General features: G+C 63.2%; 59 protein-coding genes and 1 pseudogene (1 of these 60 running past the window's edge). 28 read left to right on the forward strand and 32 right to left on the reverse strand.

Annotation, left to right across the window (positions count from 1 at the left end):
* The 3 genes and pseudogenes from rplM to pmbA all read right to left on the reverse strand — a co-directional run.
* Window positions 1–105: pseudogene (rplM, locus tag WCY17_RS03995) on the reverse strand (50S ribosomal protein L13); the annotation flags it as partial.
* 267 nt (window positions 106–372) lie between these two features.
* Window positions 373–1,473: a TRAP transporter substrate-binding protein gene (locus WCY17_RS04000; protein ID WP_372700878.1), complete on the reverse strand. Its 1,101-nt coding sequence runs from the start codon at window positions 1,471–1,473 to the stop codon at window positions 373–375.
* Between the two features lie 184 nt (window positions 1,474–1,657).
* Window positions 1,658–3,025, reverse strand: a complete 1,368-nt coding sequence (pmbA, locus tag WCY17_RS04005; protein ID WP_372700879.1) for a metalloprotease PmbA — start codon at window positions 3,023–3,025, stop codon at window positions 1,658–1,660.
* Window positions 3,026–3,087: 62 nt separating this feature from the next.
* Here pmbA and yjgA point away from each other — a divergent pair, with 62 nt between their 5' ends.
* A complete protein-coding gene (gene yjgA, locus WCY17_RS04010) occupies window positions 3,088–3,660 on the forward strand; it encodes a ribosome biogenesis factor YjgA (RefSeq protein ID WP_372700880.1) in 573 nt (190 codons plus the stop codon).
* Window positions 3,644–4,315: an alpha/beta hydrolase gene (locus WCY17_RS04015; protein WP_372700881.1), complete on the forward strand. Its 672-nt coding sequence runs from the start codon at window positions 3,644–3,646 to the stop codon at window positions 4,313–4,315. The genes yjgA and WCY17_RS04015 overlap by 17 nt, the downstream gene beginning before the upstream one ends.
* 19 nt (window positions 4,316–4,334) lie before the next feature.
* On the opposite strand, the gene WCY17_RS04020 is transcribed toward WCY17_RS04015, so the two are convergent.
* Window positions 4,335–6,794: a GNAT family N-acetyltransferase gene (locus WCY17_RS04020; RefSeq protein ID WP_372700882.1), complete on the reverse strand. Its 2,460-nt coding sequence runs from the start codon at window positions 6,792–6,794 to the stop codon at window positions 4,335–4,337.
* A gap of 135 nt (window positions 6,795–6,929) precedes the next feature.
* Between WCY17_RS04020 and gltX the strand changes: the two genes are divergently transcribed.
* Window positions 6,930–8,360: a glutamate--tRNA ligase gene (gltX, locus tag WCY17_RS04025; RefSeq protein WP_372700883.1), complete on the forward strand. Its 1,431-nt coding sequence runs from the start codon at window positions 6,930–6,932 to the stop codon at window positions 8,358–8,360.
* On the opposite strand, the gene WCY17_RS04030 is transcribed toward gltX, so the two are convergent.
* On the reverse strand, window positions 8,342–8,824 hold the full coding sequence (locus WCY17_RS04030; RefSeq protein ID WP_372700884.1) for a hypothetical protein: 483 nt from the start codon (window positions 8,822–8,824) through the stop codon (window positions 8,342–8,344). The two genes, gltX and WCY17_RS04030, sit on opposite strands and share 19 nt — an antisense overlap.
* 157 nt (window positions 8,825–8,981) lie before the next feature.
* Between WCY17_RS04030 and WCY17_RS04035 the strand changes: the two genes are divergently transcribed.
* The gene (locus tag WCY17_RS04035; protein ID WP_372700885.1) at window positions 8,982–9,416 is read left to right on the forward strand and encodes a CopD family copper resistance protein; all 435 of its coding nucleotides are present in this window, start codon (window positions 8,982–8,984) and stop codon (window positions 9,414–9,416) included.
* Window positions 9,417–9,683: 267 nt separating this feature from the next.
* Window positions 9,684–10,250 carry a YggT family protein gene (locus tag WCY17_RS04040; protein ID WP_372700886.1) on the forward strand — a complete coding sequence of 189 codons (567 nt, stop codon included), beginning with the start codon at window positions 9,684–9,686 and terminating at the stop codon, window positions 10,248–10,250.
* A 146-nt stretch (window positions 10,251–10,396) separates the two neighbouring features.
* Here the strand turns inward: WCY17_RS04040 and WCY17_RS04045 are convergent, their stop codons facing one another.
* The 7 genes from WCY17_RS04045 to WCY17_RS04075 all read right to left on the reverse strand — a co-directional run bounded on the left by WCY17_RS04045 (window position 10,397) and on the right by WCY17_RS04075 (window position 16,302).
* Window positions 10,397–10,894 (reverse strand): glycine zipper 2TM domain-containing protein, encoded by a 498-nt coding sequence (locus tag WCY17_RS04045; RefSeq protein ID WP_372700887.1) that lies wholly within the window; start codon window positions 10,892–10,894, stop codon window positions 10,397–10,399.
* Between the two features lie 42 nt (window positions 10,895–10,936).
* Window positions 10,937–11,878, reverse strand: coding sequence for a carbohydrate kinase family protein (locus WCY17_RS04050; protein ID WP_372700888.1), 942 nt, complete (start codon window positions 11,876–11,878; stop codon window positions 10,937–10,939).
* Window positions 11,879–11,886: 8 nt separating this feature from the next.
* Window positions 11,887–12,951, reverse strand: a complete 1,065-nt coding sequence (locus tag WCY17_RS04055; protein ID WP_372700889.1) for a zinc-ribbon and DUF3426 domain-containing protein — start codon at window positions 12,949–12,951, stop codon at window positions 11,887–11,889.
* Window positions 12,948–13,871, reverse strand: coding sequence for a 50S ribosomal protein L11 methyltransferase (prmA, locus tag WCY17_RS04060; RefSeq protein WP_372700890.1), 924 nt, complete (start codon window positions 13,869–13,871; stop codon window positions 12,948–12,950). Before prmA ends, WCY17_RS04055 begins: the two co-directional genes overlap by 4 nt.
* A gap of 9 nt (window positions 13,872–13,880) precedes the next feature.
* Window positions 13,881–15,227 (reverse strand): acetyl-CoA carboxylase biotin carboxylase subunit, encoded by a 1,347-nt coding sequence (gene accC, locus WCY17_RS04065; RefSeq protein ID WP_372700891.1) that lies wholly within the window; start codon window positions 15,225–15,227, stop codon window positions 13,881–13,883.
* A gap of 3 nt (window positions 15,228–15,230) precedes the next feature.
* Window positions 15,231–15,668 (reverse strand): acetyl-CoA carboxylase biotin carboxyl carrier protein, encoded by a 438-nt coding sequence (gene accB, locus WCY17_RS04070; RefSeq protein ID WP_372700892.1) that lies wholly within the window; start codon window positions 15,666–15,668, stop codon window positions 15,231–15,233.
* A gap of 133 nt (window positions 15,669–15,801) precedes the next feature.
* Window positions 15,802–16,302, reverse strand: coding sequence for a TlpA family protein disulfide reductase (locus WCY17_RS04075; protein ID WP_372700893.1), 501 nt, complete (start codon window positions 16,300–16,302; stop codon window positions 15,802–15,804).
* Window positions 16,303–16,380: 78 nt separating this feature from the next.
* Here WCY17_RS04075 and mpl point away from each other — a divergent pair, with 78 nt between their 5' ends.
* The 6 genes from mpl to WCY17_RS04105 all read left to right on the forward strand — a co-directional run bounded on the left by mpl (window position 16,381) and on the right by WCY17_RS04105 (window position 23,440).
* Window positions 16,381–17,781 (forward strand): UDP-N-acetylmuramate:L-alanyl-gamma-D-glutamyl-meso-diaminopimelate ligase, encoded by a 1,401-nt coding sequence (mpl, locus tag WCY17_RS04080; RefSeq protein ID WP_372700894.1) that lies wholly within the window; start codon window positions 16,381–16,383, stop codon window positions 17,779–17,781.
* Window positions 17,782–17,785: 4 nt separating this feature from the next.
* Entirely contained in the window at window positions 17,786–19,669 is a 1,884-nt protein-coding gene (locus WCY17_RS04085; RefSeq protein ID WP_372700895.1) for a ribonuclease catalytic domain-containing protein, read from the forward strand.
* A gap of 15 nt (window positions 19,670–19,684) precedes the next feature.
* Window positions 19,685–20,584 carry an energy transducer TonB gene (locus WCY17_RS04090; protein ID WP_372700896.1) on the forward strand — a complete coding sequence of 300 codons (900 nt, stop codon included), beginning with the start codon at window positions 19,685–19,687 and terminating at the stop codon, window positions 20,582–20,584.
* 5 nt (window positions 20,585–20,589) lie between these two features.
* Window positions 20,590–21,288, forward strand: coding sequence for a monofunctional biosynthetic peptidoglycan transglycosylase (gene mtgA / locus WCY17_RS04095; protein WP_372700897.1), 699 nt, complete (start codon window positions 20,590–20,592; stop codon window positions 21,286–21,288).
* A 152-nt stretch (window positions 21,289–21,440) separates the two neighbouring features.
* Window positions 21,441–22,625, forward strand: coding sequence for an LPS export ABC transporter permease LptG (gene lptG, locus WCY17_RS04100; protein WP_372700898.1), 1,185 nt, complete (start codon window positions 21,441–21,443; stop codon window positions 22,623–22,625).
* The gene (locus WCY17_RS04105; RefSeq protein WP_372700899.1) at window positions 22,622–23,440 is read left to right on the forward strand and encodes a symmetrical bis(5'-nucleosyl)-tetraphosphatase; all 819 of its coding nucleotides are present in this window, start codon (window positions 22,622–22,624) and stop codon (window positions 23,438–23,440) included. The genes lptG and WCY17_RS04105 overlap by 4 nt, the downstream gene beginning before the upstream one ends.
* A 7-nt stretch (window positions 23,441–23,447) precedes the next feature.
* On the opposite strand, the gene WCY17_RS04110 is transcribed toward WCY17_RS04105, so the two are convergent.
* The 3 genes from WCY17_RS04110 to WCY17_RS04120 form a co-directional block, all read right to left on the reverse strand.
* Window positions 23,448–24,188, reverse strand: coding sequence for a lysophospholipid acyltransferase family protein (locus WCY17_RS04110; RefSeq protein WP_372700900.1), 741 nt, complete (start codon window positions 24,186–24,188; stop codon window positions 23,448–23,450).
* A gap of 72 nt (window positions 24,189–24,260) precedes the next feature.
* Window positions 24,261–24,689 (reverse strand): Holliday junction resolvase RuvX, encoded by a 429-nt coding sequence (ruvX, locus tag WCY17_RS04115; RefSeq protein ID WP_372700901.1) that lies wholly within the window; start codon window positions 24,687–24,689, stop codon window positions 24,261–24,263.
* Complete coding sequence (locus WCY17_RS04120; protein ID WP_372700902.1) at window positions 24,682–25,275, reverse strand: YqgE/AlgH family protein; 594 nt, start codon at window positions 25,273–25,275, stop codon at window positions 24,682–24,684. Before WCY17_RS04120 ends, ruvX begins: the two co-directional genes overlap by 8 nt.
* Window positions 25,276–25,371: 96 nt before the next feature.
* Between WCY17_RS04120 and thiE the strand changes: the two genes are divergently transcribed.
* The 5 genes from thiE to WCY17_RS04145 all read left to right on the forward strand — a co-directional run bounded on the left by thiE (window position 25,372) and on the right by WCY17_RS04145 (window position 29,801).
* Window positions 25,372–26,016, forward strand: coding sequence for a thiamine phosphate synthase (thiE, locus tag WCY17_RS04125; RefSeq protein ID WP_372700903.1), 645 nt, complete (start codon window positions 25,372–25,374; stop codon window positions 26,014–26,016).
* Between the two features lie 21 nt (window positions 26,017–26,037).
* On the forward strand, window positions 26,038–27,315 hold the full coding sequence (gene hemL, locus WCY17_RS04130) for a glutamate-1-semialdehyde 2,1-aminomutase (protein ID WP_372700904.1): 1,278 nt from the start codon (window positions 26,038–26,040) through the stop codon (window positions 27,313–27,315).
* A 146-nt stretch (window positions 27,316–27,461) separates the two neighbouring features.
* Complete coding sequence (locus WCY17_RS04135; RefSeq protein WP_372700905.1) at window positions 27,462–27,992, forward strand: MarR family winged helix-turn-helix transcriptional regulator; 531 nt, start codon at window positions 27,462–27,464, stop codon at window positions 27,990–27,992.
* Window positions 27,993–28,065: 73 nt separating this feature from the next.
* The gene (argJ, locus tag WCY17_RS04140; protein WP_372700906.1) at window positions 28,066–29,292 is read left to right on the forward strand and encodes a bifunctional glutamate N-acetyltransferase/amino-acid acetyltransferase ArgJ; all 1,227 of its coding nucleotides are present in this window, start codon (window positions 28,066–28,068) and stop codon (window positions 29,290–29,292) included.
* A 50-nt stretch (window positions 29,293–29,342) separates the two neighbouring features.
* A complete protein-coding gene (locus tag WCY17_RS04145; protein ID WP_372700907.1) occupies window positions 29,343–29,801 on the forward strand; it encodes an N-acetyltransferase family protein in 459 nt (152 codons plus the stop codon).
* Window positions 29,802–29,814: 13 nt separating this feature from the next.
* On the opposite strand, the gene WCY17_RS04150 is transcribed toward WCY17_RS04145, so the two are convergent.
* From WCY17_RS04150 to WCY17_RS04190, 9 genes are read right to left on the reverse strand one after another with little or no spacing between them, the layout of a single operon-like run.
* Complete coding sequence (locus WCY17_RS04150) at window positions 29,815–31,251, reverse strand: amidase (RefSeq protein ID WP_372700908.1); 1,437 nt, start codon at window positions 31,249–31,251, stop codon at window positions 29,815–29,817.
* A gap of 39 nt (window positions 31,252–31,290) precedes the next feature.
* Complete coding sequence (locus tag WCY17_RS04155; RefSeq protein ID WP_372700909.1) at window positions 31,291–32,124, reverse strand: polysaccharide deacetylase; 834 nt, start codon at window positions 32,122–32,124, stop codon at window positions 31,291–31,293.
* Window positions 32,125–32,172: 48 nt separating this feature from the next.
* Window positions 32,173–32,910, reverse strand: a complete 738-nt coding sequence (locus WCY17_RS04160) for an SDR family NAD(P)-dependent oxidoreductase (RefSeq protein ID WP_372700910.1) — start codon at window positions 32,908–32,910, stop codon at window positions 32,173–32,175.
* Window positions 32,907–33,668 carry an SDR family NAD(P)-dependent oxidoreductase gene (locus WCY17_RS04165; protein WP_372700911.1) on the reverse strand — a complete coding sequence of 254 codons (762 nt, stop codon included), beginning with the start codon at window positions 33,666–33,668 and terminating at the stop codon, window positions 32,907–32,909. The genes WCY17_RS04160 and WCY17_RS04165 overlap by 4 nt, the downstream gene beginning before the upstream one ends.
* A 2-nt stretch (window positions 33,669–33,670) precedes the next feature.
* Window positions 33,671–34,381 (reverse strand): ABC transporter ATP-binding protein, encoded by a 711-nt coding sequence (locus WCY17_RS04170; protein WP_372700912.1) that lies wholly within the window; start codon window positions 34,379–34,381, stop codon window positions 33,671–33,673.
* Entirely contained in the window at window positions 34,374–35,159 is a 786-nt protein-coding gene (locus WCY17_RS04175; RefSeq protein WP_372700913.1) for an ABC transporter ATP-binding protein, read from the reverse strand. The genes WCY17_RS04170 and WCY17_RS04175 overlap by 8 nt, the downstream gene beginning before the upstream one ends.
* Window positions 35,156–36,064 (reverse strand): branched-chain amino acid ABC transporter permease, encoded by a 909-nt coding sequence (locus WCY17_RS04180; protein ID WP_372700914.1) that lies wholly within the window; start codon window positions 36,062–36,064, stop codon window positions 35,156–35,158. Before WCY17_RS04180 ends, WCY17_RS04175 begins: the two co-directional genes overlap by 4 nt.
* 1 nt (window position 36,065) lies before the next feature.
* A complete protein-coding gene (locus WCY17_RS04185; protein WP_372700915.1) occupies window positions 36,066–36,950 on the reverse strand; it encodes a branched-chain amino acid ABC transporter permease in 885 nt (294 codons plus the stop codon).
* Between the two features lie 14 nt (window positions 36,951–36,964).
* The gene (locus tag WCY17_RS04190; protein ID WP_372700916.1) at window positions 36,965–38,122 is read right to left on the reverse strand and encodes an ABC transporter substrate-binding protein; all 1,158 of its coding nucleotides are present in this window, start codon (window positions 38,120–38,122) and stop codon (window positions 36,965–36,967) included.
* A 214-nt stretch (window positions 38,123–38,336) separates the two neighbouring features.
* Between WCY17_RS04190 and WCY17_RS04195 the strand changes: the two genes are divergently transcribed.
* The 5 genes from WCY17_RS04195 (at window position 38,337) to proB (ending at window position 42,338) form a co-directional block, all read left to right on the forward strand.
* On the forward strand, window positions 38,337–39,104 hold the full coding sequence (locus WCY17_RS04195; RefSeq protein WP_372700917.1) for an IclR family transcriptional regulator: 768 nt from the start codon (window positions 38,337–38,339) through the stop codon (window positions 39,102–39,104).
* 240 nt (window positions 39,105–39,344) lie between these two features.
* On the forward strand, window positions 39,345–39,656 hold the full coding sequence (gene rplU / locus WCY17_RS04200) for a 50S ribosomal protein L21 (protein WP_372700918.1): 312 nt from the start codon (window positions 39,345–39,347) through the stop codon (window positions 39,654–39,656).
* A gap of 20 nt (window positions 39,657–39,676) precedes the next feature.
* Window positions 39,677–39,937, forward strand: a complete 261-nt coding sequence (gene rpmA, locus WCY17_RS04205; RefSeq protein ID WP_372700919.1) for a 50S ribosomal protein L27 — start codon at window positions 39,677–39,679, stop codon at window positions 39,935–39,937.
* A gap of 128 nt (window positions 39,938–40,065) precedes the next feature.
* Window positions 40,066–41,166: a GTPase ObgE gene (obgE, locus tag WCY17_RS04210; protein ID WP_372700920.1), complete on the forward strand. Its 1,101-nt coding sequence runs from the start codon at window positions 40,066–40,068 to the stop codon at window positions 41,164–41,166.
* Window positions 41,163–42,338: a glutamate 5-kinase gene (gene proB / locus WCY17_RS04215; RefSeq protein ID WP_372700921.1), complete on the forward strand. Its 1,176-nt coding sequence runs from the start codon at window positions 41,163–41,165 to the stop codon at window positions 42,336–42,338. The genes obgE and proB overlap by 4 nt, the downstream gene beginning before the upstream one ends.
* On the opposite strand, the gene WCY17_RS04220 is transcribed toward proB, so the two are convergent.
* On the reverse strand, window positions 42,319–42,807 hold the full coding sequence (locus tag WCY17_RS04220) for an Lrp/AsnC ligand binding domain-containing protein (RefSeq protein WP_372700922.1): 489 nt from the start codon (window positions 42,805–42,807) through the stop codon (window positions 42,319–42,321). The genes proB and WCY17_RS04220 overlap by 20 nt on opposite strands.
* Window positions 42,808–43,023: 216 nt before the next feature.
* Here WCY17_RS04220 and WCY17_RS04225 point away from each other — a divergent pair, with 216 nt between their 5' ends.
* Window positions 43,024–44,283, forward strand: coding sequence for a D-amino acid dehydrogenase (locus WCY17_RS04225; protein ID WP_372700923.1), 1,260 nt, complete (start codon window positions 43,024–43,026; stop codon window positions 44,281–44,283).
* Between the two features lie 70 nt (window positions 44,284–44,353).
* On the opposite strand, the gene WCY17_RS04230 is transcribed toward WCY17_RS04225, so the two are convergent.
* Window positions 44,354–45,478 carry an NAD(P)/FAD-dependent oxidoreductase gene (locus WCY17_RS04230; RefSeq protein ID WP_372700924.1) on the reverse strand — a complete coding sequence of 375 codons (1,125 nt, stop codon included), beginning with the start codon at window positions 45,476–45,478 and terminating at the stop codon, window positions 44,354–44,356.
* Window positions 45,478–46,224, reverse strand: a complete 747-nt coding sequence (locus WCY17_RS04235; protein WP_372700925.1) for a GntR family transcriptional regulator — start codon at window positions 46,222–46,224, stop codon at window positions 45,478–45,480. Before WCY17_RS04235 ends, WCY17_RS04230 begins: the two co-directional genes overlap by 1 nt.
* A gap of 333 nt (window positions 46,225–46,557) precedes the next feature.
* Here WCY17_RS04235 and WCY17_RS04240 point away from each other — a divergent pair, with 333 nt between their 5' ends.
* The 5 genes from WCY17_RS04240 (at window position 46,558) to WCY17_RS04260 (ending at window position 50,252) form a co-directional block, all read left to right on the forward strand.
* Window positions 46,558–47,430, forward strand: coding sequence for a transporter substrate-binding domain-containing protein (locus tag WCY17_RS04240; RefSeq protein WP_372700926.1), 873 nt, complete (start codon window positions 46,558–46,560; stop codon window positions 47,428–47,430).
* Between the two features lie 7 nt (window positions 47,431–47,437).
* Window positions 47,438–48,226: an amino acid ABC transporter ATP-binding protein gene (locus WCY17_RS04245; protein WP_372700927.1), complete on the forward strand. Its 789-nt coding sequence runs from the start codon at window positions 47,438–47,440 to the stop codon at window positions 48,224–48,226.
* Between the two features lie 13 nt (window positions 48,227–48,239).
* The gene (locus WCY17_RS04250) at window positions 48,240–48,851 is read left to right on the forward strand and encodes a DUF1989 domain-containing protein (protein WP_372700928.1); all 612 of its coding nucleotides are present in this window, start codon (window positions 48,240–48,242) and stop codon (window positions 48,849–48,851) included.
* An 82-nt stretch (window positions 48,852–48,933) separates the two neighbouring features.
* Window positions 48,934–49,593: an amino acid ABC transporter permease gene (locus WCY17_RS04255; RefSeq protein ID WP_372700929.1), complete on the forward strand. Its 660-nt coding sequence runs from the start codon at window positions 48,934–48,936 to the stop codon at window positions 49,591–49,593.
* On the forward strand, window positions 49,590–50,252 hold the full coding sequence (locus WCY17_RS04260) for an amino acid ABC transporter permease (RefSeq protein WP_372700930.1): 663 nt from the start codon (window positions 49,590–49,592) through the stop codon (window positions 50,250–50,252). Before WCY17_RS04255 ends, WCY17_RS04260 begins: the two co-directional genes overlap by 4 nt.
* Window positions 50,253–50,328: 76 nt before the next feature.
* Here the strand turns inward: WCY17_RS04260 and WCY17_RS04265 are convergent, their stop codons facing one another.
* Window positions 50,329–51,042, reverse strand: a complete 714-nt coding sequence (locus WCY17_RS04265; protein ID WP_372700931.1) for a hypothetical protein — start codon at window positions 51,040–51,042, stop codon at window positions 50,329–50,331.
* A gap of 86 nt (window positions 51,043–51,128) precedes the next feature.
* Here WCY17_RS04265 and WCY17_RS04270 point away from each other — a divergent pair, with 86 nt between their 5' ends.
* Window positions 51,129–51,497 carry a helix-turn-helix domain-containing protein gene (locus WCY17_RS04270; RefSeq protein ID WP_372700932.1) on the forward strand — a complete coding sequence of 123 codons (369 nt, stop codon included), beginning with the start codon at window positions 51,129–51,131 and terminating at the stop codon, window positions 51,495–51,497.
* A gap of 159 nt (window positions 51,498–51,656) precedes the next feature.
* Here WCY17_RS04270 and WCY17_RS04275 read toward each other — a convergent pair whose 3' ends face one another.
* The 4 genes in view from WCY17_RS04275 to WCY17_RS04290 are tightly spaced (at most 60 nt apart) and all read right to left on the reverse strand, a layout consistent with a single transcriptional unit that may run on beyond the window.
* On the reverse strand, window positions 51,657–52,316 hold the full coding sequence (locus tag WCY17_RS04275; protein WP_372700933.1) for an OmpA family protein: 660 nt from the start codon (window positions 52,314–52,316) through the stop codon (window positions 51,657–51,659).
* Window positions 52,317–52,376: 60 nt separating this feature from the next.
* Window positions 52,377–53,117, reverse strand: coding sequence for an amino acid ABC transporter ATP-binding protein (locus WCY17_RS04280; RefSeq protein WP_372700934.1), 741 nt, complete (start codon window positions 53,115–53,117; stop codon window positions 52,377–52,379).
* Window positions 53,118–53,164: 47 nt separating this feature from the next.
* Window positions 53,165–54,253, reverse strand: a complete 1,089-nt coding sequence (locus WCY17_RS04285; protein ID WP_372700935.1) for an amino acid ABC transporter permease — start codon at window positions 54,251–54,253, stop codon at window positions 53,165–53,167.
* 3 nt (window positions 54,254–54,256) lie between these two features.
* A protein-coding gene (locus WCY17_RS04290; protein WP_372700936.1) for an amino acid ABC transporter permease crosses the window boundary here: on the reverse strand, window positions 54,257–55,100 show its 3' portion. The gene runs 356 nt beyond the window's last position; 844 of the gene's 1,200 nt are visible here — the last part of the coding sequence; the start codon falls outside the window, past its right edge — the gene reads right to left on this strand; its stop codon occupies window positions 54,257–54,259.

A 55,100-nucleotide genomic window follows, 5' to 3' on the forward strand; every position in this document is an offset into this window, starting at 1 on the left:
GCGGCGTGCGACTTCGCTGGCCACACGGCCCAGGACCTTGCCCCGGGCATCGATCACAAACCAGTCACGCCGGACTTCATGCGGCTTGGCCACAAAGGTCTTCATGATGGTGTTCCTGAATGAAATGTAGGATGAAATTTTCTTCGAGACCCGGGATGCATACATGGCATCAGCCGGGGCAAAGCGCCACGAGGCCAGGACATTGTGCCGGGGCCATGCCCCCTGCCCGTACCCGATGGACATCAAAAGAAAATCCGCCCATCATACTCGATTGGACGGATGAAATCAAAAAGCAGGGGGCACCATGATCAGGCCTTCGGTGCCGCCGAATTCAGCCCCCGCCCAGACTGGCCGGTGCAGGGGCTGCCGCGTTCACTTGTTCTGCTTGGCCAGCACGGCACCCAGATAATTTTCGAACACGCCTTCGCCGACACGGAACCAGGGCACCAGGTTGTCGCGATACCCCATGTAGTCGTCATAGATTTTCTTGAAGCCGGCGTCCTTGTCGCAGAACTCTTTGTAGACTACGTTCGAGGCTTCATAGCAGGCATCGAGCACGGCCCGTGGGAAGCTCTTGAGCACCGCACCCCCCGCGATGAGCCGACGCAGGGCTTCGGGATTGTAATTGTCGTAGTACTCGACCAGGTGATTGGATGCCGCCCGCGAGCAGACTTCGACGGCAGACTGATAGGCCTTGGGCAGTTCGGCAAAGGCCTTGTCGTTCACATAGAGCGAGACCTGCGCGGCGCCTTCCCACCAGCCCGGATAATAGTAATACTTGGCCACCTTGTTGAAGCCCAGTTTCTCGTCATCGACCGGGCCCACGAATTCGACCGCATCGAGCGCACCCTTTTCAAGCGCCGGGTAGATGTCGCCGGTTGCCAGCTGCTGCGGAATGACCCCGAGCCGAGAAAGGACCTCGCCGGCAAACCCGGCCGTCCGCATGGTCAGGCCCTTGAGGTCTTCGACCGAATTGATTTCCTTGCGGTACCAGCCGCCCATCTGTGCCCCCGTGTTGCCAAACGGGAAGTTGATGATGCCCAGCGGCGCAAACAGCTCACGCATCAGGTTCAGGCCATTGCCTTCGCGGAACCACGCATTCATCTGGCGCACCGTCAGCCCCCAGGGCACGGCGGTGTCGAAACAGAACGACGGATTCTTGCCATAGTAATAGTACGAGGCGGTCTGGCCGCACTCGACCGTGCGGTTGCCCACGGCATCCATGACCCCGAAGCCGGGCACCAGTTCGCCAGCCGGGTAGAGGCGGATGTTGAACTGGCCGTCGGTGACTTCCTTGACCATGTCGCAGAACAGCTGCGCCGTGGAAAACAGGGCGGGGGTGGCTGTGTTGTAGGTGGATGCGAGTTTCCAGCTGACCTTGGGGCTGGATTGGGCGATGGCTGGTGCCGCCACGGCGGCCGTACCCGCCACGGCACCAAGGCCGGCCTTTTTGAGGAACGCACGACGCTGCATGATATCGATCTCCGTCTGTTATGGGAATTATGCTGTGCAACCCTGAAGATATTACACTGCACCACCCTGTACGCCCAGCCCTGAATGATACTTTCTGGTGGGTCAGGGGGCCCTTTCTGGTGGCTCGGGGGCCCCGGCCGGCAAATATGACCCGCGGGCAGCGGCACACCTGCGCCGTGGCGGCCTACCGGCCTGCCACGGCCATGCGCTCGATCAGCACCGAGCCGGTGGCCTTGGCACCACGCCGGTATACATCGGCCCCGACCGCCACAATGCCCCGCAGCATGTCGGCCAGATTGCCGGCAATCGTGATTTCCTGCACGGGGTGACGAATGACACCGCCCTGCACCCAGTAGCCGAATGCCCCGCGTGAATAATCGCCCGTGACATAGTTGACCCCCTGGCCGATGAGTTCGGTCACCAGCAGGCCCGTATCGAGTTTGCGCAGCATGGCCTGAAAATCATCGCCGGCGCGCGTCAGGCGTGAGCGCAAGAGCAGGTTGTGCGACCCGCCGGCATTGCCCGTGCCGGGCAGACCCAGTTTGCGCGCGGTGTAGGTCGACAGGAAATAGCCATTGAGCACGCCGGCCTCGACCACCTGGCGCGCCTGCGTACGCACGCCTTCGGCATCGAAGGGGCTGCTGCCCATGGCACCGGGAATATAAGGGTTCTCGACCACGTCGAGATGCCCCGCCAGCACGGCTGTCCCCAGGGCATCGAGCAGGAAGCTGGCCTTGCGATACAGGGCGCCGCCGCTGGCGGCCTGTACCAGGCTGCCCAGCAGGCCCACGGCCAGGGGCGCCTCGAACAGTACGGGATACTGCCCGGTCTTGATGGGGGCCGCACCCAGGCGCGCCAGCGTGCGCTCGGCCGCATAGCGGCCGATCTGTGCCGGAGCGGCCAGTTCGGCCGGATCGCGCGCCGCACTGTACCAGTAATCCCGCTGCATCCCGTCGCCCTCTCCGGCAATCGGTGATACCGAAATACTGTGGCGCGAGTACGGATAACCCCCCAGAAAACCACGCGTATTGCCGAGCACGAAATGGCCTTCCTGCGTATCGACCGCGGCGCCTTCGGTGTTGCGGATGTCGGCACTGACGGCCAGCGCCGCACGTTCGGTGCGCATCGCCAGGCGTGCTGCCGCACGCGGGTCGATCAGCCACGGATGATGCAGCTCGAGTTCGGGATAATGACGCGCCAGGGTGTCGGCGTCCGGCAGGCCGGCCGCCGTATCTTCGGCCGTATGCCGGGCGATGTGCAGTGCCGCCTCGACCGTGCGCTGCAAGGCCTCTGGCGAAAAATCGGACGTGCTGGCCGAGCCGCGCCGCTGCCCATGGAACACGGTCAGCGACAGGGAGCGATCGCGGCTTTGCTCGATGGTTTCAAGCGCCCCTTGACGGACACCCACCGACAGGCCGCGGCTTTCGGAGACTTCGGCCGCGGCATCGCTGGCACCGGCCCGGCGCGCGCGCTGCAGCGTATCTGAGACCAGTTCGCGAAAACGCGCCTGCTGGGCTGGAACATCGAGAACTTCGTTGGTGGTGTCTTGCATATGTGATCTACCGGGACAGGACGGTTATGATACCCAATTCATCTTCATTTTATGATGTTCGCATGCCTGCACCGCCGTATCCCCCGGATACCGACCCCGACACCGACGCGCCACCGGCCAGCAAATCGCAAGTCAAGCGCGACATGCACGCGCTGCTCGACCTGGGGCGCCAACTGATCGCCCTGCCCGCCAGCCGTCTGGATGAACTGCCGCTGGACGACGCCCTGCGCGACGCCATCCGCCTGGCGCAGCGCATTCACAGTCGTGAAGGCCTGCGGCGCCAGGTGCACTACGTCGGCAAGCTGATGCGCAAGGCGGATGCCGACGCACTGCGTACGCAGCTCGCCCTCTGGCAGCAGGGGGCCGACCGGCAGACACAGGCCTTGCACCGGCTCGAGGCCCTGCGCGAGCGCCTGCTCGAGGACGATGAGGCGCTCACCGACCTGCTGGCCCGGCATCCCGGTCAGGATGCCCAGGCCCTGCGCACCCGGATCCGGGCAGCGCGCCAGGAGACACGCGGCAATGCGCAGCGGCCAGCGGGCCAGGAACCCGCGCGCAAGCATTACCGAGCCTTGTTCCAGCAACTGAAAACCATGGATCTTCAGGAAGACCCCAACGATGTCCGATCAGCTTGAAACCATAGAACATGCCACCGGCGAACACCCGACCCACGCCGTCATCTGGCTGCACGGCCTGGGGGCCGACGGGCACGACTTCGAACCGGTCGTGCCCGAACTGGCCCATCCGGACCTGCCTGCGCTGCGCTTTGTGTTTCCACATGCGCCGATACGGCCCGTCACCCTGAACGGTGGCATGCCCATGCGTGCCTGGTACGACATCTACAGCCTCGAGCGCGACATGCGTGAAGACATCGACGGCATCAAGGCAACCCGCACCGCCATCGGCGGGCTGATCGCACGCGAAGGCGAACGCGGCATCCCGCCGCAGCGCATCGTGCTGGCTGGCTTCTCTCAGGGGTGTGCGATGGCACTCTACACCGGCTTGCGTTTCGAACACCGGCTCGCTGGCCTCATCGGCCTGTCGGGCTATCTGCCCTTGCGCAACACCACCGCCGCAGAGCGCCATCCTGCCAATGCCGACACCCCGGTGTTCATGGCCCATGGTCTGCTGGATCCGGTGGTCGCGCTGGCGTACGCCGAGACCAGCCACAGCGCGCTGTCCGATCTGGGCCAGCCAGTCGAATGGCATACTTACCCCGTGCCCCACGGCCTGCACCCGCAGGAACTCGTCGATATCCAGGCTTTCCTGCTGCGCGTGCTGATCCCCTGAAACCTGCACGGCACCAGGCTCAGGTATCGAGCGGCATCCACAGCCGGCGCAAAGCCGGATCATCCGGGTCGGGATCATTGCGCAGACCCAGAAACGCCATCAATCCCAGCATGGGCCGGTTGGTCGCGAGCACCAGGCCTTCGATATAGCTCAGCCCCTGTTGTCGGGCCAGACCAATCAGGCTGCGCATGAGCTCGGCCCCCAGCCCCCGGCGTTGCCAGTCATCGGCGATCACCAGGGCGAATTCGGCACCGCGGCCATCGGGGTTGCGCAGGCAATGGGCAAAGCCGACGATACACTCGCGCAGCAAGCCGCGATTTTCGGGATTGGGAACCTGAATCACGGCCACCAGGGCGACTTCGCGGTCATAGTCGATGCGTGTATAGCGGGCCAGCATGCGCGGCGTGAGCTCGCGCAGCATGGACACGAAGCGCATGTAACGCGTTTCATCAGACAGCCGTCGAACAAACTCCTGAAGCAGGGTGGCATCTTCGGGGCGAATCGGCCGCAGCAGCCACTCGTTGCCTTGCGGGGTCACCAGAGGGCGCACCAGGCGCCTCGGGTAGGGATGGATGGCCATGTGCCGATAGCCCCGATTTTCGGGCCGCTCGCCGTCGTAATCGGGGTCGAGCACGATGCGCACGGCATCGGCATGCAGAACGGTGTCATCCGACCACAGCGGATCGATCGAGAGGCTCTTGATGCCAGGCAACTCGCAGATGATATCGGACAGGCGCTCCAGCGCTTCGCGCAACTGTTCGAAGGCTGCGGCACTGAGCGCGTGTTCGAGCGCACGCGACCAGAACCGGCCACGCTGGATCAGTTGTCGGGCCAGGTAGTTGTTCAGCGGTGGCAGTTCGATTTCCAGATGCGGGGATGCGAGGCGGGCGTGCTGCCCCCCTGGGCCGAACTGCAGATACGGACCAAAACAGGCATCACGATGCACATGAATGGCCATGGGTATCACGCCGCGCACATCGTGCACAGGTCGGCGCGGGGATTCGGCCAGCCGGATCGGCACATGGAAGCAGTCGAGCAGCCAGCGTATGCTGTCTTGGGGGAGTTCGTTGCGCCCCGACATAATGGCGTCATTGAGCAGCAGACGCGCTTCGTCGAGGCGCGGCGCCAGGCTGAGTTTCTCGGGGGGCAGTACCTGCTGCGCCAGGGCCTGGTTGTAATGGTACGTGGCCAGAATGCCATAGGCATGCGCGGCTGCCTCGGGCGTGCGAAAAGCCGGCAGACCCACGGCATCGAGGCGCTGGCGTTGTGCCCGCATCGAGGCATCCCCCATCAGGCAGCTGATGATGGGTTTGTGGGCAGCCTGCGAAAACCGGGCCAGCGCGTCAACGGCAGTGTCCATATCGGACAGCGTATCCGGCGCAATCAGCACCAGCACACCATCCACGCCCGCATCGGCAGCCAGCAGCGCCAGCGTACGCTCGAGACGATCGGGTTCCAGCGGGGCGTGGCTGATCACCGGGTTGGCCACGCTCGCCCCCGGTTCGAGCAGCGCAGCGAGCGCCTGTCGGGTCTGGGTGGACAGTTCGGCCTGCACCACGGGCCCGCGGGTGCCTATGGCATCCAGGGCCAGATGGGCCGCACCATGGCCATTGGAAAACAGCGCGATACGGCGCCCGCGCTGCTGCCGCGCGTGAACCAGCACCTTCAGGGCAGAAAACAGCTGGACGTAGACATGGATGCGCACCGCGCCAGTACGCCGCAGCATGGCATCGAACACGGCATCGGCCGCCGGCTCGGCATCCGGCCCCTGGCGACCCACCTTGAGCACGATCACGGGCTTGACGCTGGCAGCCGCCATCAGCGCGCTGGTGAATCGCCGCGAGGAATCGACCTGCTCGAGATACAGCACGACGCTCTCGGTACGGGCATCCATGGCCAGGAACTCGAGGATCTCGGCTGTGGTCACCCCATCGGCGCCGCCCACCGTCACGACAGCCGAAAACCCGAGGCCGATGTCGCCCGCCCAATCCATGACGGCGGCCGCCACCATGCGCGACTGGGCCACCAGGGCGACCTGTCCGGCTGGCGCGGCCTTGGCCTCGAGCCCCAGATTCAGGCCCAGATGCGGGCGCTGGACCCCCAGCGCGCCGGGGCCGAGCACCAGGCAATCATTGAGCTGGCCCCACGTCTGGCAGTCGGCATGCATTTCACGCGGATCATGGGCCGCCTGAGGATGGGGCAGCACGATCACCACCCTGGGGCGGTGCGTGCGCAACGTGCCCAGCACGGACATCAGGCGCAACGGCTCCACACAAAGCACCGCCATGTCGAGTCGCTGCCCCGTGGCCAGAAAGGCAAGCGTGCGGGGGATGTCGAAGCGGCCCTGCGCGCCCATTACGACTTCGGCCACCCGGCCGCGCAGGAACTCGGGTGGGTGTTTCAGCGCCGGCAGCGGGAGCGCACTGACGACGAGCAGGGAACGCGGCTCGAACAGCGCCGAAAGACGATGACGCATCATGGACAATACCCGGGGCGACCTGAAACAGGACCTCATTTAAAATGACGGACTGAACAATTCATTCTACAGGGGTTCTTCCCGGTGTCGGCATGCGACACTGTACGGACACCCCGACATGCTGCCCACGATCCTGCCATGACTGCACCCCAGACGCGCCCCGTGCGCACCCGTTTTGCCCCCTCACCCACCGGTTTCCTGCATCTGGGCGGTGCCCGCACCGCCCTGTTTTCCTGGGCCTATGCCCGGCACTTCAATGGCTGCTTCGTGCTGCGCATCGAAGACACCGACGTCGCACGCTCGACGCCCGAGGCCGTGCAGGCCATACTCGATGCCATGCAATGGCTCGAACTGCAAGCCGATGAAGGGCCGTTCTACCAAATGCAGCGCATGGGCCGCTATCGCGAGGTCATCGGCCAGATGCTGGACCAGGGCACGGCCTATCATTGCTGGAGCACTCCGGCCGAGGTCGAGGCCATGCGTACACGAGCCCGCGCGCTCGGCACCAAGCCGCGTTACGACGGCACCTGGCGCCCCGAGCCGGGCAAGACCTTGCCCCCCATACCAGCGGGCGTGCAGCCAGTGGTCCGCTTTCGCAGCCCCCTCGAAGGCGTCACCGCCTGGGACGACCTGGTCAAGGGCCCGATCCGTTTCGACAACGCCGAACTGGATGATCTGGTCATTGCCCGCGCCGATGGCACGCCCACCTACAATTTCTGTGTAGTGGTCGACGACTGGGACATGGAGATCACACACGTCATACGTGGCGACGACCACGTCAACAACACGCCACGCCAGATCAACATCCTGCGCGCCCTGGGCGCCGAGTTGCCCATCTACGGCCACGTGCCCATGATTCTCGGCCCCGACGGCGAAAAGCTGTCCAAGCGGCATGGCGCAGTCAGCGTCATGGAGTACGAGCGCATGGGCTACCTGCCCGAGGCCATGGTCAACTACCTGGCCCGCCTGGGCTGGAGCCACGGTGATGACGAACTCTTCACCCGCGAACAGTTCGTCGCCTGGTTCGACCCCCGCAACCTGAGCCGCTCACCGGCCCAATGGGACCCCAGGAAGCTCAACTGGGTCAATGCGCACACCCTGCGCACACTGCGCCCCGAAGACCTCGCACGCCAGGTTGCACCGCGCATCGAGCGGCTGGGTGGTACCTGCGGGCAGGTCGACTTGCCGGCAATCATGGCCCTGTTGTGCGATCGCGCCGAAACCCTCGAAGATCTGGCGCAGGCAGCCCTGCTGTTCTGCGAGATCGAGCCCCCTGTTGATTCTGCGCTGCGCAGCGAAGTACTCGATGCCCAGGCGCTCGAGCGGCTCGAAGCCTTCCGTGAACAGGCCAGCGCACTGCCCGAATGGACCAGTGCAGCGCTCGATGCGCTCATCAAGGCCTGCCTGAAGCAGTGGGGCATCAAGATGCCGCAACTGGCCATCCCCTTGCGCGTGGCCATCACCGGGCGCCGCCAGACCCCTGCCATCGGCGCCGTGCTGGCCCTGCTCGGGCGCGACACGGTATTGCAAAGGCTGTCCGCCCAGCGGGATCAGAACGGCAGGCGATAGCCGGGTGACATGCGCCTGGCCTGAATGGCCTGTGCCTGGGGGCCCTGCAAGTGCAGGGCATCGGGCTGCACCCGAATCACCTGAAATTGGTTGACGTAGATCGGGTCATCGAGGTTGACAGGCAGGCCGTTGGATTCCTGAGTGCGCAGGATCAGCGTCTGGCCCTGATGCACCCAGCATCCGGTTTCGTACAGCCCCTGCGATGGTTGGCGTGGCCGCTTGACCTGCTCGACATAGGCCATGCTGCCGTCTGCATTCAGCGTGTAAAGCGTGCGCAGGGCGCCTGCCACCCCCGCCTGTGCCGAGACCGACAGCCAATTGCCTATCAGGGGATCCGCAGCGGCCGCTGGCGTGCAGGCCCGTGTCACCGGCACTGCGGCATCCTCGGGCCCGGTACCCGTAGTGGAACAGGCCGACAGAACCAGCACGCCAGCAAGGCCTGCAAAATAACGAATACGGGACATGGGACCCACCTTCAGAAAAGGACAGCCCGGCAAACCCCTTGCCGCAGCAGGGCTGCCGGGGCTGCAGCAGGCAGGCCGACCTACAATCGGTGCATGTGCCCGCTGCACATCGACAATCCCGCCATTTTAACGACATGAGCCACGCTGTACTAATGACATGAGCCATTCCGCATTGGTCATTCTGCACCTGTATGCCGCCATATTCTTCGTAGGCACGGTATTTTTCGAAGTCATCATCCTCGAGGGCATACGCCCCGCCCTGGGCCGCGAAACGATGCGCAACGTAGAGCTCGCCATCGGGCAGCGCGCGCGCCGCATCATGCCCTTCGTCATTCTGATCCTGTTCGGGGCCGGCCTGGCCATGGCCTGGCAATTCAGGGCAGAACTCGCTCATCCGCTGGGCAGTCATTTTGCCACCCTGCTGTGGATCAAGATCATTCTGGCATTCAGCGTCCTCGGTCATTTCATCACGGCCATCACTCTCAGCGGCACAGGGCGGCTGAAGTCGCGCCATTTCAAGTGGATCCACGTCAGTGTGTTCTGTCACGTGGTGCTCATCGTGTTCCTCGCCAAGGCCATGTTCTTCCTGTAGGCACACGCCGGCCGAACGGGCCTGGCCACTTTCAAGCCGCATTGGCATGCGTTAGACTTCTGACGTTTCCCCAGAACGAAAGAGAGCGCATCATGGCCACTACCAGAAAATCCACGTCAACCAGCAGCAGCGCCAAAAAGACGCCTGCGCGGAAAACACCCGCCAGAAAGGCACCGGCAGACAATCTGGCACCCGCTGCCCGTACAGACACGAATCCAGCCGGTTCCTGGCCGTTCCCGACCGGCGAGCGGCCGTAAGGCGCGGGTCATGGCTCGGGAAGTACTCGGTTTTCTTCTGGATGTCCTCTTCCAGCTGTTCGGCATTGCCCTGATCCTGCGGGCCTGGGCCTTTGCCATCCGGCTGCACCCGTTCAACCCCTGGTCCCAGGTCCTGTTCAAGGTGACCGACTGGCTGATCATGCCCTTGCGGCGCATCGTGCCGGCCAGCGGCCGGATCGACTGGTCCAGCATTCTGGCCTGCTGGGTGGCGGCCCTGGCCTATTTGTGGCTGAGCTGGCTGGTTGCCATGGGGGGCCTGACACCCGATACGAATCTGCTGGGCCCGATGCTGCTGGCGGGCCTGCTGACCAGCATCAAATGGCTGTTCAATGTGATCGTGTGGATGACGCTGATCCAGGCCGTGCTGTCATGGATCAACCCCCTGTCGCCGATCATGCCGGTACTCTACACATTCACCGCACCCCTGCTGAACCCGATCCGGCGCTGGCTGCCCCGCACCGGCGGGCTTGATTTCTCACCCCTGGTGCTGCTGATCCTGGCACAGGTGGCCATGATGGTGGTGAACCATCTGGCCTACGCGAGCCTGGGGGCCTGAACCTGGCGGCCGCATCATACGGACCTCGGGGCCCGAATCGGGCACCAGCGTACGACTGAGGGCCACCAGGCGGCAGCGCACCAGCCACGCGGCCTGCCCGCCCCCCTTGCAGGCCGGATGTACCGACAACCAGCCGCCAGCGCGGGTTACAGGGGTGCGACGCGCGTGCCGCCCGCACCGCTGATCATCTGCACCCGCTGGCCGATCGAGAGGGGGACGTCGGCCTCTTGCACGACCACCCGTGTTTCGCCGCTGTCGAGCCGCACGGTGATTTCGAGCCCCTGGGTCTTGTCGACCTGCTTTTCGATGACATTGCCGGCCAGGCCACCCAGCAGGGCGCCGCCTATGGTGGTGAGCGTCTTGCCCTTGCCACCCCCGATCGTGCTGCCAGCCACGCCACCCAGCGCGGCCCCCGATACCATCCCCACGCCACTGGAGCGATCAGACTGGATCACGACCGAACGCACGCTCTGGACGGTGCCATAGCGCACGGTCTGCTCCTGGCGTGCCTGGCCATACGTATAGACCGAACTGGAGGCCGACTGGTTGGCGCAGCCCGCAAGCAGCAGGGCCCCGGCAGAAAGACCCAGTGCGGCGGCCTGACGCAGACGATGTGAAGAAAAGACCCTGGAAATGCCAGCCATGAAAGATACTCCGCAAAAGACGTGACACCGTGGTCGGTCGGCTCAGAGGGACTTGTCCAGACCGTAGTGACGGCTGAGAGAATCAAGGATGCGGGCATGCCCGGGCTGATGATTCTGGGGCCCCTTGCTCATGATTTTAAGGCTCCCCATGACATTCGCCAAACAGCAGGCCTCGACCAGCGTCCAGCCCTGTACGAGCCCGTGAAGCAAACCCGCCCTGTGGGCATCGCCACAGCCCGTGGGGTCCAGCGGCTCACTGACCGGAACCGGTGCAATGTCGGTCGACTGGCCATCGACATGCAGCACGCTGCCGTGCGCCCCGTGCGTGACGATCACCGCCTGCAACCGGCATGACCAGTCCTGCAGGGTACGCCCCGTACGCTCGACGATCACGCTGGCTTCGTAATCATTGGCCGTGAGGATGCTGGCCATGGCCAGCATCTGCTCCAGATCGGGGCCCTCGAAGAGCGGCATGGCCTGGCCCAGGTCGAAGACGAATGGAATCCCCGCCTGATGCAGGCGACGGGCATGTGCGAACATGGCATCCTTGGAATCGGGCGCCACGATGGCCCAGGCGGCAGGGTGCCCGGAGAGGTCGTTCTCTGCCGAGCGCAGCATGGCACCGGGGTGAAACGACGCGATCTGATTGTTCTCCTGATCGGTCGTGATGTAGCACTGCGGGGTATAGGCCTCGGGCAGGACCCGGACCAGAGACGTATCCATGCCCAGATCACGCATGCGCTGCACATAGTCTTCGGCGTCGGCGCCCACGGTGCCCACCGGCACCGGCCGCCCGCCCAGCAGATGCAGGTTGTAGGCGATATTGCCGGCACAGCCGCCGTATTCCTTGCGCAGCGTGGGCACGAAAAACGAGACGCTCAGTGACTTGATGCTTTCTGCCAGGATATGGTCGCGAAAGCGGCCTTCAAACACCGCAATCGTGTCGAAGGCAATCGAACCACAGATCAGCACATCCTGATTCATGAACATCCTCATGGATAAAAAAGGTCGAGCTGAAAGCCATTGATCTGCGCACCCTCGACAGTCAGTGGAAGCTCGAGGTGCACGTTGTCATGGGCAGGGAACGGCGTGGACTGCAATGCCGCCGGAAGATAATTTTCGGGTTCGAGATTGCGCCGCACCACGGGCGCGCCTGCGCCGTCATTCAGGGTGAGTACCAGCACGGGCCACGCCTGCGGCCGATCGGTGCCATTGCGCAGCATCACCGAAAGCAGATACTCGTGCCTGTCGCCTTCGGCGCCAGCCGGCCCATCCGGTGCCGCCGCTGTATTGTGCGTCGACCCGGGTTTTTCGTCGGGCCTGGGCGCAGGCCTGCTTTCGACCCGTTTCAGGCTCGATGACATGATGGCCGCACGCGTCAGGTTTCTGGCGTAGGGCACCTCGCACTGCAGGGTATCACAGGCACGCTCGAGCCAGGGCCGCAGCACGGGCACGGCCTGCGCCAATTGGGCACGCCAGACATACGCCGCCTGCGCCGCCAGAAGCAGCAACAGCACGATGAGCGCGCCCAGGCCAAGCACGCGCCACGGATTGCCCGCCCCCTCGCGCCTGCGGTGGCTGGCCAGCAAGGCTGACGCCGTGCCACCGTGCCCACCGTGCCCCGAACGGGCCTCGACGATGAATGCCTCGGGGCGGGCGCGCATGGATGGTTCACGCACATTGCGGAATACATGCGGGGCCTCTTCTTCGTCGGCGTCGGCGTCGGGCCCGAGCGCCAGCGAGGGTTCGGGAACATCCACGAACATGGGATCATCGTGCGCGTCGTGCTCGACAATGATCGGAATATCGTGCTGCACATCGCGCACAGGCCCGGCAGCCTGCGCGCGCCGGTGCACGGCATGCACGCCCATGGATGGCTCGGCCGCGCGCGAACCAGGCCCCGCGACCCCCGCGGATGCGTCCGTGGTCACCTCGGCATAGCCATCGAAAATATGTGCGCACTGCACGCAGCGCACGTAGCCCTTGCGCAGCTGCAGATCCGCCAGGCTCGTCTCGAATACGGTCTGGCAATGGGGGCAGCGGGTGGTCAGTTTCATGCCATTCGACCTCGCTGGCCGGCCAGGCACACCCAGCCGTCAAGGACCCCGACCACCTCGAGCGGCAACCACGGCGCGTAGGCCTGGATGACCTCTGTGGCCTGGCGCTCGAGCACCCCCGACAGCACCAGATGGCCACCGCACCGAACGCGTGCGCACAGCATGGGCGCCAGCAGCTTGAGCGGCCCGGACAGGATATTGGCCACGACCACCTGATGCGTGCCCGCGGGCATGTCATCCGGCAAACAGACCCGCAGCTCGACCTGATTGTCGAGCGCGTTGCGGCGGGCCGACTCGACGGCCTGCGGGTCGATATCGACGGCCACGACCGGACCCGCGCCCAGCAGGACCGCCGCGATGGCCAGGATGCCCGACCCGCAGCCGTAATCCAGCACGCAAGCCCCGGATGGCAGATGATCGGCCAGCCACTCGAGGCACAGGCGGGTGGTGGGATGATTGCCTGTACCGAACGCCAGCCCGGGGTCCAGCTCGATGCGAATCCCGTCGGTATGGCGCCCATGGGGCGGCAGCCCGGCATCTTCGCGGTGCCAGCTCGGCACGATCCAGACCCGTTCTGCCACCAGGATGGGTTCGAACTGCGCCTGGGTCAGGCGCACCCAGTCAGCGTCGGACACTTCGCGTACGGCATCGGCCTGCTGCCCCGCGCGCCAGCCCGGCAAGCCTTCGAGAGCCGCCAGCAGCTGTGCCGGATCCACCCCATCGGCCAACAGTACACACAGGCGACTGCGACGCCATGCCTGCACTTCAGGTTCGGTGCCAGGCTCGCCGAACAGGGCCTGCTCGTCTGGCGTGCAGGCATGCGCATCTTCGATGGCCACTGACAGCGCCCCTGCGCCCAGCAGGGCATCGGACCAGGCATCGGCCTGGTCTTCGGTACAGGACAGCACCAGCTCGCGCACGCCGGTTCCTCAGGGCCGCTGGGCCAGCTTGTGTTCGAGATAATGGATGCTGGTGCCACCCTTCTGGAAACTGGCATCCTGCAGGAGCTCGCGATGCAACGCGATGTTGGTCTGCACCCCCTCGACGATCATCTCGGACAGGGCGATCTCCATGCGCATCAGGGCATGATGGCGATCATCGCCATAGGCAATCAGCTTGGCGATCATGGAATCATAGTACGGCGGCACCACATACCCGGTGAATACGTGCGAATCCATGCGAATGCCCGGGCCGCCGGGCACATGCCAGTTCGTGATCTTTCCCGGGCTGGGCGTGAAGCGGTAGGGATCCTCGGCATTGATCCGGCATTCGACGGCATGGCCGTGCAGCTTGATGTCGCGCTGGCGCCAGGTGAATTTTTCATCGGCCGCGATGCGCAGCTGTTGCTGGACCAGGTCGATGCCGGTGATCATTTCGGTGACGGTGTGCTCGACCTGGATTCGAGTGTTCATCTCGATGAAGAAGAACTCACCCTTCTCGTACAGGAACTCGAAGGTCCCGGCGCCCCGGTAGCGCATGCTGCGGCAGGCTTCAGCGCAACGCTCGCCGATCCGCTCGACCAGTGCCCGATCGATGCCGGGCGCTGGCGCCTCTTCGATGATCTTCTGGTGCCGCCGCTGCATCGAACAGTCGCGCTCACCCAGCCAGACGGCCTTGCCATTGCCATCGGCCAGTACCTGGATTTCGATATGGCGCGGGTTTTCGAGGAATTTCTCGAGATAGACTTCGGGGTTGTTGAAGGCCGCCGAGGCTTCGCTGCGCGTCATGGCCACGGCGTTGAGCAAGGCGGCCTCGGTATAGACCACGCGCATGCCACGCCCCCCACCACCGCCGGCGGCCTTGATGATGACCGGATAGCCGACCGCGGCGGCCAGACGGTGGATTTCGTCGGGCTCATCGGGCAGGGCCCCATCCGAGCCGGGCACCACCGGCACGCCTGCGGCGATCATGGCCTGTTTGGCACTGACCTTGTCGCCCATCACGCGTATGGTCTCGGGGCGTGGACCCACAAACACAAACCCGCTCTTTTCGACCCGCTCGGCGAAGTCGGCGTTTTCAGCGAGAAAGCCGTAGCCCGGATGTATGGCCTCGGCGTCGGTGACTTCAGCCGCAGAGATGAGGGCCGGCATGTTCAGATAGCTGTCACGCGGTGCGGCCGGACCAATGCAAACCGACTCGTCGGCCAGGCGCACATATTTGGCTTCGCGATCGGCTTCGGAGTGCACGACCACCGTCTTCACACCCAGTTCGCGACAGGCGCGCTGAATGCGCAGGGCAATTTCGCCACGATTGGCGATCAGTAGTTTGTCGAACATGAGTCAGGCAATGATGAACAGGGATTGGCCATACTCGACCGGTTCGCCATTTTCAACCAGGATCTGCTGCACGACACCGGATTTGTCGGCTTCTATTTCATTCAGGAGTTTCATGGCCTCGATGATGCACAGGGGATCGCCTTCCTTGACCGCCTGGCCCACTTCGACGAAGGCGGGCGCATTGGGATTGGGCGCGCGGTAGAACGTTCCGACCATCGGGGCCTTCACGGCGTGGCCCTGGGGCTCTGCTGCGCCGACCCCGGCCGCTGCCGGTGCGTCTGCAACCGGCGAGACGGCGGCCGCGGCGGCCACAGGCGCCACCGCTACCGTCTGGGAAAACTTCACGATGCGGACCTTGCCATCACCTTCGGTGATTTCCAGTTCTGCGATACCCGAATCCGCCACCAGGTCGATCAGCGTTTTCAGTTTTCTGAGATCCATGAGTGTGTCCTGTGTGTCCCGCCAAAAATGCAGAACGTTCTTGATGATAGAAATCAGCGCTTTTTACGCCAATTTGACGGGTTTGTCCATTGAACAGGCCAGTCGTCATCCTGCGTGAACAACGGCTTGAAGCTTAAAGAATGTGCTCGATGCGCGTCTGAATGTCATCGTTCTGGAGCTCGCCCACGAGGCGATCGGCCACATGCCCGTCGCGATCGAACAGGACACTGAACGGCAGCACGCCGGACTTGTTGCCCAGTTCGCGCATCAGCGCCACGCCCTGCGTGCCAGTGAGCAACAGGGGATAGGACACCGGGACTTTGTCGATGAAACGCTGCACGTTGGCCTGGGTATCGACCGCCAGCCCCAGCACGGCCAGATCCGGGTAGCGCTCGTGCAAGGACTGCAACAGGGGCAGTTCGCGCACGCAGGGCGCGCACCAGCTGGCCCAGAAATTCATCAGGACAGGCTGGCCGAGCCAGCTCGACAGCGGGGTTTCGCCCCCCTGCAGCGCGGGCAAGCTGCGCCCGAATACCGGATTGGCCGGCAACAGCGCCGCCACGACCCCGGCGGGCGCCGCCAGCGCGCTGCAGGCCAGCAGGGCCGCGCCCTGCAGAAAAAAGCGTCTGTGCATGAAGCAACACGTATTCCAGAGGCCTAGGGTACCTGCCATCATAGCATTCGCCCTCTACAATACAGGGCGGAGGATGTCATGCACATACATTTGTTGGGAATCTGCGGCACATTCATGGGCGGGCTGGCCCTTCTGGCGCGTTCTGCAGGCCACAGGGTGACGGGCTGCGACACGGGGATCTACCCGCCCATGAGTACGCAATTGCAGGATCAGGGCATCGGCATGATCGAGGGATACGGTGCCGACCAGATCGCCCTTGGGGCCGATCTGTACGTGATCGGCAATGTGATCCGGCGTGGCAACCCCCTGATGGAGGCAATCCTCGACCGTGGTCTGCCCTATATATCAGGGCCGCAGTGGCTGGCTGAACACATCCTGCCGGGCCAGCATGTACTGGCCGTGGCGGGCACCCATGGCAAAACGACCACCAGCGCCATGCTGGCCTGGATATTCGAATGCGCCGGCCGGCCCGCCAATTTCCTGATCGGGGGCATAGCGCCCGATCTCGGGCTGTCGGCCCGGTTCGACCCCGCGCGCCGACACTTCGTGATCGAGGCCGATGAATACGACACCGCATTCTTCGACAAACGCTCGAAGTTCGTGCACTACAGGCCACGCACGGCAATCCTCAACAATCTGGAATTCGATCACGCCGATATCTTTCCCGACCTCGCTGCCATCGAAACCCAGTTCCATCACCTGGTGCGCACGGTCCCGGCACAGGGGCTGATCATCCGGCCGGCGCAGTGCATGGCTCTGGACCGTGTGCTGGCACGCGGCTGCTGGACGCCTGTGGACACGTTCGGCCCGGGCGGACATTGGCAGGTCCGCGCCATCGATGCCCAGGGTCTGGGCTGCGAGATCCTGCACCATGATGTCGTGCAGGGTGAACTGCACTGGGGCCTGAGCGGCGTGCACAACCAGTCGAACGCGCTGGCGGCCCTGGCTGCAGCCCACCATGCCGGGATCGCGGTCGATGCCGGCATCCGGGCCCTGAACGCATTCAAGGGCGTGCGCCGCCGGCTCGAACTGCGCGCGACAGTGCGTGGCGTTGCAGTCTATGACGACTTCGCCCATCACCCCGCGGCCATCGCCACCACGCTCGATGGGCTGCGCCGCCGCGTGGGCCCGCAGGCCCGCATCCTGGCGGTATTCGAACCCCGTTCCAACACCATGAAGCTGGGCACCATGGCCGCACAGTTGCCAGCCGCCCTGAAGCAGGCCGACCAGGTCTTCTGCTTCGGCGAGGCCCAGGGGCCCCACGCTCTGGGCTGGGTGCCGCAGCAGGTGCTCGCGCCGCTGGCCGACCGGCTGTGGTGCGGCGGTGATCTGCAGGCACTGGTCGACACGCTCGCGCAACGGGCACGCCCCGGAGACCATGTCCTGATCATGAGCAACGGCAGCTTCGGCGGCCTTCACGACACGCTGATCGAGCGGCTGGCATCGAGCCAATGCACTGCAGCATCTTCCCGGGCCTGAAGCCATGCATGTTCTATACGAAGACGCCGGCAAACTGAAAGCCGAAACCATCCTGTCGGAAACCGACAATGCCCTGCACGTCGAATCGGCCAGCGGCAAACGCAGCAAGGTGAAGCGTGCCAATGTCCTGTTCACCTTCGAGCAGCCCGCAGCCGACACCCTGCTGCCAGCCGCAGAGGCGCTGGCGGAGACGCTGGATGTGGGCTTTCTGTGGGAATGCGCGCCGCAGGAAGAATTCGACACAGCGCAACTGGCCGAAGAGTATTTCGGCCATGCACCGGATGCGATTGAAAAGACGGCGCTGGTCCTGGCGCTGACAGCTGCGCCGGCCTATTTTCACCGGCGGGGGCGCTGTCTGTTTCGTCCGGCACCGCCAGACATCCTGAAAGCGGCGCTGGCGGCCATCGAGAAAAAACGCCGGCGCGCCGAACAGCAGCAGGCCTGGACAGACGCGCTGGTGGCTGGCGAACTGCCCGGCGAGATCCGGGCCGTGGCACCTGCCTTTCTGGATAGCCCGGACAAGAACTCGCTCGAATGGAAGGCCTTCGATGCCGCAGTGCAGCAACTCGGCCAGCGGCCGGAGCGCCTGCTGCTGTCGCTGGGGGTCTGGCCCAATCCGCTGGTCATGATGCGCGAACGCTTTCTGGCCCGCCATTTTCCCGACGGCACGGGATTCCCGGGGTTGGACATCCATTTGGAACAAGGCACGGATCTGCCACGCGCCGAGATCGAGGCCTATTCGATCGATGACGCCAGCACCACGGAAATCGACGACGCCCTCTCGGTCCAGGTCATGGCCGATGGGGTGGTCCGTGTGGGGATCCACATTGCCGTACCCGCCCTGGCCGTGTCTCGGGACAATCCGCTGGATCTTCTGGCCCGACAGCGCATGGCTACGGTCTACATGCCTGGCGACAGAATTCCGATGTTGCCCCCCGATCTGGTGCGCACCTACTCGCTGGATGCGGGGCAATGGCGGCCTGTCCTGTCGCTCTACGTGAGCGCGCGCACCGATACCGGCGAGATACTCGAGAGCGAATCCCGCCTCGAACAGCTCTGCGTGCGCGCCAACCTGCGTGTGAACGAGCTCGAACCCCTGGCCACCGAAGCCACGCTGGCTGACCCGCAGGCCCCCGTGCCTCATGCCCACTGGCTGCGCCCGCTGTGGCAGCTGGCCTGTGCGCTGGGCAGTGCACGCGATCGCCTGCGCGGCAAGGTGGAAAACAACAATCGTACCGAATATATCTTCGAGCTGGCCGGCGCGCCGGATGATCCCGATGCCGTCATCCACCTCCTGCCCCGCCAGCGCAATGCGCCTCTGGAGCGTCTGGTTGCCGAATACATGATCCTGGCCAACACGCAGTGGGGCGCCCTGCTGGCCCGTCACGGGGTCCCCGGCATTTACCGCTCGCAGCAGGCCGGGCGCACGCGCATGTCCACCCAGGCCCTGCCCCACGAGGCAATTGCGGTCCCGCAATACATCTGGTCGACCTCGCCCCTGCGACGCTATGTGGACCTGGTCAACCAGAGGCAGCTGCTGGCTGCGGTCGAACACGGCGTCTCTGCCCGCCTGGTGGCACCGCACAAGCCGCGCGATGCCGATCTGTACGCGATCATCGGCAGTTTCGATGCACAATATGCCCAATGGATGGACTTTCAATCTTCGCTGGAACGGTACTGGAGCCTGCGCTGGCTGCAGCAGAACAACATCTGCGATGTATCCGCCCGCGTCCTGCGCGAAAATCTGGTGCGCCTGAACTGCGCACCGCTCATCACCCGCGTCGGCGGGCTGCCCGAGCTCGAGCGCGGCCAGGACGTCCTGCTCGACATCCTGGGCTACGACGAACTCGAACTCGACATAGAGTGCCGCTTCAGACAGATCCTCTGAGGCGACCGGTCTGCCATGGAACCCGCACCACTGCCATTGCTGCTGCTCGAACCCCACCCCGAGGGGCGCAGCCGCATGGCCGTGGCTGTGCTGGTCTCGCTCGCCCTGCACGCGGCGCTGCTGGCCTGGCACTTCGCACCCGCTGCGCCACCTGCCACGCACCTGGCCACACTCGAGATCACCCTGGTCAACACCCGCAGCCCACAGCCTCCGGTCAATGCGCAGGCGCTCGCCCAGCACGACCTGGACGGCGGGGGCGACCAGGCGCAGAAGCTGGTGGCCAGCCCTTTGCCGCGCATGGATGAAACCGATGACCAGGACCAGCTGCTGATTGCCCTGCGCACACGCCAGGCCCAACTGGAAAGCGAGCAGGCCCGCCTGTTGACCCTGCTGCAATCAAGCCAGAAGCATGCCCGGGACAGCACCGCAATCCAGGATGATGGCCCGAACACAGAGGCCGGGGATGACGACACCGAACAGGATACGGAAGTCTTGCGGGCCCGTGTGGCCGCCCTCAAGGCCGAGATCGAGCAATACAATGCACGCCCGAGGCAACACTTCATCGCCCCGGCGACCCGGCAGGCCATCGAGGCCCGCTATGTCGAGGCCTGGCGCGAACGCATCGAGCTCATCGGTACCGAGCACTACCCACCCGAGGCACGGGGCCGCATCTATGGCGATCTGCAACTGACGGTCTTCATCCGCCGTGATGGCCAACTGGACCACATCCGTTTCGACCGGCCCTCGAATCAAGCCGTACTGAACAGCGCTGCACGCCGGATCATCGAGCTGGCCGCTCCATTCGACCCCCTGCCGCCTGAACTGGCCGCGCAGACCGACATTCTCGCCATTACGCGTACCTGGCATTTCACGCGGGCCGGGGTCGGTACGGCCCCTGCGGGCCAGGTGCAATGAAAGGCGTGCGCAAGCTGTTGGCGGCGGGCGTGTTGCTGGTTCTGGGTGCCGCCTTCCTGTACCAGATCGGCCTGTTCGGCATGGTGGTCTGGTTCAACTTCCGCAACCCCGAGATCACGCCCATCATGCGCGCCACGCTGGTCGCCCAGCGCCAGACCGATCCCCAGGCCCAGCTGCACCATGAGTGGGTCGACTGGAATGACATCAGCACCCACCTGAAACGCGCGGTGATCGCCTCGGAAGACACGGGCTTCATGGATCACGACGGTATCGAATGGGACGCCATCCGTCAGGCCTGGGAGTTCAATCGACGCCAGAGCGAGGCCGGCAAGGCCCGGCGGCGCGGGGGCTCCACCATCACACAGCAGCTGGCGAAGAATCTTTTTCTCTCCAATGACCGCAATTATCTGCGCAAGCTCCAGGAATTGATCCTGGCCTACATGCTGGAAGCCGTGATGAGCAAGCAGCGCATTCTGGAGCTCTATCTGAATGTCGCCCAGTGGGGGCGCACCACGTTCGGCGCCCAGGCGGCCGCGCGCCATTATTTCCGTACCGATGCCGCTCGATTGAACATCAGCCAGTCAGCGCAACTGGCCACGATGCTGCCCAACCCCGCCTGGTATGACCAGCATGGGGTGACCCCGTGGCTGCGCTCGCGGATGGCCACCATACGTGCCCGCATGCGGCTGGTTGAAACGCCGTGAGCGGAACGCGGCAATCGAAGCAGCTTGGCCAAAGCAGCTTGATCGAAGCACCTTGACCGAAGCGCCGTGCTGGAAACGTCCTGTTCAAGCGGGCACGCTGCGATCCGCGGGGTCGCACGCGGTATCATCTTGGTTTTGTGGTGATTTCCATCATGCGCACAGCCCGACGTTATATTGCCCGCGAAATCTACCGCTCGACACTGGTCGTGCTCGTGGCACTGGTCGGCCTGTTCATGTTCTTCGCCCTGATCGAAGGGCTCGACAAGGTCGGCAAGCGCCTGACTCTGCTCGACCTGTTCTACCTGCAACTGCTCGACCTGCCCAATCACCTGTACGAGCTCCTGCCCATCGGGCTGCTGATCGGCACCGTGCTAGCGCTGGCTGGCCTTGCCCAGCGCAACGAGCTCACCATACTGCGCGCGTCGGGGGTCAGCGGCCTGCGGCTGCTGGGTGCGCTGTGGCTGATCGCCGTGCCACTGATGCTGGCAGCCCTGATCCTGTCCGAGTACATTACACCGGCAGCCGAACTGCAGGGCAGCGAGTCGCGCCTGATGCTTCTGGGCCGTACGGATGGCGGCCGCATGGCCAGCGGCTACTGGTTCAAGGAAAATGACGACCAGGGCCATCCGCGGATCATCAATATTCGCCGCCTCGAAGGCCGCGGCCAGGTCAGCGGGATCGAACTCTATGAATTCGGCGACCACAACACCATGCGCGCCCGTATCCGGGCCCGTCAAGGCCAGTTCACCGGCGACAGGCTGCGTCTGCAGGATCTCGACGTCCTGCAGATCCTGCCGCGTTCAGCGAGCGCCCTGGATGAAGCCACGGCCCCTGCCAGCCCCCTGACGACCCGCAGCCTGCAGGCCGAACGCGAGATCCGCACCACCCTGACACCCGAGCGCCTGATCGCGCGCGTCCTGACGCCCGAGCGCATGGCCATTTCGGATCTGCTCGACTACATCGACTACCTCGAAAAAAACCAGTTGCAATCCGACCGGCAGGAAATCGCCCTGTGGCGCAAGCTGGCCTATCCATTCACCCTGCTGGTCATGGTCACCATTGCGACACCCATCGCCTTCATCCAGTCGCGCCGGGGTGGCGTAGGGCCCAAAGTGTTTGCGGGCATCCTCATCGGGGTTCTGTTCTTCATGATCAACCAGCTTGCGCTCAATGCCGGGATGCTGGGCAACTGGCCACCGTGGGCCACCGCACTGGTACCCGACCTGTTTGCCCTTGCCGCGGCCCTGGCCATCCTGCTGGGCATGGAAAATCGTCACTCGCTGGCACTCTGGTGGCGCAACCACCGCCTGCGGCCCCAACTCCGACCCACGCCATGAGTGCCCGTGAAGTATGGGCCATCGGCGACGTACAGGGCTGTCGCCATGCCCTGCAGCAGTTGCTGCAGCATCCCGAGCTGGCCGATCCCGGCACGGACATCTGGTTTGCGGGAGACCTGGTCAATCGCGGCCCCGATTCACTGGGCGCGCTGCAACTCATCCGCAGCCTGGGCAGCAGGGCGCGGGTCATCCTGGGCAATCATGACCTGCACCTGCTTGCCGTCGCGGCCGGTGTGCGCAGGATCCGGCGTTCCGATACGTTCCAGGACGTGCTGCAGGCTGCCGATGCAGCCGAATGGATCGACTGGCTGCGCCGCCAGCCCCTGCTGATCCGCGGGCAGGGTCACGTCATGGTGCACGCCGGCATCCTGCCGGCCTGGACGCTCGAACAGGCGGCATGCCTGGCCAGCGAGATCGAATCGGCCCTGAAGGGGCCGGCATGGCGCCAGGCGGTCGATGACTTCTACGGCGAGCAACCCCTGCACTGGGACGATACCCTGCAGGGCCCGGCCCGCATGCGGGTCATTGTGAATGCACTGACCCGCATGCGGGTCTGCCACCGCAGCGACGGGCGCATGGACTTCACGCACAAGGCGGGCCCGCACGCCAACCCGGACCTGTGCCCATGGTACGAGCTGCCGGGGCGGCGCGACCCGGCCACCCCGGTGATCTTCGGGCACTGGTCCGCGCTGGGCCTGCACATCCGGCCCGACGCCATCTGCCTGGACAGCGGCTGCGTCTGGGGGCGATCCCTCACGGCCATGCGGCTGAGCGACCACCGCATCCTCCAGCAGGCCTGCACCCCATGCACCTGATCCCCAGTCAATGAGGCGGCAGGATCTTGCCACGAATGGCTTCATGCGCCAGGCGTGCCAGCTCGGCGCGGCTGAGTGTGCGGCTGCTGTACAGCGGTGGCAGAAACTCGCAATGCACCTCGACCCTGCGCGATCCCAGCAGGACCCACAGGTTGGCCACCAGCGTCTGGTCGCCCACAAACGCCAGTTCGGGTGCGCGCCGCCCGGCACGGTAAAAACGCAGGGCCACGGGCTGCACCGGCACGACGGCCTGGATGGCGGCATCGAACAGGCCGGTGTGAAAATTCCGGACATCGCTGCCATCGGTACTGGTGCCCTCGGGAAACAGCCCCACCACGTCGCCGTGGCCGAAACAACCCTGCATCTGCCGGCTGGCATCACGCACGGCGCGCCGGTGGCGACGATCGATGAACAGCGTACCCGACCAGGCCACCAGCACGCCGATCACCGGCCAGCCACGAATATCGCTCTTGGCCACGAACGAAGTGGGCCGCACGCTGTTCAGCACGAAGACGTCCACCCATGAAACATGGTTGGATACCCACAGCGCAGCCCCCTGCCTGAGCGGCTCGCCGAGTACCTGCAGGCGTACGCCGCACAGGGCCATCAGCACCCGCGACCAGCCGCCGACGAGCCAGCGACGCGCCCGGCGCCCCAGCCAGGGAAAGAACAGCAGTTCGACGAGCAGGCCCAGGCCGATCCAGGCCGACACCAGTACCGAGCGCACAGCAAAGAAAAGGACAGCCACGGATTGTTCCTCGATGCAGATCGAGGCACATGATACCCGGGCTTGAACGCCCAGGTACACCGTCGGCCCTGCTCAGCCCGCACGATCCAGCCAGCGCTGCAGAATCACCGCCGCCGCCATGGCGTCGTCATCGGCGTGTGTACCCAGGATGCCCTGGGCCTCGAGACTGGAGCCCCGTTCATCGACCAGTTCCACCGGCACCCTGAAGCGACCCTCGAGCTGCCGGGCGAACCGCCGGCTATGCCCCGAAGCGGGCTGTTCTTCGCCAGCCAGGGTAAGGGGCAGCCCGACAATGACGCGATCGGGCTGCCAGGCCTGCAGCAGATGCGCAATCTGGTCAAACCGCTGCTGACGCGTGAGCGGGCGCAAAATGCACAGGGGCCGCGCGTGCGCCGTCAGGGTGTTGCCCAGGGCCACGCCGATCTTCTTCAGGCCGAAATCGAAGCCCAGCAATACCTCGGGTGGCGCCGGCACACCCGGCCCGGCACCGGGTTCAGGCATGCCCGGCATCACCGCTGAGCATGCCGGCCCGTATGCCCAGTTGGGCCAGGGCGGCATCGTAGCGGTCTTCGGCCGGTGTCTCGAACAGGATCGTACTGTTGGCCCCGACATTGAGCCAGGCGTTCTGGGTGAGTTCGTCTTCGAGCTGGCCGGCACCCCACCCGGCGTAGCCCAGCGTAACCAGCAACTGTGCCGGCCCCTGGCCCGCAGCCACGTCCTGGAGGATATCGCGCGATGTGGTGAGCGCGACGTCTTCACCAATCGCGATGCTGGAGCTGTACTGCCCACGGGGCATGTGCAGCACGAAACCGCGGTCGGTCTGCACCGGCCCGCCGAAGAAAACGGGCGCGTCTCCGACCGGGCCGATTTCAAGCGACAGAGGCAGGTCGAGCCGGGTGAGCAGATCGTTGATGGTCAGCGTGGTGGGCCGATTGATGACCAGGCCCAGTGCGCCGTGTTCGGTGTGCTCGCACACATAAATGACCGTGCTGGCCAGTTCGCCTGCCACACGGCCGGGCATGGCCAGCAGGAACTGCCTGGACAGGTCGATGCGCCCGGTATCGGGCGCGGGCGTAACGGTTTTCATGAAGCCTCCCGCAAGCCATGGCGCTCATCACGTAAGAGTATCAGATCTCCATTAGAATGGCTGTGAGAATCTGCAGCGCCTATGGCAAACCCCACCATGAACCCGACACGCCTGCCGCGTGGCCTCTACGGCATCACCCCCGACTGGCCCGACACCGACCGCCTGCTCGAAGCCATCGAGCAGGCCCATGCCGGCGGCATGGTCGCACTGCAATGGCGCCGCAAACAGGGGGCGTGGGCCCAGTGGCGATCCCAGGCCCGGGCAGTGCGCGACACCTGCGCACGGCTGGCGTTGCCCCTGATCATCAACGATCACTGGCAACTGGCACTCGAATTCGACGCCGATGGCGTGCATCTGGGCCGTGACGACGCCGACATCGGCCCGGTGCGCGCAGCCCTGGGTGCCCGCAGGATCATCGGCTGTTCCTGTTATGATCAATTGGCCCTGGCGGCCAGGCGGCTGGCCGAAGGGGCCGATTACATCGCCTTCGGCGCACTGTACCCTTCGTCAGTCAAGCCCGATGCCGTGCGCGCAACGCTCGACCACATCCACCAGGGCAGCCTGCTGGTGCAATCCATGGCCCGGCCCCGCCCGGCCGTAGTGGCCATAGGTGGCCTGAACGCCGGCAATGCAGCCCCGGTCATCCAGGCCGGCGCCGATGGGATCGCGGTGATCAGCGCCCTCTTCGATGCGCCCGACATCGAGGCAGCTGCCCGCCGCTTCCAGCCACTTTTTTCATGAATCCCTTTCTTCTTCCTGCTCATGACTCAACATTCAGACCTGTTTGACCGTGCCTGCAAGGTCATCCCCGGTGGCGTGAACTCGCCCGTGCGGGCATTCCGCTCGGTCGGCGGCACCCCCCCTTTCATCGAACGCGCCCTGGGGCCCCGGCTCTGGGACACCGAAGGCCATTGCTACATCGATTATGTGGGCTCCTGGGGGCCGGCCATCCTGGGCCATGCAGATCCCGACGTCGTGGCGGCCGTTCAGGCCGCTGCTGCCCGGGGCCTGTCCTTCGGCGCCCCGACGGTGGCCGAGATCGAAATGGCCGAGGCCCTGGTCGAGCGCTTTCCGTCCATGGACCAGGTGCGCCTGGTCAGTTCGGGCACCGAGGCCACCATGTCGGCCATCCGTCTGGCACGCGGGTATACCGGCCGCGACAGGATCATCAAGTTCGACGGGTGCTACCACGGACACTCCGACAGCCTGCTGGTGAAATCCGGCTCGGGCATGCTGACCTTCGGCAACCCGTCTTCGGCTGGCGTGCCGCCAGAATTCGTGCAGCACACGCTGGTACTGGGCTACAACGATCTGGCTGCAGTCGAGGCCGCATTTGCCCACCACCCCGAAGACATTGCCTGCATCATCGTCGAGCCCCTGGCCGGCAACATGAATTTCGTGCGCCCGGTACCCGGTTTCCTCGAAGGCTTGCGCAGCCTGTGTTCCAGCCACGGCACGGTACTGATCTTCGACGAAGTGATGACCGGGTTGCGCGTGGGCCCGCAGGGCATGCAGGGCCTGAGCGGCGTGCGGCCCGACCTGACCACGCTGGCCAAGATCATCGGCGGCGGCATGCCGGTCGGGGCCTTTGGCGGGCACGCCGCCATCATGGCCAGCATCGCGCCGCTGGGTCCAGTGTATCAGGCCGGCACGCTGTCGGGCAACCCGGTCGCCATGGCCGCTGGCCTGGCCACCCTGCGCAAACTGCAGCAACCCGGCTTCTACGAAGCGCTGCAAGGGCAGACACAAAAGCTCGTGCAGGGCCTCGAGGCTGCGGCGCGGCGCCACGGTGTACCCTTCTGCGCCGACAGCGAAGGTGGCATGTTCGGCCTGTTCTTCCAGGCCGAACGACCACGCAATCTGGCCGAAGTCTCGGCGGGCGACGCCGAGGCCTTCAAGCGGTTCTTCCATGGCATGCTCGGCCATGGCATCTACCTGGCGCCATCGGCCTTCGAAGCCAGCTTCGTCTCGGCATGTCACGACGACGAGGTCCTGGACACCACCATCAGTGCTGCCGAACAAGTCTTCGCCACGCTGTGAAATGGTACAGGCTGCAACTATGAAATGGCACGGGCCGCAACCGTGAAATGGTACGGACTTCAAATTTCTTGATTTGGAACAAGGACACTTCGCCGGACATTACCTACACTGAACCCATCACAATGGCTTTGGTTCCGAGACGTGTCATGATCGACTTCACTTCTGCAGACACCGCCCGGCATGCGGAAACCCACCCTTCCGAGCCGGGCATGCAACTATCCGGCAGCTCGCAGACACCGCGCGACCTGCATCTCTGGATGCGCCTGACCCACTGCTGCACCCTGATCGAAAACGAACTGCGCAGCCGCCTGCGCGCCGAATTCCAGACCACGCTGCCGCGTTTCGAGTTCATGTGCCAGCTGGTATCGGCACCTCGCGGCCTGAAAATGAGCGAACTCTCCCGCCGCATGATGGTCACCAACGGCAACATCACCGGCATCGCAGACCAGCTCGAAAAAGACGGCCTGATCGAGCGCACCAAGGATCCCGCCGACCGGCGCAGTTCCATCATCCGCCTCACGCCCACCGGACGGCGTCACCACAGGCGCATGCAGCGCGCCCATGACGCCTGGGTGCGCAGCCTGATGAGCGGGCTGCCGGCAGGTACACGCCAGGCACTGTTCGAATTGCTGGGTGATCTCAGGCAATCCACGCTCGACGTCCTCCCGGTGCACTGACCGATTCGCGACAAGGCCCGAGCCGAGCCCGCACCCCTTAAAATGTCCTTTTCGATGCTTCAGGACCCCGCTCATGGCCATTCAGCTGCACATCCCGGCGCCCGACGCCATCCACCCCGTCAGGGGCGTTCGAATCGGCATCGCCAAAGCCGGCATCCGCAAGGCAGATCGCCGCGACCTGACCGTCTTCCTGCTGGATCCGGGCACGGCCGTGGCGGGTGTCTTCACACGCAACCGGTTCAAGGCTGCGCCCGTGCAGGTGTGCGAAACCCATCTGGCAGCCGGTCAGGCCATTCGCGCGCTGGTCATCAATACCGGCAATGCCAATGCGGGTACCGGCCAGGCTGGGCTCGACGCGGCCCTTGAAACCTGCGTGGCCCTGTCCACCCAGCTGGGCGTGGCCGCAGCGCAGATCCTGCCATTTTCCACGGGGGTCATCCTCGAGCCCCTGCCGGTCGAACGGCTGGTTGCAGCCTTGCCTGACGCCATCATGAGCGCCGGGGCGGAACACTGGTTCGATGCGGCCCACGCGATCATGACCACCGACACACAGCCCAAGATCCATTCCGCACACATCGAACTGGGCGGCTCGCCCGTCACCATCACCGGCATCAGCAAGGGGGCCGGCATGATCCGCCCCAACATGGCCACCATGCTGGGCTTTCTGGCCACCGATGCCGGCCTGCCGGCCCCGCTGCTGAAAAAACTGGCCCACGAGATCGCCGAACAATCATTCAATCGCATCACGGTCGATGGCGACACCTCCACCAACGATTCTTTCGTCCTCATGGCCACCGGCGCCAGCAGCGCCATCATCGAATCCGAGCGTGACCCGCGCTATGCCCCTCTGGCCAGCGCCCTGGCCGATGCCGCCCTCGACCTCGCCCGGAAAATCGTGCGCGACGCCGAAGGCGCCACCAAATTCATCACGATCCGGGTTGAAGACGCCGGCAACAGCCACGAGGCCCTGCAAGTGGCCTATGCCATCGCCCACTCGCCACTGGTCAAGACCGCGTTCTATGCATCCGACCCCAATCTGGGGCGCATTCTGGCCGCGATTGGCTATGCCGGCATCGAGGATCTCGATATCCAGGCGCTCAGGCTATGGCTGGATGACGTACTGGTCGCCAGTCAGGGCGGGCGAGACCCCGCGTACCGCGAAGAAGACGGCCAGCGCGTCATGGCGGGGCAGGACATCACGGTGCGTGTATCCCTGGGGCGTGGCGGCGTCGCCGAAACTGTTTACACTTGTGACTTCTCGCACGAATACGTCAGCATCAATGCCGACTATCGCTCCTGAACAAAGGCCCCACAGCCCGCCATGGCACCGCTGCAAACCCAAGGACACGCATGACGACACAAGCCACCCCCATCACGCTCCGGGCGCTGACCCCGGCCGATTTCGAGCACTGGCTGCCGCTCTGGAAAGGCTATCAGCAGTTCTACAATGTCAGCCTGCCCGATGAAGCCACCCAGACCACGTTCGGGCGCTTCCTGGACGACACCGAACCCATGCACTGCACGCTGGCCGTTCGCGGCCAGGACGTCATCGGCATGGTGCATTACATCGAACACCGCAGTTGCTGGACGCCGGGCGATTATTGCTATCTGCAGGATCTGTACGTCGATCAGTCAGCCCGTGGGCAAGGTGCGGGCCGGCTGCTGATCGAACACGTCTACGCGCATGCGCGCGCCCTGGGCTGCAGCCGCGTGTATTGGCTCACCCAGGAAAACAACACCACGGCGCGCGCCTTGTACGATCAGGTGGCCGACAACCCCGGCTTCATCCAGTATCGCAAGGCCATGTAGGCCACGGCCACTGCTACAGTGCGCCGCAGGGCCGGCGTGCCGCCCATGGGGCCATGGCCTCGAGCTGTGCCGATAATTGCAGGATCTGGTCTTCGCGGCCAAAATGCCCGATCAGCTGCACCCCCACCGGCACATTGCCCGCCGTCCAGTGCAAGGGTACGCTGGCAGCCGGCTGGCCCGACGCATTGATGAGCGCCAGGAAGGTCGTGTAGTCGGCCACCCGCTGGCGAAATTCGGCAAACCCCGCCTGCATCGACAAATACCCCAACGGCGCAGGCAGTTGTGTCAGCGCCGGTGTCAGCACCAGATCACATGACGCCATCTGGCTCTCGAACAACTGGCCGATCGAGTGAAACAGGTTGATCGAGCGCACGTAGTCGCCCGCGGGCAATTGCTTGCCCATGTGGTAGCCATCGAGAATGGCCCACTCGAGATCACCGTCGCGCAACGGGCGCCCCAATGCGCGCAACCGGGCCTCGACCGACACGACGATGTTCGCGCTCAGCACCCGGATATGGGCCTGCACAAAGGCATCGTAATCGAGATCGGGCATGTCTTCGACGACCACTTCGTGTCCTGCCGAACGGCATAGCGCAGCCGCATTGTCGACGGCCTTCAGGCATTCGGGGTCGATCGCCACGTCTCGCCAGGCGGTGCGCCACACGACGATGCGCAAAGGCCGTTCGAAATCCTGACGGATCAGCTGTTCGTATGAAGCGGGCGCCGGTGGGGCCGCATATGGCGCCCCGGACTCCCAGCCCATGACGGCATCCAGTGCCGCTGCGGTGTCGCGCACGCTGCGGCTGAGCACCCCATCGCTGGCCAGCCCCCCCCAACCTTCTCCGCGAAACGGCCCGATCGGGACCCGGCCGCGGGTGGGCTTCAGGCCAAAGAGCCCGCAACAGGCCGCGGGTATGCGAATCGAGCCGCCGCCATCGCTGCCATGGGCGACGGGCACCACCCCCAGCGCCACGGCAACGGCGGCCCCCCCGCTGCTGCCACCCGCCGAACGGCTGTGATCCCAGGGGTTGAGCGTAGGCCCGCCATTGTGGGTGGCCTCGGTCGTGGGCGCCATGCACAGTTCAGGCACGCATGTGCGCGCAAAGGGAATCAGGCCGGCCTGCTCGAAGCGGTCGGTCAGGGTGGCGTTGCCTGCGAATGTCGTATTGGCAAACAGCGCCGAACCCAGGCTGGAGGGCAAGCGCATCGAGGCGAGCCCTGAATCCTTGAGCAGGAACGGCAGGCCGCCAAAGCGGCCACCAAACCCGCCCTGGCGGGCCAATGCCAGGGATTCTTCATAGGCCGGGTGGCAAATGGCACGATGCGGTTCAGCACGCACGCGGGCCAATTCGATGGCACACGCCATGACCTCTTCGGGCGATGCGTCTCCCGCAGACAGCACATCCGCCAGCGCCACGCCATCCAGCGCCTCATATTCATACACCTGCATGACAGTCCTTATCCTGTATTCAACGAATCAGCCCGGCGCTCATGACGGCTCACTGCAGGCCGCCCAGGCGCCTGCCACCTCATCCCCGCGCGCAAACCAGACGTCGGGGAACGCCTGCATCCAGGCCACGAATTCCCGCAACATCGCGATCCGGGACGGACGCCCAATGACCTGGGGATGCATGGTCAGGCAGAACAGCCCGCCCCAGCGATGAATTTCGCGGAACTCGTCTTTCCAGACCTCGAGGATCTGCTGGTTGGAGACGATGGTGCGCGGCGTGCGGATCGAGAACAGCGCAAAAGGCGCGTCATCGAGGCTCCAGTGCACGGGAAGCTCGATCGGGCCCGGCCGGCCGTCCGGCAGACGGTGACGATACGGATTGATCTGGTCCATGAAGGAACTGTCGTAATGCAGATCGTATTTGTCGAGCAGGGCGATCATGTTGTGGCTGGTTTCCCAGGCGGGCGAGCGGTAGCCACGGGGCCTGACGCCCGCCGTGCGCTGCAGCGCCTCGAGGCCCTGCACGAACACCGCTTCTTCGCGCTCCGGGTCCGACGGATCCACCCATTCATGCAGATAACCATGGTGCCCCACTTCGTGCCCCTGCGCAAGCATGAGTTCGACGCATGCCGGGTGCTGCTCGGCGGTCCAGCCCGGGACGAAGAAGGTCGCGGGGACCTGCGCATCCTTGAGGGTTTCGATGATTTTCGGAACCCCCACCTTCGCGCCATACGTGCCCTGGGACAAAGTGCCCGGTCGCTTGCCGTTTTCTGCGTCGCGCGACAGCCACAGCGATTCTGCATCGAAGTCGAATGACAGCATGATGGCGCAACGCGCACCATTGGGCCATTGAACCGAGAAATCCTGATTCATTGCTTGCTCCTTGTCTTGCCTGATTGATTCATTCGCGCACCGGTCTGCTCATGCGCCCGCATGGCTGCGGCACGCCAGCCAGCCCCCATCGACCGCAATGATCTGCCCCAATACATACGCCGCATCGTCGGAACACAGGAAAGCAATGACGCTGGCGACCTGCTCGGGTGTTCCGATCGTCCCGAGGGGTGTAGCCTGCACCATGTCGCGCCAGTATTGCGGATCGGACTCGAGGCGATGGGCCGTCATGGGTGTGCGGATCACGCCTGGCGCCACCCCATTGGTGCGAATCCCCTTCGGCCCCAGATCGGCCGCCAGTTGCCGGGTCAACTGGGAGATCCCGGCCTTGGCGACGGCATAGGCCGTGCACCCGGGAAATCCCACCTCGCCATAGACGGAGGCGACATTCACGATGCAGCCGCCCGGTGTGCGCAGCTGTGGGATGACCTCGCGCGTGAGCCTCAGCACCGCCCGCAGATTGACGCCGATGATGCGGTCGAGCAGGGCATCATCGCTGAGCACCAGGGACTTCGACCCACCCACCCCTGCGTTGTTGACCAGGATGTCGATCGGCCCAAGGACACGTGCCGCACGAACGATGCGCTCGGGGGCGTCATCGCTGGCGAGGTCCACCGCCAGGCTCTCGATGCCCGGCCCGGCCAGGCCCGCGACATCGAGATCGACTGCCAGGACCCGCACGCCATCGGCCACGAGCCGGTTCACCACCGCCCGGCCGATCCCGCCACGCGCACCGGTGACGATGGCGTTTTTCTGCATCGCCGTCATGCGAGCCTCCCGCCATCGACGGGCAGACTGACGCCAGTCAGGTAAGAGGCCTCGTCGCTGGCCAGAAACAGCGCCGCCGCGGTGACCTCGGCCGGCTGACCAAAGCGCCCCAGCGGATGCCGGGCGAGATAGGCCGCGTGGCGGGCTGCGATGGCCTGCTCATTGCCGGCCGAATGAATGGTGGCCTGCAGCATGGGGGTGTCGATCGACCCCGGGCACACGGAATTGAAGCGGATGCCTTCGGCTGCATGCGCCAGGGCCAGGCTGCGCGTGAGCATGGCCACGGCCCCCTTGGAGGCCGAATAGGGGCCGAGAACCGCACTGCCCGCCAGCCCCGCGGTGGATCCGTAGGTGACCACGCAGCCCCGCGCCTGGCGCAGGGCCGGCAGCGCGTGTCGGATGGTGAGAAACGTGCCACGCACATTCACGGCAAAGATCCGGTCCCATTCATCGACCGAGCAGTCTTCGATGCGGGTCCCACGGCCCACCGTGCCAGCCGCGGTGAGCAGCACGTCGAGTGCCCCATTCGACGCATACTGCTGCCAGGCCTGCTCCTGGCTGGCGGCATCGGCAACATCACACGGTACGATCTGCGCGACTGGCCCGATCTGCGCCGCCACCTCGGCCAGCGCCGGCGCATCCCGGTCCATCAGTACCACCTTGCGCGCACCCTCGCGCGCCAGCGCGACGGCGGCATCTCTGCCCAGCCCCCCCGCAGCCCCGGTAATCACAGCAATCTTGCCCGAAAATCGATTCATGCTCAGGATGCTCCAAGGTAGAATTCCTGCAACGACGCCATGTCCACGTCGGGGCCATTGCGGCAGGACAAGGCAACCCGCCCTTCGCGCAGAACGTGGATGTCATCGGCCAGTTCGAGTGCCAGCGACACATTCTGCTCGACCAGAAGGATGGTCAGGCCACGCTCACGCAGCTCATGGATCATGTCGGAAATCTCGCCCACCACCTTGGGCGAGAGTGCGGCCGAAGGCTCATCGAGCAGCAGCATGCGGGGCCTGGCAAGCAAGGCCCGCCCCAGCGCCAGCATCTGCCGCTCACCCCCCGAAAGCAGCCCGGCAGGCGCACGCCTGCGCTGCACCAGCCGTGGAAAGAGTTCATAGACCTCGTGCAGATCGTGCTTCAGGGCGGCCCGCTCGCGGCGGCGATGATAGCCCCCCATGAGGATGTTCTCTTCCACGGACATTTCCGCGAAGACTTCTTTGCCCTGCGGCACCAGTACCAGCCCGTGCGCGGCCATGGCGTGAGCCGGCAGCTGATCGATGCGTTCACCCGCCAGCACAATCTGGCCGGAGTCGGGCCGCAGCAGCCCGCAAATCGTCTTGAGCGTGGTGGACTTGCCCGAACCATTGCCGCCCAATACGGCAGTCAGACCCCCATCGGGCACGCTGAAGGAGACCCTGTGCAGAATGCGGGTCTTGCCGTACCCTGCCTGAATATCGATGACCTCAAGCATGGCGCGCCCGCCCCAGGCCAATATAGGCCTCGACCACCCGCGGATCGGTCGTGGCCTCGGCAGGCGGTGCATCGGCAATCTTCCGGCCATAGTCGAGCACGACGACCCGGTCGCATACCGCCTGCACCACGCGCATCACGTGCTCGACCAGCAAGACCGTGACGCCATACTGCGCGCGCATGGTGGACACCACCTCGATCAGTTTGTCGACATTGGGCGGCGACAGGCCGGCCGCTGGTTCATCGAGCAGAAAGACCCTGGGCGAGGTTGCCAGCCCGCGCGCCAGTTCGACCATGCGCTGCTGGCCGATCGACAAGGCTGCAGCAGGCTGATCGATGAAGCGTTCGAGGCCGAACAGCGCCAGCATCTCGAGCGCCTTCTCGCGTGTGCGCACGTCGTCGGCCCGGGCACTGGGCAGGCGCAGCACGCTGGCCAGATCGCCACTGGGCAGCGCATGCTGCATCGCGAGTGCAATATTCCGGGCCACGCTCAGCGCAGGAAACAGGCGCAGCATCTGGAACGTGCGGGCCACCCCCATACGCGCAATCTGCCATGAGGGGCGGCCCGAGATCTGCTGCCCATCGAGCAACACCCGCCCGCTCGAGGGCACCAGCAGCCCGGTGAGGATATTGACCAGCGTGGACTTCCCCGAACCGTTGGGCCCGATCAGGCCCACGATCTCGCCTGGGGCAACCGTGAACGACACGTCATCGAGCGCCATCAGGCCGCCAAAATGCTTGGTGATGCCCTGGACCTGCAAAAGGGATTGCGTGCTCATCTGCGCCTCCGGTGCACCCAGGCCCCCAGGACACCTTCGGGCATGGCAATGATCATGAAAATCATCAGCGCCCCGAAAATCACCAACTTGAAGCTGGCCAGCGGCCCCAGCAGTTCGGGCAAGGCCGTGAGTACGACCGCCCCCAGCAAGGGCCCCCAGAGCGTGCCCTGACCACCCACGATCACCATGGCCACGATGCTGGCCGATACGAGAATGGTGAAATCATCGGGCGTGACCCCGCGGATATGATGGGCAACCAGCACGCCCGCACCCCCGGCCAGGGCAGCGGCAATGACGAAGGCCAGCAGTTTGGAACTGGTGGTATGCAGACCGATGGCACGCGCCAGGACTTCGTCGTCGCGTATGGCCTGCCAGGCCGCGCCAACACGCGAATGCGTCAGCGCCCAGGCCAGCACCACCGTAAGCGCGGCGAGCGCCAGGGCCAGATAATAGAATTGCCCAACGCGCTGAAACCCCGGAACAGGCTCGACGGACAGCCCATATTGCCCACCGGTGAAGCTCGTCCATTGGGACAGGGCCAGATACACGATGGTCTGGAACGCAATGCTGACGATCGCCAGAAAATGCCCGCGCAGGCGCAGCGCCGGCAGGCCCAGGGCCAGGCCGAACAACCCGGCAACGACCATGCCCGATGGCAGGTTGACCCAGAACCCGGTGCCCAGATCACGCTCCATGATGGCCGTCGTGTAGGCGCCAATGCCGAAAAATGCGGCGTGGGCAAATGAAATCTGCCCCGCCCAGCCCATGACCAGATCCAGGCTGACGGCGAGAATGACGAAAATGAATATCATGACGATGATATTCAGCAGGTAGCCCCCGCTGCCGAGCACGGGCAGCAAGAGCAGCAGCAGGCAAAGCAGCAGGATCGAAACAGGTTTGCGCATGTCAGGAACGCTCTGTGATACGGCCGAACAGGCCTTGTGGACGCACCAGAAGCATGACGATCACCAGGAAGAAACCGATCATGTCGCGCAGCTCATTGCCGAGATAGCCCGACACCATGGCCTCGATGATGCCCAGCAGCAGGCCCGCCGTGACCGCCCCGCCCACGCTGCCCATACCCCCCAGAATGACCACTGTGAAGGCCTTCAGAACCAGCATCGAGCCGGAGGTGGGCTGAACCATGAACACCGCGGACATCAGCCCACCCGCAATGCCGGCCAGCGCCGCACCCACGGCGAAGGTGACGACGGACACGCGCCGCACATGCACCCCGCTGATCTGGGCCACCATGGGGTGTTGCGCCATGGCGCGCAGCGCCCGCCCTGTCCAGGTGTAACGCAGCACCAGCATCAGGATGCTGACCAGCACGAGGGTGGCCAGCACGATGAGCACGCGCTGGCCTGTAAGGAAGACCGGGCCGATCTGGAATGCAGTCTGTGCCATGCCATCGAGGCGCAAGGTCTGGGGCTGGGCACCGAACACGAGCAAGGCGCCATTCTGCAGCAGGACCGACAGCCCGAATGACGCAATGATCGCGTTGGTTGCATCCTTGCCGGCCAGCGGCCGGAACACGATGCGTTCGGACAGAATACCGAACAGGCCCAGGGCCACCGCCACGATCAGGAAGGTGGGCAGCAGCCCCCAGCCCAGAAAATAGGCGGCAGTGACTGCGGCGTAGCCCCCCAGCATGTAGAACTCGCCATGCGCGAAGTTCACGACACCCAATATGCCGAAGATCAGGGTCAGGCCCACCGCCACCAGGACGTAGCCTGACCCGTTGACCACACCATTGGCCAGGAACTGCAGGAACAGGTTGAAGCTATCCATTGCACACAGGAACGTCAGTCAAATGGCAGCCATTCTCGTTTGCCGTTCTTGACGATGGCCAGACCGATCTTGAAAGGCACGCTGCCCTGCGCATCGAATTTGGCCGTCGTGTCGGCTGGCCCCTGCACCAGAGGAAAGTCATCCATGTGCATCAGCGCCTGCTGAATGGCCGCGCCATCGGCCTTGCCGGCCCTGCGTACGGCTTCGATCAGGACGTTCATGGAGTCGTAGCCCAGCGCACTGTAGACATCGGGCTCTTTGTTGAACTGGGCACGAAAGCGCTCGGTGAAGGCCTGGCCCACCGGGTTGGGGGTGGACGGCTCGAACATGGAAGACACAGCAAAGCCCTCGGAAGCCGGCCCGGCCAGTTCGATGAGTTTGTCGCTCATCATGGAACCTGAGCCCACCAGTTGGGTGTCCATGCCGACTTCGCGCGATTGCTTGATGATCTGCGCGCCGGCATCCATGAGCCCCGCCATGTAGATGGCTTCGGGCTTCTGGGTGCGCAGCTTGGTCAGCACCGAGTAGAAATCGCGTTCGTCGGGATTGTAGGTTTCGATGGCGATGATTTCACCGCCCGCGGCCTCGACATCCTTCTTGAGCTGATCGGCCAGCGAAGAGCCATAAATGGAGTTTTCCTGGATGATGGCCACGCGCTTGGCACCCAGTTTGTGGACGATGTCTTCGGCCGACTGGCGGGCCTGCTCGACGCTGCCCGGAAAGGCGCGGAAGAACCAGGGGTCGCCAGGTTCGTTGGCATCGGTGACATTGGACGATGTGGACCCGGCCGACACCATGGGGACATGGAACTCACGGGCCACCTTGGAGGCTGCCAGGGCGACGGCACTGACGTAGGTGCCGCTGATGCCCACCACGCCGTCGGATTCGATCAGCTTGCGCACCGCGGTGACGCCCTTCGTGGACGAACCCTCGTCATTTTCGATGAACAGCTCGACCTGTTTGCCCAGCACCCCGCCCTTGGCATTGGCCTCTTCTGCGGCAAAGCGCACGCCTTCGATGATGGATGTGCCCGCCAGCGCAGCGGGGCCCGACAACGGCAGCATCACGCCCAGTTTGACCGTATCCTGTGCGGCCGCGGGCGCGGCCATCAGGGCGCACGCCAGCCCGAGGGCCCCGGCACCCGCAAGCGCTCTTGAAAAGATCCTGTACATGTCAGCTCCTATTCTGATGACCTGTGCAAACGATGAATTCTTTGTATAATTGCATTGCGATTGAGTATATCGCAATACGCTCACTGTAACCTCAGTACACGCAGCATAACCGTTCTTCCGCATTGTTTTCAAGCTGTCCGGGCTGGGGATTCCACCTACGCGACCAGCCTGCAATCACGCGGCAAAAGCCCGGAAACCCGTTCCCCATCCATCCATGGCAACCAACAATTCGCTGTACGTATTCTCGCTGGCCAAGGCTTTCAAGCTTCTCGAGGCGTTCTCCCATCACGGCGGCACCCACGGCCTCACACTGAAGGAACTGGCCGACCTGGCCGGTCTGGATCGCAGTTCGGCCCAGCGCATGGCCTACACACTGGTCGAACTGGGATACCTCGAACGCGCCGACAACCGGGCGTATGTGCTGGGCAAGAAAGTGCTCGAACGCACGTTCGATTTCCTGCGCACGCATCCCCTGATCGAGCGCGCCACCCCGGTGCTCGTAGACCTCCAGAAAGAAGCCGGCGAACGCGTCGATCTCAGCCTGTTCGATGATCTGTCCATCATCTATGCCCTGCGCCGGCAGTCGAAGCGGCAGACTTTTTTCGCCACCCTCGTTGGGCGACGCATTCCCACCTATGCGTCTTCGGGGGGGCGGGCCATCATGTCACACCTGCCCGCTGACCAGGTCGATGACATCCTGGCGCGCTCCACCCTGAAACCAATCACTGCCAAAACGAACACCGATCCAGCGCGCATCCGCGAACTGGTCGCCCAGGCCAAGGTGCAGGGCTTTGCGCTCGCCATAGAAGAATCGCTGCGCGGCGAAATCGTGTTGGCCAGCGCCGTGCTGGGCAATGCCCGGCAACCCGTGGCAGCGATCCATATTTCAGGCTCCTGCGCCGAATGGACGGCGGATGAATTCGTGCGGCGCTTTGCGCCCCTGGCCATGGCGGCATCCAGGGCCCTGTATGGCGGCGCCTGAACCGACTGCAGACCGGCCGCCGGCACGGAAGCGCATGAACCAGACGGCGCTGGCGCACGATGGTCGTGCCCATGGGGCCGTCCGGGAGAAGGCCCCGACCCGGGGAAGACCCCGATTGAACGCGCAAATGCCCGACTGGAAGGTATGCCGCTTGATTCGCACTGAATTTGGCACTAAAATGCAGGGCTTGGCCAATTTTTCGTTGGCCCGTTTTGGCATTTCAATTATCAGGAAACCCCCATGTACGCGGTCATAAAAACCGGCGGCAAACAGTATCGTGTATGCGCCGGCCAGAAACTGAAGATCGAACAGATACCGGCTGACATCGGGCAAGAAATCTCGCTTGACCAGGTGCTGTCGGTTGGCGAGGGCGAGAGCCTCAGGCTTGGCACGCCCTTGGTCGATGGTGCAGCAGTCACGGCAACCGTTCTTGCACAAGGCCGTCACGACAAGATCAAAGTCTTCAAGATGCGCAGGCGCAAGCACTATCGCAAGACCCAGGGTCATCGTCAGAATTACACCGAAATCCGCATCGACACGATTGCGGCCTGATCGGTCACCAGGAGTCCATCATGGCACACAAGAAAGGCGGCGGCTCTACACGCAACGGTCGCGATTCCGAATCGAAACGCCTGGGCGTCAAGGTCTACGGCGGCCAGCAGATTTCTGCGGGCGGCATCATCGTGCGCCAGCGCGGCACGCAATTCCATCCGGGCGTCAACGTCGGCATCGGCAAGGACCACACCCTGTTCTCGCTGGTCGATGGCACGGTCCAGTTCGGCATCAAAGGCGCCCTCAACAAGCGCACGGTATCGGTCAGCCCAGGCAACTGAACGCCTGCCGGCCCTCGGCCGACACAACGTGCACGCGCCGGCATCAGGGCCCTGCCACATGGCAGGGCTTTTTTCTTCAGAATGATCGGCACACCCGCAGTCCACCTTGCGTGTGGGGGTACTCAAGCATGAAATTCACAGACGAAGCCACCATCGAAGTCGTTGCCGGCAGGGGCGGCAATGGCGTTGCCAGTTTCCGGCGCGAGAAATTCATCCCCAAGGGCGGGCCCGACGGTGGTGATGGCGGGCGCGGCGGCTCTGTAGTGGCGGAAGCCGACCGCAACATCAATACCCTGATCGACTACCGTTACGCGCGCCTGCACCGGGCCAGAAACGGTGAACATGGGCGTGGCTCCGACCAGTATGGCGCCGGAGCCCCGGATGTCATCCTGCGCATGCCGGTGGGCACGGTCATCACCGATGCCGACACCGGCGCCGTCATCTGCGACCTCGACCACCACGGTGCACGGGTCACGCTGGCCGCCGGCGGTGCCGGCGGTCTGGGCAATCTGCGCTTCAAGTCCAGCACCAATCGGGCGCCACGCCAGTTCACGCCGGGCCAGGAAGGCGAACAGCGCCGCCTGAACCTCGAACTGAAACTGCTGGCCGATGTGGGGCTGCTGGGTATGCCGAATGCGGGCAAATCCACGCTGATTGCCCAGGTGTCCAATGCACGGCCCAAGATCGCCGATTATCCTTTCACCACCCTGCACCCCAACCTTGGCGTCGTGCGGGTATCGCCCGCACACAGTTTCGTGATCGCCGACATTCCCGGACTGGTTCCAGGGGCCTCCGAAGGCGTGGGTCTGGGGCATCAGTTCCTGCGCCACCTCGGGCGCTGCCGGGTACTGCTGCATCTGCTCGACGTGCATTCGCCCGATCCGGAGGTCGACGCCTGCGCACAGGCCGTACAGGATGCGCAAGCCATCGTTCGCGAACTGGGCCATTACAGTGCCGAACTGGCGGCCAAACCGCGCTGGCTGGTCCTCAACAAAATCGACATGGTGGCCGACCCAGCCGCAGTGCAACAGCGCATCTGCAATGATCTGGGCTGGCAGGGGCCGGTATACGCGATTTCCGCACTCACCGGCCAAGGAACGCAGGTGCTCATGCGCGCGCTGCAGTCATGGCTGGACCAGCAGCGGCAGGATGAGCAGCGGCAGATCGAACAGCCTGTCGATGCCGACCCGCATGCCTCGAACGATCCCGATTCACAGACCGAACCATGAAGTCACCCCCTCATCGAGACACGCCGGGCTCGGTCGTGCGCGATGCGCGCCGCCTGGTCATCAAGGTCGGATCCACATTGGTCACCAACGAGGGCCGCGGACTGGACCGCCAGGAAGTCGGTCTGTGGGCAGCCCAGATCGCCAGTCTGCACGCCAGTGAACGGCAGATCGTGCTGGTGTCCAGCGGCGCCATAGCCGAGGGCATGGTGCGGCTGGGCTGGCCACGTCGCCCCCGGAGCACGCCGGAACTCCAGGCTGCAGCGGCGGTCGGCCAGATGGGCCTGGCGCAGGCTTACGAAGCGGCCTTTGCCCAGCACGGTATCCGTACGGCGCAGATTCTCCTGACACACGACGATCTGGCCGATCGCCACCGATACCTGAACGCCCGCAGCACGCTCAACACCTTGCTGGCGCTGGGCGTGGTGCCGATCGTCAACGAAAACGACACCATCGCCACCGACGAGATCCGGCTGGGCGACAACGATACCCTGGGTGCGCTGGTCACCAATCTGATCGAAGCGCACGTGCTCATCATCCTGACCGACCAGGACGGCCTCTACAGTGCCGATCCACGCAAGGATCCGCACGCACGCTTCATCCACCATGGCCAGGCGGGTGACGCGACCCTCGAAGCCATGGCGGGCGGCTCGGGCAGCACGATCGGCACGGGCGGCATGCTGACCAAGGTGCTGGCGGCCCGGCGGGCGGCCAACAGCGGCGGGCATACCGTCATTGCCTCGGGCCGTGAGCCGGATGTCCTGCGCCGCCTGGCTGCGGGCGAGCCGGTGGGCACCGAACTGCGGGCTGCATTGCCCCTGCGTTCGGCGCGCCAGCGCTGGATGGCCAACCATCTGCGCCTGCGTGGCCGCATCACGCTCGACGCAGGTGCCGTGCGGGCCATCACGCGGGGACACCGCAGCCTGCTGCCCATCGGGGTGATCGCGGTAGAGGGCGAGTTCGGGCGCGGTGACGTGGTTGCCTGCGTCGATGAACACGGGGTCGAATGCGGGCGTGGCCTGATCAATTATTCCTCGGCCGAAACGGCCCGCATCCTGCGCCAGCCCAGTGCGAAGATTGCCGGCATCCTCGGGCACCTGTCGGACCCTGAACTCATACACCGCGACAACCTGACCATTACGCGCACACGCAGCGTCATTTCTGCGCCGGAATGAACAGGGTTTCCTTGACCTCTTCCATGACCACGCAGCTCTTGGTCTGGGTCACCCCTGGCAGACGCAGCAGGATATTGCCCAGCAGGTTGCGGTACTGGCTGATTTCCTTGATGCGGGCCTTGACCATGTAGTCGAAGTCGCCCGATACCAGATGACATTCGAGCACTTGTGGAATGCCCAGGATCTCGCGGCGGAAATCGTCGAAGGTGCGCTCGGACTTGCTCGACATGCTGATTTCGACAAAGACCAGCAGACCCGCATCCAGCGCCTGCGGTGCGACACGGGCGTGGTAGCCTGTAATGATGCGCTCGCGCTCGAGGCGGCGCACCCGCTCGATGCAGGGGGTGACCGTCAGACCAACGGCATCGGCCAGTTCGGTCATGGTCAGGCGCCCGTTCTGCTGCAGCAGATCCAGAATGCGCCGATCGATTCTGTCGAGCCCCTGGCCTGAAGTTTTATATACCCGCATCCTGTGATGTACCGGCCTGCCACTGCCTTGCCATCCGGGATACCGGCAGCAGCGTGTCAGACGCCGGGGCAGAAGAATGAGCAAATGGCAGTCATTGTAGCGCCGTACATATGAAAAATACGCACCTTGCCATGTGTTTTTAACAAAAACAAGAAATTTTCATTAAAAATTAACCATGAATTTTGCGTATCATCATTAAATCACACAGGAGGCAATATGAAAGTTCTGGTATTGGGTGCCGGGGTCGTGGGGGTGACCAGTGCCTGGTATCTGGCACAACAGGGTCACGACGTCACCGTTCTCGAACGCGAGCACGACGTGGCTGAAGAAACCAGCCACGCCAACGCCGGGCAATTGTCATTTGGATACTCGTCGCCCTGGGCCGCGCCAGGCATACCGTTCAAGGCCTTCAAATGGCTGTTCGAAGCCCACGCGCCCCTGGCGATACGCCCTGACGGCAGCCTGTTTCAGATCCGCTGGATGCTCGAAATGTGGCGCAACTGCACACCGGCCCGCTACGCCGTCAACAAAGAGCGCATGCTGCGCCTCTCGGCCTACAGCCGGCAGTGCCTGCATGCTTTGCTGGCAGACACCGGCATCGACTTCGAACACCGCTGCAAGGGCACGCTGCAGGTGTTTCGCGACCAGAAGCAGCTCGATGCGGCACAGCGTGACGTACAGGCGCTCAATGATCTCGGCGTGGCCAACGCACTGCTCACCCGCGAACAGCTGGCCAGCGTCGAGCCGGCCCTGGCGCATGTCAGCCACAAGCTGGTGGGCGCTCTGCACACCCCCGATGACGAAACCGGTGACTGCAATCTGTTCGTGCACCACCTGGCTGAACTCGCCCGCCAGCATGGGGTGCAGTTCCGCATGGGTGAAACCATCCGCTCGCTGCACGTGGCCGGCGGTGCCGTCAGTGGCGTGCAGTGCGTCTCGGGCCTCGTCCAGGCCGATGCCTATGTCGTCGCCATGGGTTCGTGGTCACCTTTGCTGCTGCGCGGCGTGCTCGACGTCCCCGTCTATCCCATGAAGGGCTATTCGATCACGGCCGATATCACCGACGCCGAACGCGCACCGGTTTCCACCGTACTCGACGAAACCTACAAGATCGCCCTGACGCGCTTCGACAACCGCATCCGGGTGGGCGGCATGGCCGAAGTGGTGGGCTACGACACCCATCTGAAACCCGCCCGCGAGCATACCCTTGAAATGGTGCTCAACGACCTGTATCCCGGCAGCTACCGGCCAGGAGACCTGAATTTCTGGACCGGCTTGCGGCCCAAGACCCCGGACAGCACGCCAATCGTGGGGGCCACGAGCCTGCCCAACCTGTTTCTCAATACGGGCCACGGCACGCTGGGCTGGACGATGGCATGCGGCAGCGGGCGCCTGCTGGCCGACATCGTGTCAGGCAAACCCACTGAAATCAGGCATGACGATCTGAACCTGAGCCGATATGGCAGGGGTGGCTGAATGCAAACTGGCAGGCTTGGGCTCTCTGATTGGAAACAGGCCTGGCGATAAGCTCAAGCCAGACCCTGAGTCAGTCCATTGCAAGCAAGGCTTCTTCAGCAATTGCGAGGGCTGATGTCAACCCAGGCGACTCGATACCGTAGAGATTCACAAGCCCTGAGACCCCATGTTGGCTGACGCCCTGGATCAGGAAGTCAGCTTCTGGTCCACTTGGACCGTGCAGCTTTGAGCGGATACCAGCATAATCGGGGTACAGCGAATCGTCAGGCAGGTCGGGCCAATATTGGCGAATGGCTTCATAAAACCTGCTGACACGCGTCGGATCTACGGCATAGTCAATGCCCTCAACCCACTCGACGTCCGGACCGAAACGGGCTCGACGATTCAGATCCAATGTCAGATGTACACCCAGGCCTCCAGATTCCGGGATGGGGTAGATCAGGCGCGAGAACGGGGCCTCACTCCTTAGAGCGTAGTAGTTCCCCTTGGCAAACCAGATCTTTGGAATCGATAGAGCAGGGATACCTTCGATCGAGCGCGAGACTGCAGTAGCCTGCAGACCCGCACAGTTGAATACGTGGCGGGCCCGAATCTCAAAACTTGAACTGTCACTGTGGGGAGCGCTGCCACTCAGACACAGCCGTATTCCTTCGCCATTGTGGGCGCTCCCACCCTCTACTCTTGTGTACAAGGCAAGTACGCCGCCAGCCGCTTCCAGATCCCCCAGAAGGGCCATCATCAGGCCATGACTATCCACGATGCCCGTGACTGACGATTCAATGGCAGCCAGACAACGTAAGGCCGGTTCCAAGCTTCGAGCTTGCACCCCATCCAACAGCTGGATGCCCGTCACTCCATTCGCTTTACCGTTGCGAACCAACGCATGCAGTACCGGCAGTTGCCGTTCATTGGTGACCACAATCAATTTCCCACAACGCCGGTGAGAAACACCATGCGACTCGCAGTAGGCGTACAACAGACTACGACCGCGCACGCACAAACGCGCTTTCAGGGATTCTGGGGCATAGTAGATACCTGCATGGACCACCTCGCTGTTGCGTGAGCTGGTGCCCGTGCCTATTGTTGCCGCGGCATCCACAAGTATCGTTTCCTGACCATTGCGCGCGCAAGCGCGTGCAACGGCCAAGCCCACCACACCAGCGCCGATTACGACGCAATCAACAAGCTCGCTCATCAGCCAGCGCCAGTTACCATGCCAGGTGAAGCTTGATCCAATGCGGTTTGTCGGCTAGGCGCAAGCGCCTGTGTCGCCAGGATTTCGTACGGTCCTGCATAGGCCTGCTCCCATCGTCGGCGTGTCGGCTGCATATGATCGACTACCAGTTGCTCCAGAGCTGCACGGTCCTGAGTCTGGATAGCGTGGATCATGGCAGCATGCTCTTCGATCGCCTGGTCCAGCCAGCTGGCGTCCGTAATGCCATAGGAACGGATAGGATTGGACCGCTCGGCATAGGCGTGGATGGCCCGACACAGTTCGGTATTGCTGCACAGCGAGAAGAGCTGAGCGTGGAATTCGTCGTTCAAGGTATGGATCAGATACTTGTCTGCGCCCACGCTGACGGCGGCCACATATCTGACATGGATTTCCTTCAGCACATTGAGTTTCTGCGGAGAAACTGGAAAAGGCATGATATGTGCCGCATTGCGCTGCAATAGTGCCCGCATGTGATACACCTCATCCACCTCCCGTGGCGTGAAATCTTTCACGCGTGCCGATCGTGATCGGACTTTGGTAGCCAGCCCCATCGCCACCAATTCCTGAATTGCTGATCGCACCACATGCCGCTTGGCCTCAAAGCGCGCCATGAGGGTGTCTTCAAGAATTTCCTGATTGGGTCTCATACGCCCGAAAATGATGTCCGTCTCCATCCGGGCAACGATCTCGCCGACCAGCGGCGAGAGCTTGATTCTGTTGGTCATTGTGCAATGGCTCGAGATCATGTGGGCCTGACCATAAAGGCTTTCCACATTTTATATTGATATAACAATTGATAATGTACCTTATCTGGTGTAAAGACACAATATTCCCATAGACTACTTGAGCATAAGCAATCATAAAAGCCCTCGTACACATGACCGGATAAGTAATTACCCCATCATCCGGCACAATTGATTGCGACGTGAAAATATCAATAGTATTATTGATGATGAGCATGGACCGTTCTGGGCTGCTTGTCCGGGCCGCTGGTCATGGAGTGGCCACGGGCCGTTCCCAAACTGATAGCGATATCACCAAAACATAGTGAGACTAACGTGAAGCCTAGTACCAATTTCAAGCACCTTGCTGCGTTCCTGCGCAAGAAGAAAGTCATCCTGTCGTGTGCGTTACTGTCCTGCGTCATGGGCATGCCCGCCTATGCCGATCTGCTGCAGGACATCAAGGATCGGGGCTATGTGCGTGTAGCCACGGAAGCCCGTTTCACACCTTTCGAATTCATTGAGGATGGCAAGGTCGTCGGCTATGATTTCGACCTCCTTGCCAAAGTCCTCGAAGCCTTGCCAGGGATCGAACTTCGCATCAGCGACTTGCCATGGCAAGGCGTACTGCCAGCCCTGACCCAGGGCAAGGTTGACTTCGTGGTCGCAGCGGCATCCCCACTGGAGTCACGCCGCAAATTCTTCGACTTCACCATACCTATCGCTGATGCCAGCCTGGCATTCGTAGTACGCGCCGACGAGCAGAACATCAAGCAGTCCGCTGATGTGGTCGGCAAGATAGTGGGATCACAGTCGGGAGCCAGCCAGATCTTTGATACCGAAGCCTACGACAAGGAGCTCATCAAGGAACACGGCAAGGGTATGGCACAGATCAAGGGCTACGTCAGCTTCGACGAAGCCTACGCCGACCTGCTGAACCGCCGGGTGGATGCCGTGTCGCAATCCCTGCCCAACCTGCTGTTCGTCCAGAAGCAGCACCCCGACAAATACAAGGTCATCACACCGCCCTTCGGGCAGCAAGCCTACTTCAACTGGGTCGTGCGCAATGACGATGCGTCCAAGAGCCTGCTCGAGTTCCTGGACGGAGAGCTCAAGAAATTCAATCATGACGGCACCATGAACCAACTGCAGGAAAAGTGGTTCGGTTACGCGATGAACGTGCCGGACTACATCCCCCGTTATCAATAGGGTGAACATGAAAGATACCGCCCCGGTCATCGAGGTGATGAAGGTCAGCAAGGCATTCAATGGTGTCAAGGCGATCAATGATATCTCCATCAGCATCGGCAAATCAGAGGTCGTCTGCATCATCGGCCCATCGGGATCGGGCAAGAGCACCTTGCTCAGGTGCATGAACTTCCTCGAGGAATACGACTCGGGCGAGGTCAGGATTCTGGGGAAATTGCTGGGGTACCGCAAGGCTGCTGACGGCAGCCTTGCCAGGGAAACTGAGCGGAATATCGATCTGGTGCGCAAGCCGCTGGGCATGGTGTTCCAGCATTTCAATCTGTGGCCCCACATGAGTGCTCTGCGCAACGTCACCGAGGCGCTGCGACTGGTCAAGAAAATGGATCGCACCCAAGCCGAAACCATCGGTATGGATATGCTGCAGATGGTCGGCCTGGCCGACAAGGCTCACGAATACCCCGGCAAACTCTCTGGCGGCCAGCAGCAACGGGTTGGTATCGCTCGTGCGCTGGCCCTTGAACCCGAAGCGATCCTGTTCGACGAACCCACATCTGCCCTGGATCCGCAACTGGTGGGTGAGGTACTGACAGTCATGAAAAAGATCGCCAACGAAGGTGTGGCGATGGTGGTCGTGACCCACGAAATGGGTTTTGCTGCCAAGGTGGCTGATCGGGTTGTCTTCATGAGCGAAGGCAAGATCGTAGAGATGGGGTCACCACTGAATATCTTCAAAGAACCCAGGAGCACGGAGTTACGCACATTTCTTTCTTCCTGGGTTGAACGCAATTCACTATGAATAGGAGCGAAACATGTCCCGCCAAGAAAATCTGTCCATCGTACCAGCCCGCAAGGGTAAGGCCGTTCGCCTAAGTAAAGGTCAGGGCCTGAAGATTCTGAATATTCATGGCCATCAGGTTGTGGATTTCTGGGCGTTCAACGCCGACGATCCCAGCGAGTTCATATCGCTCGAGCACACCCGCGCTGACAACCTCAAGTACTACGCTTCGGAAGGGGATCCGCTGCTAAGCAACCGCAGGCGCCCGGTAATGTATTTCGAGAAGGATACTTGGGGTGGTCGTCACGATACGCTCATCGCCGCCTGTGACACCTATCGGTATCAGGGCCTGGGCTGCACTGATTACCATGAAAACTGCACAGACAATCTGCATGCAGCACTGCGGGCCATCGGTGTAAACGGAACCGAATGCCCAAGTCCCCTGAATATCTGGATGTTCTTTCCAGTCGATGAAGAAGGCGGGATCATCAGGGGTGCCCCCAAGGGGATCCAGAAGGATGACTATGTAATCCTGCGGGCAGCCATGGATTGCATCGCTGTGATGTCCTGCTGCCCCATGGATGTGTTCGACATCCACGGCGGTGGAGCAAAACCGGCGGATGTCGCTTACGCCATCATTTCTTGATGGGTATTCCGGTCAATGCCATTGCCATGATGACCATACCCTTCCGCATCGCGTCGATGGTACCACCTCGCACTGATCAGTCATGATATCCAGCTACGAGGCGGTACTTTCCCACTTGCCCTTCCTTCTCATGGGCATCCCCGTCACGCTCGGCGTGTCCCTGACCGCAATCGTGCTCGGATCAATCGGCGGCATGCTTCTAAATCTGATGATGCTGACCCGCAACCGATCAGGCCGCTATCTGGCACGCGCCTACATCAGCATATTCAGGGGCACTCCCGTCCTCCTGCAACTCCTGGTCGTGTATTACGTACCGGGTTCAATGGGTTTCGATATCAAACCCTTCCCAGCTGCCATGCTGGCACTGGCTCTGAACACCGCTGCATACCAGGCCGAGATCTACCGCGGTGGCTTCAGCCTGATACCGAAGGGGCATATGGAAGCTGCCAAAGTTCTGGGCATCAGCCATACACAGGCCTTTCTACGCATCCAGGTCCCCCAAGTCTACCGACTTGTGATGCCTTCGCTGTTCAATGAGTTGATCCTGGTGCTCAAGGCCTCATCCCTGGTCTCAATCATTTCGGTGGTCGATCTCACGCGCAGGGCTCAGGAAATTGTCTCGGCGACCCAATTGCCCATCGAAATCTACATCATCACAGGGATCATCTATATTCTCATCAACATGGCAATTGCCAGAATAGGGCTCAGGATCGAGAAGACAATGGGGGTCTACAACCGATGATGAACCTGATTCACTTCTATATGGAGAACGGTGCAGATCTGCTGCAGGGCTTTTGGTACACAATTCAGCTGTGTTTCCTGGGTGTGCTTGGGGCCGCCATTTTTGGGGCGATTATTTTCCTGCTGTCGACCATCAAGCTAACTTTCGTCACGTGGCTGTATCGCTTGTACGTGGACTCTGTGCGTGGCATCCCGCTGCTCATCCTGCTCTTCCTGCTGTACTTTGCCGGACCACGCGTGGGCCTGCTGCTTTCCGCCTATATGTGCGGCGTTGTCGGTATCATCGTGTATGGCAGCGCCTACTTCTCGGAGATCTACCGCGCCGGGTACGCGTCAATCCCAACAGGCCAAATCGAAGCTGCACGATGCCTGGGTATTGGTCGAAGGCATATTCTCTTCCGGATCCGACTGCCCTACATGTCCTCGCTCCTGCTTCCCCAGGTTACCAACCAGGCGATCGTGTTGATCAAGGAATCCGCTGTCCTGTCTGTCATTACCGTGCACGAGCTCACATTCGTAACCGGGGACATCATCAATCGAACCTATGAAGTGGTATTACCCTACGTGGCAGCCGGTTTGCTGTACTGGATCTTCGTACAGGCTGTCGATACTATTGGGCAGTTCGCTGAACGGTTCACGCATTCAAGCCGAATTTACTGAACGACGCTCGTTTCGACGACCTTGGGCGTACAAATCAGAGCACCTTGCTACGTTGTCAATCCTTAACCCATGAACCCTAAACCCACACATACCCGACATCGCTCAGCGCCTTGATGGGCGGCGCACCCAGGTGCGCCTGCCGGGCGCGGGCCCGCAGCCGGCTGAACTGATGCCGCAGGCTGGCAGAATCCGCAAACCGCAGCCGCGCCCCCTGCGCAGCCTGCCGTAACGCCTGCTGCAGGATATCGACGTGCGCCACATGACCCGGCGCGGCAAACAGCACCTGCAGCAGGGCCCGCTCGGGCACTGAAAGCCGCATTTGGTGCCCCGCATGGCTGAGCCACCAGCCGTTTTCGCTGAGCTGCCAGCCATCGATCATTTGCGCATGCGACGCCGCCCGCGTACGGGTGGACATCTGTACGGCAAGCACGGCACCGAGCCAGTCGGGCCTGGCGTCGCGTGGCAGGATGCATGCGATGCCCACGCGCAGCAAGGCCTTGTACTCGCCCAGGTGACCGTGCTGCATGCCCGCGAGCAGGCACACATCAGCGCCCGCCGCCTGCAACTGGCCAGCCACGCAGCAGTTGGACACCACATCGGCCAGCAGCACCAGCGCATCGGCGCGGCTGGCGATGGCCAGCCAATCGGACGGTAGCGCCTGAACGGTCGGCCAGACCTGCGCCGCCTGCTGCGCCAAAAAAGGATAATGCACATTGCCGGGCGGGCAGAGCGCCAGGACAACGGGTGCATTCACACCAGGGACAGGATCTGGGCGGGCCTGTTCGTGCATGCATGGCTCCAAGAAACAGCCCGATCATATTACGAATGCAATATTGACAACACCCCTGTGGCACTGGTTTTTAGTCCAATGGCGGTGTGAATACCTTTGGCGAACGACTCCGATATGCGCGTGAGCTGCGCGGCATGTCCCAGAAGCAGCTGGCAGATGCCTGCGGCCTGTCCCAGAGTGCAATATCCAGCTACGAAAGCGGCAGTCGCAAGTCTGCCCAGAAGCTGCTGATCATCGCCAGCAAGCTGGAAGTGGATCTCTACTGGCTCAGCCGTGGCACGGGGCACGTGTTTCCAACCGGGCAGTCGCGCTTGGCCATGGGTGAATCATGGCCGTTTCCATCGGTACCACCGGATCAGATCATGGCCTTGTCGGAACATGATCGCCTGACTGTGGAAAAGACCCTCAAGACCTTGATCGACAGCCTGAGACTGCGCCAGGCTCACCGCGACTGAAGGCCCACCGTAAAATGCACCGACGCTGAAGGCCCACCGCACGATACGCCGGCACTGAATCCTCGCCGCAAAAAAGACCACCGGCAGGAAAACACCCCGGACAGCCCCTGCGTCTGTACGAGAGCCTGTCTGCCGAGTACCCGGCAGACAGGGTCGTGATCACTGCTGCACGGCGTACAGGTACAGTTCGACCCGGCGATTCAGGGCACGGCCTTCGGCCGTGGCGTTGTCGCCAATGGGGCTGGACGCCCCCATGCCTTCGGCAGACAGACGTGCGGGTGCCACGCCCTGCCCGATCAGATACTGGGTGACGGCGGCAGCGCGATCGCGCGACAGCGGCAGATTGATGGCATCCGTACCCGTGCTGTCGGTATAGCCCAACGCCCGGGCACGCAGTTCGGGGTGCTGGTTCATGGCCCGTGCCACGCTGTCAAGGACCGGCAGCAGCGCCGGCTGCAGGGTCGACTTGCCGGTGGCAAACGACACATTGCTGGGGATATTGACCCGCAAGGTGCCATCGGGCATTTCGGTGACCGATACGCCCAGATCGGTGGCCCCCGAGCTTTCGACATCCTGGCGGATGCGATCCCAGTTGTACCCGACCACGGCACCCACGGCCGAGCCGATGCCAGCCCCGATCAGCGCAGCCCGGCTGGAATCGCCGATGATGGCCCCCAGACCCGCACCGAGCGCCGCGCCGGCGCCAGCGCCCACGGCCGTATTCTGACCCTTGGGCGACACGTTGGCACAAGCGGCCACGGCCAGCACCAGACTGCCCACCAGCGCCCAGCGTACGGGCCGCGCGACCATTGCGTTCATGTGGATGCTCCTGTTATGGATATTGGAGACGATAGCGTACCAAAAAAAGCCCCGGCGCACTCAATGCAGGATCTGGCTCAGGAACAGGCGCGTGCGTTCGTTCCGAGGATGGTCGAAAAAGACATCGGGCGTATTTTGCTCGATGATCTCGCCGTGATCCATGAAAATCACCCGATTGGCCACCTGGCGTGCAAAACCCATCTCGTGCGTGACGCACAGCATGGTCATGCCTGTTTCCTCAGCCAGTTCGACCATCACGTCCAGAACCTCTTTCACCATTTCCGGGTCCAGTGCCGAGGTGGGCTCATCGAACAGCATGATCTTCGGATTCATGCACAGCGAACGGGCGATGGCCACACGCTGTTGCTGGCCCCCCGACAGTTGCCCCGGATATTTTTGCGCCTGATCGGGGATGCGCACGCGTTCGAGGTATTTCATGGCGGTGGCTTCGGCCTCGGCGCGTGGCCGCTTGAGCACCCAGACCGGCCCCAGCGTGAGGTTTTCGAGCACCGTCATGTGCGGGAACAGGTTGAAATGCTGGAACACCATGCCGACATCGCGGCGGATGGCCTCGATTTGCCTGAGATCGTTCGTGAGTTCGGTGCCATCGTCGATGATCTGCCCTTCCTGATGCTCTTCGAGCCGGTTGATGCAGCGGATCATCGTCGATTTCCCTGAACCCGACGGCCCGCAGATCACGATGCGCTCGCTGGGGGCCACATCCAGATCGAGGTCTTTGAGGACGTGGAACTGCCCGTACCACTTGTTGACCTTCTTGAGCTGAATGATGGGTTCGGACATGGGATGCACTCCGGAATGCCGGGATGTTCATGCACCCCGGACACAGATTAGCGATGATGCCCCTGATCCAGCTGGCGCTCGAGCGCCAGGCTGTAGCGTGAGATCGAGAAGCAGAACACAAAGTAGATCACGGCAATGAACAGGTAGGATTCGGTACTGAAACCACGCCATACCGCGTCGGAGACCGCGGCCTTGGCCGCCATGGTCAGGTCGAACAGCCCGATGATCACCACCAGCGACGTGTCCTTGAACAGGGAGATGAAAATGCCCACCAGAGGGGGGATCACAATCTTCAGGGCCTGCGGCATGATGATCTTGCGCATCTGCTGCCAATAGCTCAGGCCAATCGAATCCGCCCCTTCGTATTGCCCCCTGGGTATGGCCTGCAGGCCGCCGCGCACCGTCTCGGCCACGTAAGCGGCGGCAAAGAGAATGATGGCGATCTGCGCGCGCAAGAGCTTGTCGATCGAAAACCCCTCGGGCAGAAACAAGGGCAGCATGACCGAGGACATGAACAGCAGGCTGACCAGCGGCACGCCACGTATGAGTTCGATGTAGATCACGCAGACCGCCTTGACCCCCGGCATGTGCGAACGGCGCCCCAGGGCCAGCACGACCCCGAAGGGGAAGGCAAAGGCGATACCGAACGTGGACAGGATCAGGGTCAGCGGCAGCCCACCCCACTTGGCGTTTTCGACGTAGGCCAGCCCGAAGAGGCCGCCCCACATGAGCACGCCCACTGCGGCCAGCCCCACCCCCCACAGCAATGCCAGCGAGGGCCGCCAGAACCGGCGCATGCAACTGCAGACAATCACGCCGACCAGAATCGCAGAAGCCAGCAGGGGACGCCATTGTTCATCGTAGGGATAGACGCCGAACAGGATGAGGCGGTGCTTCTCGCGCACGAACGCCCAGCAGTAGCCCCCTGTTTCGCGGCACTGCTCGGGCGTGGTGGCAGCGAAATCAGGCCGCACGAACAGGTAGTCGACCAATGCCGGGATCGCCAGCAGCAGCACCCAGATGGTCAGCAGGCTGAGCACCGCATTCAACGGGCTGGAGAACAATTGGGTGCGCAACCACCCCATTGGCCCGGCACTGGACCGGGGCGGCAGGCGATCAGGCAGGGGCTGGGCCATGTCTCAACGCTCCACCAGTTCGATGTGCTTGTTGTACCAGTTCATGAACAGCGAGATCGACAGGCTGACGACCAGATACGCCGCCATGATGATCATGATGCCTTCGATCGCCTGCCCCGTCTGGTTCAGGATGGTGTTGGTGACGGCCACGATGTCCGGATAGCCGATCGCTACGGCCAGTGAACTGTTCTTGGTGAGATTCAGATACTGGCTGGTCATGGGCGGCACGATGACCCGCATGGCCTGGGGCAGAATCACCTTGCGCAGGATGCGGGCACGCGACAGCCCCAGGGCAGACGCGGCTTCCCATTGCCCCTGGCTGACCGCCTGGATGCCTGAACGCACGACTTCGCCCACGAAGGCCGAGGTGTAGATCACCAGCCCCAAGAGCAGTGCCGTGAATTCGGGCGACATGGTCAGGCCGCCCTGGAAATTGAAGCCCTTGAGTTCGGGTCGGTCGAGCTCGAAGCTGCCCCCGCTGAGCCAGGCCGCGAGCGCCGGCACGACGACCAGCAGGCCCAGGGCCGACCAGCCGAGCGGGAAGATCCGCCCGGTGGCTTCCTGACGGCGCCGCGCCCAATGCGCCAGCAGCACGATGAGCACAATCGCCACGGCCAGGCCACCAAACAGCCAGTCGATGGCATTGCCGTGCACCCAGGGGATCTTGAAGCCCCGATTGGAGATGAACACATCCGGCAGGGGATTGAGCGCCTGGCGGGGGCCGGGCATGATCTCGGTGATCAGGGCATACCAGAAAAACAGCTGCAGCAGCAACGGAATGTTGCGCATCACCTCGATGTACAGGCCTGCCAGGTGCGAAATCAACCAGTTGCGCGACAGGCGCCCT

Source organism: Castellaniella sp. (genome assembly GCF_041677825.1).
GTDB lineage: Bacteria > Pseudomonadota > Gammaproteobacteria > Burkholderiales > Burkholderiaceae_B > Castellaniella.

Bases quoted from the DNA above. Each gene is read 5' to 3' on its own strand.
- WCY17_RS04175 (WP_372700913.1), bottom strand. From the start codon at position 35,159: ATGAGCACGCAATCCCTTTTGCAGGTCCAGGGCATCACCAAGCATTTT.
- yjgA (WP_372700880.1), top strand. From the start codon at position 3,088: ATGCCTGCACCGCCGTATCCCCCGGATACCGACCCCGACACCGACGCG.
- accB (WP_372700892.1), bottom strand. From the start codon at position 15,668: ATGGATCTCAGAAAACTGAAAACGCTGATCGACCTGGTGGCGGATTCG.
- WCY17_RS04035 (WP_372700885.1), top strand. From the start codon at position 8,982: ATGAGCCATTCCGCATTGGTCATTCTGCACCTGTATGCCGCCATATTC.
- WCY17_RS04030 (WP_372700884.1), bottom strand. From the start codon at position 8,824: ATGTCCCGTATTCGTTATTTTGCAGGCCTTGCTGGCGTGCTGGTTCTG.
- WCY17_RS04050 (WP_372700888.1), bottom strand. From the start codon at position 11,878: ATGAATCAGGATGTGCTGATCTGTGGTTCGATTGCCTTCGACACGATT.
- pmbA (WP_372700879.1), bottom strand. From the start codon at position 3,025: ATGCAAGACACCACCAACGAAGTTCTCGATGTTCCAGCCCAGCAGGCG.
- thiE (WP_372700903.1), top strand. From the start codon at position 25,372: ATGAACCCGACACGCCTGCCGCGTGGCCTCTACGGCATCACCCCCGAC.
- WCY17_RS04020 (WP_372700882.1), bottom strand. From the start codon at position 6,794: ATGATGCGTCATCGTCTTTCGGCGCTGTTCGAGCCGCGTTCCCTGCTC.
- WCY17_RS04000 (WP_372700878.1), bottom strand. From the start codon at position 1,473: ATGCAGCGTCGTGCGTTCCTCAAAAAGGCCGGCCTTGGTGCCGTGGCG.
- WCY17_RS04150 (WP_372700908.1), bottom strand. From the start codon at position 31,251: ATGCAGGTGTATGAATATGAGGCGCTGGATGGCGTGGCGCTGGCGGAT.
- WCY17_RS04180 (WP_372700914.1), bottom strand. From the start codon at position 36,064: ATGCGCAAACCTGTTTCGATCCTGCTGCTTTGCCTGCTGCTGCTCTTG.
- argJ (WP_372700906.1), top strand. From the start codon at position 28,066: ATGGCCATTCAGCTGCACATCCCGGCGCCCGACGCCATCCACCCCGTC.
- WCY17_RS04265 (WP_372700931.1), bottom strand. From the start codon at position 51,042: ATGCACGAACAGGCCCGCCCAGATCCTGTCCCTGGTGTGAATGCACCC.
- lptG (WP_372700898.1), top strand. From the start codon at position 21,441: ATGCGCACAGCCCGACGTTATATTGCCCGCGAAATCTACCGCTCGACA.
- WCY17_RS04285 (WP_372700935.1), bottom strand. From the start codon at position 54,253: ATGGCCCAGCCCCTGCCTGATCGCCTGCCGCCCCGGTCCAGTGCCGGG.
- gltX (WP_372700883.1), top strand. From the start codon at position 6,930: ATGACTGCACCCCAGACGCGCCCCGTGCGCACCCGTTTTGCCCCCTCA.
- WCY17_RS04045 (WP_372700887.1), bottom strand. From the start codon at position 10,894: ATGGCTGGCATTTCCAGGGTCTTTTCTTCACATCGTCTGCGTCAGGCC.
- WCY17_RS04260 (WP_372700930.1), top strand. From the start codon at position 49,590: ATGATGAACCTGATTCACTTCTATATGGAGAACGGTGCAGATCTGCTG.
- WCY17_RS04055 (WP_372700889.1), bottom strand. From the start codon at position 12,951: ATGAAACTGACCACCCGCTGCCCCCATTGCCAGACCGTATTCGAGACG.
- WCY17_RS04145 (WP_372700907.1), top strand. From the start codon at position 29,343: ATGACGACACAAGCCACCCCCATCACGCTCCGGGCGCTGACCCCGGCC.
- WCY17_RS04105 (WP_372700899.1), top strand. From the start codon at position 22,622: ATGAGTGCCCGTGAAGTATGGGCCATCGGCGACGTACAGGGCTGTCGC.
- WCY17_RS04120 (WP_372700902.1), bottom strand. From the start codon at position 25,275: ATGAAAACCGTTACGCCCGCGCCCGATACCGGGCGCATCGACCTGTCC.
- obgE (WP_372700920.1), top strand. From the start codon at position 40,066: ATGAAATTCACAGACGAAGCCACCATCGAAGTCGTTGCCGGCAGGGGC.
- WCY17_RS04275 (WP_372700933.1), bottom strand. From the start codon at position 52,316: ATGAACGCAATGGTCGCGCGGCCCGTACGCTGGGCGCTGGTGGGCAGT.
- WCY17_RS04155 (WP_372700909.1), bottom strand. From the start codon at position 32,124: ATGAATCAGGATTTCTCGGTTCAATGGCCCAATGGTGCGCGTTGCGCC.
- rplU (WP_372700918.1), top strand. From the start codon at position 39,345: ATGTACGCGGTCATAAAAACCGGCGGCAAACAGTATCGTGTATGCGCC.
- hemL (WP_372700904.1), top strand. From the start codon at position 26,038: ATGACTCAACATTCAGACCTGTTTGACCGTGCCTGCAAGGTCATCCCC.
- WCY17_RS04225 (WP_372700923.1), top strand. From the start codon at position 43,024: ATGAAAGTTCTGGTATTGGGTGCCGGGGTCGTGGGGGTGACCAGTGCC.
- WCY17_RS04040 (WP_372700886.1), top strand. From the start codon at position 9,684: ATGGCTCGGGAAGTACTCGGTTTTCTTCTGGATGTCCTCTTCCAGCTG.
- WCY17_RS04135 (WP_372700905.1), top strand. From the start codon at position 27,462: ATGATCGACTTCACTTCTGCAGACACCGCCCGGCATGCGGAAACCCAC.
- ruvX (WP_372700901.1), bottom strand. From the start codon at position 24,689: ATGCCTGAACCCGGTGCCGGGCCGGGTGTGCCGGCGCCACCCGAGGTA.
- rpmA (WP_372700919.1), top strand. From the start codon at position 39,677: ATGGCACACAAGAAAGGCGGCGGCTCTACACGCAACGGTCGCGATTCC.
- WCY17_RS04090 (WP_372700896.1), top strand. From the start codon at position 19,685: ATGGAACCCGCACCACTGCCATTGCTGCTGCTCGAACCCCACCCCGAG.
- WCY17_RS04015 (WP_372700881.1), top strand. From the start codon at position 3,644: ATGTCCGATCAGCTTGAAACCATAGAACATGCCACCGGCGAACACCCG.
- WCY17_RS04280 (WP_372700934.1), bottom strand. From the start codon at position 53,117: ATGTCCGAACCCATCATTCAGCTCAAGAAGGTCAACAAGTGGTACGGG.
- WCY17_RS04165 (WP_372700911.1), bottom strand. From the start codon at position 33,668: ATGAATCGATTTTCGGGCAAGATTGCTGTGATTACCGGGGCTGCGGGG.
- WCY17_RS04255 (WP_372700929.1), top strand. From the start codon at position 48,934: ATGATATCCAGCTACGAGGCGGTACTTTCCCACTTGCCCTTCCTTCTC.
- WCY17_RS04190 (WP_372700916.1), bottom strand. From the start codon at position 38,122: ATGTACAGGATCTTTTCAAGAGCGCTTGCGGGTGCCGGGGCCCTCGGG.
- mpl (WP_372700894.1), top strand. From the start codon at position 16,381: ATGCACATACATTTGTTGGGAATCTGCGGCACATTCATGGGCGGGCTG.
- WCY17_RS04230 (WP_372700924.1), bottom strand. From the start codon at position 45,478: ATGAGCGAGCTTGTTGATTGCGTCGTAATCGGCGCTGGTGTGGTGGGC.
- WCY17_RS04170 (WP_372700912.1), bottom strand. From the start codon at position 34,381: ATGCTTGAGGTCATCGATATTCAGGCAGGGTACGGCAAGACCCGCATT.
- WCY17_RS04245 (WP_372700927.1), top strand. From the start codon at position 47,438: ATGAAAGATACCGCCCCGGTCATCGAGGTGATGAAGGTCAGCAAGGCA.
- WCY17_RS04220 (WP_372700922.1), bottom strand. From the start codon at position 42,807: ATGCGGGTATATAAAACTTCAGGCCAGGGGCTCGACAGAATCGATCGG.
- WCY17_RS04185 (WP_372700915.1), bottom strand. From the start codon at position 36,950: ATGGATAGCTTCAACCTGTTCCTGCAGTTCCTGGCCAATGGTGTGGTC.
- WCY17_RS04160 (WP_372700910.1), bottom strand. From the start codon at position 32,910: ATGACGGCGATGCAGAAAAACGCCATCGTCACCGGTGCGCGTGGCGGG.
- WCY17_RS04075 (WP_372700893.1), bottom strand. From the start codon at position 16,302: ATGCACAGACGCTTTTTTCTGCAGGGCGCGGCCCTGCTGGCCTGCAGC.
- accC (WP_372700891.1), bottom strand. From the start codon at position 15,227: ATGTTCGACAAACTACTGATCGCCAATCGTGGCGAAATTGCCCTGCGC.
- WCY17_RS04195 (WP_372700917.1), top strand. From the start codon at position 38,337: ATGGCAACCAACAATTCGCTGTACGTATTCTCGCTGGCCAAGGCTTTC.
- WCY17_RS04085 (WP_372700895.1), top strand. From the start codon at position 17,786: ATGCATGTTCTATACGAAGACGCCGGCAAACTGAAAGCCGAAACCATC.
- WCY17_RS04235 (WP_372700925.1), bottom strand. From the start codon at position 46,224: ATGACCAACAGAATCAAGCTCTCGCCGCTGGTCGGCGAGATCGTTGCC.
- WCY17_RS04250 (WP_372700928.1), top strand. From the start codon at position 48,240: ATGTCCCGCCAAGAAAATCTGTCCATCGTACCAGCCCGCAAGGGTAAG.
- proB (WP_372700921.1), top strand. From the start codon at position 41,163: ATGAAGTCACCCCCTCATCGAGACACGCCGGGCTCGGTCGTGCGCGAT.